Source organism: Dapis hubbardiae BLCC-M172, assembly GCF_050016015.1.
In the GTDB taxonomy this organism is placed as follows: domain Bacteria; phylum Cyanobacteriota; class Cyanobacteriia; order Cyanobacteriales; family Microcoleaceae; genus Trichodesmium.
In genome coordinates this window covers 19,792-74,027 of record NZ_JBNHEQ010000323.1, presented here as the reverse complement: position 1 = coordinate 74,027, position 54,236 = coordinate 19,792, and the positions used below count along the sequence as shown (strand labels likewise).

General features: G+C 35.8%; 31 protein-coding genes and 3 pseudogenes. 16 read left to right on the top strand and 18 right to left on the bottom strand.

Translation table 11 applies throughout. From position 1 onward, the window contains the following. Positions 1-1,013: 1,013 nt before the first annotated feature. Positions 1,014-3,017 carry an ATP-dependent zinc metalloprotease FtsH gene (ftsH, locus tag ACP6PK_RS30180; protein WP_426565274.1) on the bottom strand — a complete coding sequence of 668 codons (2,004 nt, stop codon included), beginning with the start codon at positions 3,015-3,017 and terminating at the stop codon, positions 1,014-1,016. 156 nt (positions 3,018-3,173) lie between these two features. Between ftsH and ACP6PK_RS30175 the strand changes: the two genes are divergently transcribed. From ACP6PK_RS30175 to tilS, 4 genes are all read left to right on the top strand, one after another. Continuing rightward, a complete protein-coding gene (locus tag ACP6PK_RS30175; protein ID WP_426565272.1) occupies positions 3,174-3,386 on the top strand; it encodes an NADPH-dependent FMN reductase in 213 nt (70 codons plus the stop codon). A 60-nt stretch (positions 3,387-3,446) separates the two neighbouring features. Continuing rightward, on the top strand, positions 3,447-4,676 hold the full coding sequence (locus ACP6PK_RS30170; protein WP_426565270.1) for an RNA-guided endonuclease InsQ/TnpB family protein: 1,230 nt from the start codon (positions 3,447-3,449) through the stop codon (positions 4,674-4,676). 47 nt (positions 4,677-4,723) lie between these two features. After that, complete coding sequence (locus ACP6PK_RS30165; protein ID WP_426565268.1) at positions 4,724-4,963, top strand: NADPH-dependent FMN reductase; 240 nt, start codon at positions 4,724-4,726, stop codon at positions 4,961-4,963. A gap of 497 nt (positions 4,964-5,460) precedes the next feature. Continuing rightward, positions 5,461-6,489, top strand: coding sequence for a tRNA lysidine(34) synthetase TilS (gene tilS / locus ACP6PK_RS30160; RefSeq protein ID WP_426565266.1), 1,029 nt, complete (start codon positions 5,461-5,463; stop codon positions 6,487-6,489). A 389-nt stretch (positions 6,490-6,878) separates the two neighbouring features. On the opposite strand, the gene hmpF is transcribed toward tilS, so the two are convergent. Then, on the bottom strand, positions 6,879-8,618 hold the full coding sequence (gene hmpF, locus ACP6PK_RS30155) for a pilus motility taxis protein HmpF (protein WP_426565264.1): 1,740 nt from the start codon (positions 8,616-8,618) through the stop codon (positions 6,879-6,881). Positions 8,619-10,251: 1,633 nt separating this feature from the next. Here hmpF and ACP6PK_RS30150 point away from each other — a divergent pair. The 7 genes and pseudogenes from ACP6PK_RS30150 to rpmA all read left to right on the top strand — a co-directional run bounded on the left by ACP6PK_RS30150 (position 10,252) and on the right by rpmA (position 22,882). Then, on the top strand, positions 10,252-11,475 hold the full coding sequence (locus ACP6PK_RS30150) for a response regulator (RefSeq protein ID WP_094671935.1): 1,224 nt from the start codon (positions 10,252-10,254) through the stop codon (positions 11,473-11,475). Positions 11,476-12,579: 1,104 nt separating this feature from the next. Further along, complete coding sequence (locus ACP6PK_RS30145; protein WP_094671780.1) at positions 12,580-12,945, top strand: response regulator transcription factor; 366 nt, start codon at positions 12,580-12,582, stop codon at positions 12,943-12,945. 12 nt (positions 12,946-12,957) lie between these two features. Beyond that, entirely contained in the window at positions 12,958-13,479 is a 522-nt protein-coding gene (locus ACP6PK_RS30140) for a chemotaxis protein CheW (protein ID WP_426565261.1), read from the top strand. 298 nt (positions 13,480-13,777) lie between these two features. Then, positions 13,778-17,083 carry a methyl-accepting chemotaxis protein gene (locus ACP6PK_RS30135; protein WP_426565256.1) on the top strand — a complete coding sequence of 1,102 codons (3,306 nt, stop codon included), beginning with the start codon at positions 13,778-13,780 and terminating at the stop codon, positions 17,081-17,083. A 105-nt stretch (positions 17,084-17,188) separates the two neighbouring features. Then, positions 17,189-21,610, top strand: a complete 4,422-nt coding sequence (locus ACP6PK_RS30130; RefSeq protein ID WP_426565254.1) for a hybrid sensor histidine kinase/response regulator — start codon at positions 17,189-17,191, stop codon at positions 21,608-21,610. Positions 21,611-22,041: 431 nt separating this feature from the next. Beyond that, positions 22,042-22,425 (top strand): annotated as a pseudogene (gene rplU, locus ACP6PK_RS30125) (50S ribosomal protein L21); the annotation flags it as partial. Between the two features lie 169 nt (positions 22,426-22,594). Then, the gene (rpmA, locus tag ACP6PK_RS30120) at positions 22,595-22,882 is read left to right on the top strand and encodes a 50S ribosomal protein L27 (protein ID WP_293107849.1); all 288 of its coding nucleotides are present in this window, start codon (positions 22,595-22,597) and stop codon (positions 22,880-22,882) included. Between the two features lie 262 nt (positions 22,883-23,144). On the opposite strand, the gene ACP6PK_RS30115 is transcribed toward rpmA, so the two are convergent. From ACP6PK_RS30115 to ACP6PK_RS30095, 5 genes are all read right to left on the bottom strand, one after another. Next, positions 23,145-23,801: a DUF938 domain-containing protein gene (locus ACP6PK_RS30115; RefSeq protein WP_426565252.1), complete on the bottom strand. Its 657-nt coding sequence runs from the start codon at positions 23,799-23,801 to the stop codon at positions 23,145-23,147. A 902-nt stretch (positions 23,802-24,703) separates the two neighbouring features. Further along, entirely contained in the window at positions 24,704-26,008 is a 1,305-nt protein-coding gene (locus ACP6PK_RS30110; protein ID WP_426565250.1) for an ATP-binding protein, read from the bottom strand. Positions 26,009-26,454: 446 nt separating this feature from the next. Further along, on the bottom strand, positions 26,455-26,991 hold the full coding sequence (locus ACP6PK_RS30105; protein WP_426565248.1) for a methanogen output domain 1-containing protein: 537 nt from the start codon (positions 26,989-26,991) through the stop codon (positions 26,455-26,457). Positions 26,992-28,346: 1,355 nt separating this feature from the next. Beyond that, positions 28,347-29,609: a precorrin-6y C5,15-methyltransferase (decarboxylating) subunit CbiE gene (gene cbiE / locus ACP6PK_RS30100; RefSeq protein WP_426565246.1), complete on the bottom strand. Its 1,263-nt coding sequence runs from the start codon at positions 29,607-29,609 to the stop codon at positions 28,347-28,349. A gap of 588 nt (positions 29,610-30,197) precedes the next feature. After that, the gene (locus tag ACP6PK_RS30095; protein ID WP_426565244.1) at positions 30,198-30,980 is read right to left on the bottom strand and encodes a DUF1868 domain-containing protein; all 783 of its coding nucleotides are present in this window, start codon (positions 30,978-30,980) and stop codon (positions 30,198-30,200) included. 183 nt (positions 30,981-31,163) lie between these two features. Here ACP6PK_RS30095 and holA point away from each other — a divergent pair, with 183 nt between their 5' ends. The 3 genes from holA (at position 31,164) to ACP6PK_RS30080 (ending at position 35,833) form a co-directional block, all read left to right on the top strand. Then, positions 31,164-32,153 (top strand): DNA polymerase III subunit delta, encoded by a 990-nt coding sequence (gene holA, locus ACP6PK_RS30090; protein ID WP_426565242.1) that lies wholly within the window; start codon positions 31,164-31,166, stop codon positions 32,151-32,153. Between the two features lie 1,640 nt (positions 32,154-33,793). Next, entirely contained in the window at positions 33,794-34,753 is a 960-nt protein-coding gene (locus tag ACP6PK_RS30085; protein ID WP_426565240.1) for a hypothetical protein, read from the top strand. Between the two features lie 18 nt (positions 34,754-34,771). Beyond that, the gene (locus ACP6PK_RS30080; RefSeq protein ID WP_094674987.1) at positions 34,772-35,833 is read left to right on the top strand and encodes a mevalonate kinase family protein; all 1,062 of its coding nucleotides are present in this window, start codon (positions 34,772-34,774) and stop codon (positions 35,831-35,833) included. Between the two features lie 612 nt (positions 35,834-36,445). Here the strand turns inward: ACP6PK_RS30080 and ACP6PK_RS30075 are convergent. The 3 genes from ACP6PK_RS30075 to hemB all read right to left on the bottom strand — a co-directional run bounded on the left by ACP6PK_RS30075 (position 36,446) and on the right by hemB (position 39,982). Then, positions 36,446-36,700, bottom strand: coding sequence for a zinc ribbon domain-containing protein (locus tag ACP6PK_RS30075; RefSeq protein WP_426565277.1), 255 nt, complete (start codon positions 36,698-36,700; stop codon positions 36,446-36,448). Positions 36,701-37,065: 365 nt separating this feature from the next. Continuing rightward, the gene (locus ACP6PK_RS30070; protein ID WP_426565238.1) at positions 37,066-37,479 is read right to left on the bottom strand and encodes an AbrB family transcriptional regulator; all 414 of its coding nucleotides are present in this window, start codon (positions 37,477-37,479) and stop codon (positions 37,066-37,068) included. A 1,576-nt stretch (positions 37,480-39,055) separates the two neighbouring features. After that, a complete protein-coding gene (hemB, locus tag ACP6PK_RS30065; protein ID WP_143438126.1) occupies positions 39,056-39,982 on the bottom strand; it encodes a porphobilinogen synthase in 927 nt (308 codons plus the stop codon). A 795-nt stretch (positions 39,983-40,777) separates the two neighbouring features. On the opposite strand from hemB, the gene argC reads away from it, so the two are divergent. Continuing rightward, positions 40,778-41,836, top strand: coding sequence for an N-acetyl-gamma-glutamyl-phosphate reductase (argC, locus tag ACP6PK_RS30060; RefSeq protein ID WP_426565236.1), 1,059 nt, complete (start codon positions 40,778-40,780; stop codon positions 41,834-41,836). A 396-nt stretch (positions 41,837-42,232) separates the two neighbouring features. On the opposite strand, the pseudogene ACP6PK_RS30055 reads toward argC, so the two are convergent. The 8 genes and pseudogenes from ACP6PK_RS30055 to ACP6PK_RS30020 form a co-directional block, all read right to left on the bottom strand. Continuing rightward, positions 42,233-42,904 (bottom strand): annotated as a pseudogene (locus tag ACP6PK_RS30055) (carbonic anhydrase). Between the two features lie 572 nt (positions 42,905-43,476). Then, positions 43,477-43,632, bottom strand: coding sequence for a hypothetical protein (locus tag ACP6PK_RS30050; protein ID WP_426565234.1), 156 nt, complete (start codon positions 43,630-43,632; stop codon positions 43,477-43,479). A gap of 116 nt (positions 43,633-43,748) precedes the next feature. Beyond that, positions 43,749-44,390, bottom strand: coding sequence for an HAD-IB family phosphatase (locus ACP6PK_RS30045; RefSeq protein WP_094671907.1), 642 nt, complete (start codon positions 44,388-44,390; stop codon positions 43,749-43,751). A 681-nt stretch (positions 44,391-45,071) separates the two neighbouring features. Then, entirely contained in the window at positions 45,072-46,169 is a 1,098-nt protein-coding gene (locus tag ACP6PK_RS30040; RefSeq protein ID WP_426565232.1) for a RuBisCO large subunit C-terminal-like domain-containing protein, read from the bottom strand. Positions 46,170-46,570: 401 nt separating this feature from the next. Further along, positions 46,571-47,690 (bottom strand): annotated as a pseudogene (locus tag ACP6PK_RS30035) (RNA-guided endonuclease InsQ/TnpB family protein). 167 nt (positions 47,691-47,857) lie between these two features. Beyond that, positions 47,858-49,603, bottom strand: a complete 1,746-nt coding sequence (locus ACP6PK_RS30030) for a bifunctional diguanylate cyclase/phosphodiesterase (RefSeq protein WP_426565230.1) — start codon at positions 49,601-49,603, stop codon at positions 47,858-47,860. 12 nt (positions 49,604-49,615) lie between these two features. After that, positions 49,616-50,539 (bottom strand): response regulator, encoded by a 924-nt coding sequence (locus ACP6PK_RS30025; protein WP_426565228.1) that lies wholly within the window; start codon positions 50,537-50,539, stop codon positions 49,616-49,618. Between the two features lie 1,846 nt (positions 50,540-52,385). After that, on the bottom strand, positions 52,386-53,144 hold the full coding sequence (locus ACP6PK_RS30020; protein WP_426565226.1) for a Crp/Fnr family transcriptional regulator: 759 nt from the start codon (positions 53,142-53,144) through the stop codon (positions 52,386-52,388). Between the two features lie 174 nt (positions 53,145-53,318). Between ACP6PK_RS30020 and ACP6PK_RS30015 the strand changes: the two genes are divergently transcribed. Further along, a complete protein-coding gene (locus ACP6PK_RS30015) occupies positions 53,319-54,221 on the top strand; it encodes a DALR anticodon-binding domain-containing protein (protein ID WP_426565224.1) in 903 nt (300 codons plus the stop codon). Positions 54,222-54,236: the final 15 nt, after the last annotated feature.

Genomic DNA, 54,236 nt, shown 5'->3' with positions numbered 1-54,236 from the left:
TCAGACTTGGAGAGATTTTTTCCTCTCATGCTTAAACTAAGACGTTATAGTTTTTGAACAGAGAATAGAAACAAGCAAAAGTTCTCAAGTTGATTATTTCTGTTATGGTTAGATATTTTCTCCCACCTATGAAAATTTTCAGACTTGGAGAGATTTTTTCCTCTCATGCTTAAACTAAGACGTTATAGTTTTTGAACAGAGAATAGAAACAAGCAAAAGTTCTCAAGTTGATTATTTCTGTTATGGTTAGATATTTTCTCCCACCTATGAAAATTTTCAGACTTGGAGAGATTTTTTCCTCTCATGCTTAAACTAAGACGTTATAGTTTTTCCACATGGTTAGATACTTTCTCCCACCTATGAAAATTTTCAGACTTGGAGAGACTTTTCCCTCTCATGCTTAAACTCAGACGTTATAGTTTTTCAATAGAGAATAGAAACAGGCAAAAGTTCTCAACTTAACTATTTCTCTCATTCTCAGATATTTTCTCCAACCTCTCAAAATTTTGAGAGTTTGAGACACTTTTTCCTCTCATGCTTAAACTCAGACGTTATAGTTTTTCCATAGAGAATAGAAACAGGCAAAAGTTCTCAACTTAACTATTTCTCTCATTCTCAGATATTTTCTCCAACCTCTCAAAATTTTGAGAGTTTGAGACACTTTTTCCTCTCATGCTTAAACTCAGACGTTATAGTTTTTCCACACACAATAGAAACTCGACCTAATTATTTATGTTATGGTTAGATATTTTCTCTAACCTCTCCAAATTTTGAGACTTTGAGACACTTTTTCCTCTGAGACTTAAACTAAGACGTTATAGTTTTTGAGCAGGGAATAGAAATAGGGAAAAATTCTCAAGTTAATTATTTCTGTGATGGTTAGATATTTTTCTCCAAACTACCAAAATAATTTTCAGATGCCTGACTCGTAGTAATATACATAACTATCTTTGGGTAAGTAGTAAGTGAAAATCTCTTTTCAACCATCTACCACCCAAAAAACACCTTAGACCTCAACTTTTCTTTTCCAAATTAATAGAAACCTTTTGTTTCTCAGGTAACTCTGTATATTCCGAAACTATTCTACGAAACTCTTCACCCTCAATAGTCTCCTTTTCTATTAATAAATCTACTAATCTATCCATCAAAACACGATTTTCTCGAATAATTCGCCGAGCTTCTTCATAACAATGAACAGCCATTGCTCGTACTTGATGGTCAATCTTAGTAGCAACTTCCTCAGAATATTCTGACTGCTGCGACTGCCAACCTCGACCCAAAAAAACCTCTCCACTTGGATTTTCTAAAGCCAAAGGTCCTAAGTCAGACATTCCATAACGAGTTACCATCTCACGAGCCAAATTGGCCACACTCCTAATATCGTTGGCAGCTCCCACCGTAACTTCCGCAGAGCCAAAAATTTCCTCTTCTGCAGCACGTCCACCTAGAGAAATTGTAATCCGGTCTACTAACCAACCACGGGTATACATCCCACTGTCAATCATCCCCTCATCCATAATTGGTTGAGCAAAACCACCCACTCCACCAGAACGAGGAATAATAGTCACCTTATTCAGAGGATCAGAATTTTTTAGCAGGGTCATCAATAAAGCATGACCTAACTCATGGTAAGCAATTAACCGTTTTTTCTTACTATCCAATAATGGGGTGAGACTCAAACCGATAGTTACTCTGTCAATAGCATCATCAATTTCCGACGGTGTAATTCCTTCTTTTCGTCGTCTAGCAGTCAAAATAGCTGCTTCATTCAACATATTAGCTAAGTCAGCTCCCGAAAAACCAGGTGTCTTGCGAGCGATCGCCTCCAAAGAAACATCTGGAGTTAATTTCTTATTCCGAGCATGAACTTCCAAAATTCCTAAACGTCCCTTATAAGCAGGTAAGTCAACTGTCACCTGTCTATCAAAACGACCCGGACGTAATAAAGCAGCATCCAAAACATCTGGACGGTTAGTCGCCGCAATAATAATAATTCCAGTATTACCCTCAAACCCATCCATTTCCGTCAGTAATTGGTTAAGAGTTTGTTCCCTCTCATCATTACCCCCACCAATACCAGCACCTCTTTGTCTACCTACCGCATCTATTTCATCTATAAATATGATGCAAGGAGCATTTTCCTTAGCCTTTCTAAACAAGTCTCTTACCCTAGAAGCTCCCACACCCACAAACATTTCTACAAATTCCGAACCAGAAATACTAAAAAAAGGAACCCCTGCTTCACCAGCGATCGCCTTTGCCAAAAGAGTCTTACCTGTTCCTGGCGGACCTACCAAAAGAACACCTTTAGGAATTTTCGCCCCAATAGCTGTAAACTTCTCTGGTTTTTTCAAGAAAGTAACAACTTCCTGAAGTTCTTCCTTTGCTTCTTCGATACCTGCCACATCATCAAACAATACCCCAGTCTTAGCCTCCATCTGAAAACGTGCCCTAGACTTACCAAAATTTAAAGCATTTCCCTGAGACTGACTAGAGCGACGCAAAATTGTCAGTAATACAAAGATAACTATAAAGACGATGAGAATATTAAATATAATACCCATCGCAAAACTATTGTCGGGAGAGCGCTTCAGCTCAAAGTCAATTTTTTGAGCGCGAACTTGATCTAGTAGTTCGGGGTTATACTCAAACATATTAACTGTGTACATTGGCTCATTTGCCTTTTGCCCCTTCAGGCTAACTTTAGCAATTCCTTGAGAGGGATAAGCATCTATTTCTGTTACTTCTCCAGCTTGAATTTTCTCTAATAGCTGACTATAGCTAAGATTGTTTTGCGTACTATCGGCAAAAGCTGGAGTTCCCAATAATGCTCCTTGAGCAATTATCCCAGTAGCCAAAATTTTCCACCCTAATTTTCTACTTAATTTTTGACCAGGAATTTTACCAAGAATAGTTTTAGTATTTTGGGTATTTAATTTAGCTTTAGATAATGATGAGTTATGGTGATTAATTCCCTTAAGTACATCAGTTCTAATTTGTTGCCAAAAATTTTTCATTATTTTTAATTGTGGCCTTTTATCCCGATTAAGCATATATATATTATATAGATAGCGTATTTCAGAATTGACGTTTGTTAATTTGCTTTGCTATTTTAAATCGTACTTAATTAATTACGACTCTAACTGAGAAAAATATATTTTAGGTTAAATGGAATGGTAAAAATTGTGGGAATTGGTGGTAGTTTAAGGTCTAGTTCCTATAGCCAGCAAGCTTTAGAAATAGTAGCCGAAAGAGTAGAAGCGATAGGTGCTGAAGTAGAAATATTAGATTTGCGGACTCTCAAACTCCCCTTTTGTAATGGAGAGAAGGAGCCAGTTGCTAGTCTTGGTATCCCTGGCAATTTCTTGCAAAAAGGTAGTAATTGAGCAGGAAAATTGAGACATTTTTCAGCAAATAGCTTATAGTAACAAAAGGAAGCGATAAAGATGTATTCAATCAAGCTGGAGTTAAAGCTCAATAATAAAGAGCGGTCATTGATGGCTCAGTGCGCCGGTTATGCCCGCTTTGTGTATAACTATGGTCTGAATATGGTCAATGGAACCAAGGGCATGACCAAAGTAAATAAGCGAGGTAAAGAGGTTAATTTTAGCTATAGTCAACGCATAAATGAAGCCAAAAAAGTCTTTACTAATTATGTAAAGAATCAGCCAGAATATGCTTGGACAAACAACTATTCGTCTCGAATTTATCAAAGTGCTTTTCAGCATTTAGGTGAGGCATTTAAACGGTATAAAGAAGGGATAAGCAAATCCCCTCAATTTAAGGGTAAAAAAGACTTGCAATCTTTTACTGTTTACGATGGAAATGGAAAGAGTATAGTAAAAGCTGGTAACTACATCAAAATACCGACGCTGGGTACTTTTCGATTAGTTGAACCAGTACCCTACAAGGCAGCATCTCAGACTTTTACTGTTAGCCAAACAGGTGAAAGATGGTTTGTCAGCTTTGCTATTGAAGCAGAAAAATTACCAGTTCATCCATTAGTGGACCAGCGGACTCAAGAAGTTTTTGGCATTGATGTAGGCATTAAACAATTTGGCACAATAGCTTCATCAGAAGAAAACAGCACTATTGCTCTTCCTGAGTCAATTAAAAAAGAGCAATTAAAATTGGCCAAGTTCCAATGGCGTAATCGCAATAAACAATTAGGTGGTCTGGGTAAAAAAACTTCTAAAAATGCGATTAAATACTTTAAAAAAATTGCCAAACATCATGGTCGTATTGCTAACATTCGCAAGGATTTTCTTGAAAAAACTACCACGGATTTAGCAGGCAAGATTAAGCACGTTTGTCTCGAAGATTTAAACGTAAAAGGTATGACGCAAAATGGCAAGCTAGCAGCATCAGTAGCCCGCCAAGGATTCTATGAATTTAGGCAACGATTGACAACCAAAATTGTGGCCAATGGCGGTACTGTAGTGCTAGCTGATCGGTGGTTTCCATCATCCAAAACCTGTCATCATTGCGGTCATATCCATCAAGAATTAACGTTAAGTGACCGCACTTATAACTGCCCTCATTGCGGAACAGTTATAGACCGCGACTTAAATGCGGCATTAGTCCTTTCCCAATATGGGGAAGTCAATCAAAAAACTAGGGTGGGCTGCACCCGAAATTACGCCTGTGAACTGGAAGGAGCCGACTCCCCAGGCTGAAGCAGGAAATAAGCCGCAAAACTGGCATAACCAGGTTTGGACTAATTTTGCCGGAATTGTGTAGGTATTTTACAGCAGGTCAATCAAATAGTAATGCACTAAATCATTTACGGTTAATTTTGCGATGGGTTCATGCTTGGGTAATTCCAGAGCAAATTGCTATTGCTCAAGCTTGGAATGCTTTTTCTGATGATGGTAAATTATTAGATGAAAAATTATCAGAACCTTTTGATAAATTCGCTCATAGTTTAGTCGAAAATACTTGTAAAATTCTAGGTTGTAGTTAACTTTAGTAATGTCAAAATCCTGAACAGCTAAAACATATTTAAACTGGGTTTTATTCAGCTAATTTAACTAGCCGCTTGATTATGATTTTTTGTCAGTATTTAGCCGTTAGGTTTTATCTTTCAGCTATATTATAGATTTTGGAGTGTCATAATAAACTCGGTTTATGCGAAGTAGATTTTAGTATAGTGGCCTCTTGAATATAGACCAGGTTTCTCTAATTTTTTAACCAATACTATCAGATTTAATATTGTCCTTTCAAATCAAATAAATGTAAGCATTCAACCATCAGATATCCTCCTTAGTGTATTATCAATAATTAGCTTCATAAATGCAGGGAGTTAGATGCTATATTGAAATACTAAATATCTGATTTTCTAGTAGGGTTCAAAACACATCTCAAGACCTTAAACATCCATATAAAATTGTTTAATGTCTTCACAAAAAAAGCTGATTGCTGAGTGCTAATAGCTGAATGCTTACAAATAAATTATGTCTAATGAATCAATCTCCTCATCAAAATTGGACACCACTTCATGCCCAACTTCATCAAACATTACGTCAAAGAAAATTATTACCAGAAAATCAAAGAATATTAATCGCAGTATCCGGTGGTCAAGACTCACTATGTCTAACCAAATTACTATTAGATTTACAATCAAAATGGAATTGGTATTTAGCAGTTGCTCATTGTGACCATCAATGGCGAACTGACTCAGAAGCTAATGCTAATTATGTTAAAAAATTAGCCACAAATTGGCAACTTCCATTCTATTTAGAAACAGCAAATCAACTCTATAAAAGTGAAGCAGAAGCCAGAAAATGGCGTTATCAAACCCTAACTAAAATTGCCTTAGAATCTAATTTTCCATACATTGTAACTGGCCATACAGCCAGCGATCGCGCAGAAACTCTCCTATATAATCTAATTCGTGGTAGTGGAACTGACGGCCTCCAAGCCCTAACCTGGCAACGTCCCCTAACAGAAAATTTCTCCCCCTTACTGGTACGTCCCCTATTAGAAATTACTCGTACCCAAACAGGTAACTTTTGTCAAGAGCAAAAAATCGAAATTTGGGAAGATTCTACAAACCAAGATTTACGTTATGCTCGGAACCGTATTCGCCTGGAATTATTTCCTATCCTACGCCAATTTAACCCTCAAGCTGAATTAGCATTAGCACAAACAGCAGAAATACTCAGTGCTGAAGTCGAATATTTGGAAAAAGAAACAGAAAAGTTATTAGAAAGAGTGACAGAAGTAGATACAGATAATCTGAATATTTCTCAATTCGAGCCTCAACCAATCAAATATATTATCAACCGTTTAGTATTGCGTGAAGTTTCTCTAGCATTACAACGTAGAGTAATAAGAAAGATTCTACACAAAGTTTTACCTACAACTCCTAACTTCAGTCATATTGAAAAATTTATAGCTTTAATCAATGCTCCCAACCGTTCTCAAACAGATCCCTTTCCTGGAGGAGCGATCGCCAAAGTTCAACATCCCTGGATTATTTTAGTATAATCTCTGCTTCAAAAAATACTAAGGAATGAGAAGAAAATAAAACCGGATAAAATTAATGATGCTCAAAAGCTTTCAATCCCAGAAACTATAATTTCCCAGTCTTATTTAATTTCCGTTCCTAATCTAGCAATCCTATTTAGGTTGTAGCATTTTTCTCGCAGTAAGGAGTCAGGAGTCATAATTTTCAAAGTTTTCAGCTTGAATCAATTATTGCTCTGCTGAATAAATATCACAGAATTTACAGATAAAGGTTTTAGCCTTTTTATGTTTAGAAAAAGTACCTATTTTTCAGCTCTTTATACTCAAAATAATTATTAATTATTAATTATTAATTGTTTAACACTCCCCTACTCCTTAAACAAAACTTTTTCAGCAAACCCAAATTAATCTTATTCCGGTTGCACAAGAATATTTTGGAGAACTTGCCCTAACTGAGCCACCTGTTCACCTATACCCTGTACTTGATTTACTCCACCTACTACTTCTTCAAGTTGCTGTCTCAGTTGTTCTAAATAACCAGCCAAAGGTAGCATTACCTCTTGATACACAACCCCACTTCCAACCCCTATATTAGCCTTCTGCTTTTCCCTTAAACTCAACTCTAACTGCTCAATTTCATTTCTTTTAACTGCTAGTTCCTGAGTTTGGCCATTAATCACTTCTTCTTTTTGAGTAATTTCAGTTTGTATTTGTTGAATTTCAGCTTCTAACTTTTGTAACTCTTCGGTCAATTGCTGGCTTTGAGTCTCAACTTGTGATAATATAGGTTTCAGGTCTATCTGATTCGACTGTTCTTGGTCAGAAGAATTACCTAACCTACGCCAAAGAACTGCTTGATGCTGACTTAATATCTCTTCTCTTTCCTTCAGATTTCTTTGAGAACCTACCAAAGACTCATTTAACATTCTATAGCGGTCTTTTTCATCTGAAAGTTCTGAGTCCAAATTAATTCTGTCATATTCACTAGCTTTATCAATTCTTCTTTGCAAAGCATCAATTTCTTGCTGTTGTAATGCCAACTCCTCTTCCTGGTCTTTAACAAAACTCATATCTCTTTGTAAATCTTGTTGCAAACTTTGTACCAATTCCTCTAACTCATTAAGAGGCATTTTTTCCAAAGCTTCAACATCTACTTTATGAGCAGTACCACCATTCTCCAACGCTGTGACTAGATTACTCAGTTGCTCATAAAGTTGAGTCTGTGTCACAATTTGTGCATTCAATACTTGGCTATATTTTTGCTTACTTGCCAGTAAAGTTTGTTGCACTCTCAATTCCCCCATACTATGGGCCAAAGATTCCCAATCTTGTCGCCATTCTAGCCATTGGTTTTGGACATGACTAGCCAAACTCTCTATTTCTTCCTCCTGTGTATTAGAATCTGTATTGGGTGAATTATCCCACTGTTGTCTATGTTGTTCTAGAGTTTCCTGTTGATTATTAACTATTTCCAAGGATTGACTTAACTTTTCTCCCAAAGAATTTGTCGGAGTTACCGCTTCAGTTAACCAACTCAATAAATCTTGAATATATTGAGATTGCTCCCCATCTAAAACTGCACCTTGAGCTAATTCTCCCTTATGCTGCTCAAACTCATCTTGTTGCCTTTGTAATTCTAAACGCGCTGCTTCTAATTCTGCTCGGTTTTGCCCTATCTGTTCCTGGAGTTGCTGAGATTCTTGTTGGACTTGACTAATTTCCTGACGTTGCTGCTCCAACTTATCAATTTCGCCTTGCAGTTCCTCAAGTTGCTCTTCCTTAGCCTGTAATTCCATTTCTCTGCGATTCAGTTCTTGGGCTTGAAAAGTAAGAGAAGCTTTCCATTGCTCAATTTCTTCCCATTGTGTCTTAGACTTTTCTTGGGAACGAGAAAAATTTTGGAGAATTTTCACTAACTGACGTGCAGCATCTTGAATTTGCTGAACCTGCTTATTATTATTCAAATCTACTAGCACCAATGCACCAGGAGAAAATTCCTTAGCTTCATCAGCCGGAATAACTTCTTCCCCAGTTACAGCAGCCCAATTATGTTCACCGCGCTGACAAGCTAGCAACTTCAAATCAGTTCTACCACCACCCAGACCACCAAAACCTGTTGGCCTTCTTTGTACTTCTGCTAAATACAGCACACTGTTATCCTCTTGAAGTATCTATGCTAAAATATTTATTTTCATAATTTCTTATATTACCATCGAATGCAGTAACAATTACTATAGCAATCCTAAATAGGTTGCGGGTAATTAAAAAGTAAATAAAAAAGTTGAAATTCTTACCAGATGAGCTGTAGCAATAGTGCCTGTTGCCTAAAAAGCAGTAAGATTTGTGCCACGAATATGCGGAGGATTGCTATATATTACTCTGAATATCAGGAATGATATTATCATTTAACGTTGCTTTTGGGATGAATTTTACACACAGGTAAATTTATTAAACTATCCTGTTGTTATTTTAACCAAAATACTATATTTAACAAGTACCAAGTTACCTTTTTTTCACTTATAAGGAACTGAGGCAATAGTTGAAATGGTAAGCATTTCCTGCGGAATTCTCTGCCAAAAGCCATAAGCTATTAGGTGGAGCGCCATTAACTTATTCTTTTTCAAGAAAGAATCAGATTTGAAAGATTGAACAACAATTAAAAGTTACTCTCATTCCCATTCAAAGCTAATCTTTTTGTAAGCATTCAGCCGTCAGCTATTAGCTATCAGCTTCCCGGAAATATCTACATTCCCAGCCACACAATATATGATATGGGTTGACAACTCAAACCTCGTTTTTCTACTTCAATTTCAATTTATGGCTTGAAAATGTACTATAAGTTAAAAGATTTGCTTGATTCATAATTAGAGCTAATAGCTGAATGCTTACATCTTTTTTATTAATTATTTGGTGTAGGATTATTAACACTGAACATCTGTTTCACTAGCATTCCGTAGGAAACTATCGCTACCTGAATGCTTACTATAAATGTTTCAATTAAACTGTTTTATTCCTTATTTAGGTAAGCACCTACACAAAATTAATTACATATTATTTTACCAAATTTTCCACCACTTTGTTGAGAGATTTTTTTAAGCTACTCCAACTTTCATACGCATTAACTTCAATCCACTCATAACTCGATCGACTTCCACAATATTTCAATTAAGTTTTCCTTTGGTTAGTAGGTAGACAACCCAAATATTGAGAAATATTTCTGTTTCCATTATTCTAGTTTTTCAATCATTTTATCTATAGTATAAATTGGAGCTTCGTCCATAATTACTACTATCGACATCGATCAATCTTGACTAAAATTTATCTAACAAGGTAATGATAATTTAACTATCAATTACTCCTTATTGTATTTGATAATAAGTACCTGGAGAGAATTAATTTAATATTTTCAGAGATGTCTACTATAGAAGTGAAGCAGGAGCAAAAAATTAATGTCCAATAAGACAAAATATTTCTTGGCATTGTAACTCAAATAAAGTATAGCAATCCCATAGTATTTTTCCTCAATCTACTTTATAGTTATGATATAATTCTCCTAACTAATATAGAAACAGCCGATCGTGTTTAAATACCCTATTCTGAAGCCATAGATGGTAAACTTAGAGTATAATCTCGAATCTCGATAATTGACCCAAAATGAAATTAATTCTCTCAAATCATATTACCATTTATTAAAATACTTAGTTATTTTTCAGAAAAAGAGAAGGGATGTGAATCTTCTCTCTATATCTACATTTTTTATCAAAAATTTATTTTACAAGCTGCATGCAGGGAAATTTGAGTGAAATTGATATCCGCAGCATCCTGCAACTTATAGACTTAGGTCAACGAACTGGTGAACTGTTTGTTAAGGCCTACAGCTCACCAGTTGGCAGTAATATTGCTGAACCCCGACAGCACTTTCCCGCAGAACCATCTTGGTTTGTATTTTTTCTGAGTGGTCAGATTATCTACGCTACCCCAAGTGCAGGTAGTTTATCCCGTTTGAGAGACTACTTACGTCGCTACAAAGCAGATCCCTATCTTGACACAATTAAAGTTCCTTCTGTTGCCTCTGTCAATGCACCTGAGTATGGTTATTTATGGGCTTTGTTGGAAAAGGGTATTCTCACACCAGCTCAGGGACGCAGCATTATACATAGTATGGTTCGTGAAACTCTATTTAATTTACTAAGTCTCCATCAAGGAGCATTTATATTTGAGCTTGGCCCAGCACTAACACCTCAGCTAACAACCTTAGAAGTCAGCTCATTATTGGCCAAAATGATCCAGCAGATACAGGAATGGAATCAGTTTTCTCCTTATATTTACTCTACTCAACAGTGTCCAGTAATTTCCGATCCAGTCCAGTTCAAAAAAGCATTAAAGCCAAACATATATAATATTTTAAGTCATTGGTCAGATGGCCAAACATCAATGCAGCAAATAGCTAGATATCTAAACAGAGATGTATTAAAAGTAGCGAAGGCCATTTATCCTTTTGTGCAAAAAGGGATAGTGCAATTAGTTGACCAATGTTCAAAAACAAGTATAGTCAAAAACTCAAAGTCATTGCAACGAGAAACAAAAATACCGAAAGTAGTATGTATTGATGATGATTTAATTGTTCGGGAAAAAGTTAAGTCAATTCTCAATCAAAATGGTTATGAGGTCAGTAGTCTCAGCGATCCCCTCAAAGCATTAGGCGAAGTATTTCAAATTAAACCAAACTTGATTTTATGTGACATTGCTATGCCTGAACTAGATGGTTATGAGATTTGTGCGATGTTGCGTAACTCTACAGCATTTCGCCAGACACCTATTATTATGCTTACTGGCATAGAAGGATTTATAGATCGGGTTAAGGCCAGAATAGTTGGAGCTACACACTACTTGACCAAGCCTTTCGGAGAAAGCGAATTACTAATGTTGGTGGAAAAGTACATTGGACCAGGATTAGTAACAAATTCTCAAGTTGACAGAATGTTATCAAAAAATCAAGAAAATTAAGATAATCTTGATCTAAAGATAGATCATAACATTTTTCATCCTAGATCGAAAAAAATGGGCAAAGTAATCCTAAAGCATTTTCAGACTCCCGACTCCCAAAGAATTTTGTGGTTACTGGTTATGAAAATGGCTTTAATACTAACTTGATAAATTGTTGCAATTAGTTAGGCTGTTGATGAATAGCTTAAATACCATTCCTTACCATTGATATTCTCTGTTTACTCAAAAGGACATTTGATGTAAAGTTTTTCTAATTTCCAGCCCACCTGATAGGGCGGAGTCTTTGTAACATTCTTTTGTTAATTATTAATTATTGAACTTTTTCTCCAGTATTGATTGAACGACCATAGACCTTAACTCTTTCCATATTGATGCTGCAGGCTCGGTTTCATACCGTTGTGATTGGTAGATCGACTGCCAACTGAGGAGATAATTTTTACGACTATTAATATACTAGAAAGTTGCCTGCTTCAGGACGAGGTTTGAATCCTAATTTTTTGGTCAAAAAGATATTTCCAAATGTCAACAGACTTTATCTATACCCCAAAAATCAAAAAATAATAATAATAATAATCTGTGTTGTTATTGCTAAGAGGTTTTCAAACTGCTGAATGATTTTTGGTCAAGAGAAAATATAATATTATATTATTTGAAAGACTATTGGTTACCAGCTAAATCTTGGCAAGTGGGCCATAGCAGTTAGAGATTTAAAATTGGAGAAACTATAGACAAAGTTTGTGGGTACATTATATTAAGGATATTGACTAAACTAATCACCATATTTGTCAAAATAAAGCAATAATTAAAAGTATGTCAAAAATAGATGTTTAATTCTATACATGGCTATTATTTTTAAGTCTCAACTAATACTTAGGTCATATCTACCGCTAAACACTAAGCTAGTAAGTATATAAAACCACCTAAAAGGATTAATATTGCTATCATAAAAGAGAGTTACTAGCCAGTATATTGAATCAAACAAATATCTATCACTCGATCTAAATTAATTAACATAGGCCAAAAACCTAATCCTATGAAAATTTTAATCAATACCTATATTTAACTTCTAATATAATTTAAACCCAAGCTATCAGGCAGAAAAAAATGAGCAAAGTTCTAGTTGTAGAAGATAGCGTTACCCAAAGAGAAATGATATCACAACTTCTCAAAAATAGTGGATTAGCAGTTACCGTTGCTAATGATGGAGTAGAAGCTTTGGGACGACTACAAAATACTAAACCCGATATAGTGGTATTAGATATTGTGATGCCAAGAATGAATGGCTATGAAGTCTGCAGGAGAATCAAATCCGATCCTAAAACCAAGAATATTCCAGTAGTAATGTGTTCTTCAAAGGGAGAGGAATTTGACCGTTACTGGGGCTTAAAACAAGGTGCAGATGCCTACATTGCTAAACCATTCCAGCCCACAGAACTGGTAGGAACAGTTAAACAATTGTTAAGACGTTAAGTTTAATAATCTATGGTAGGCAATGAAGAGTTTTTACCAGGCCAAGGTACAGGAGGAATCCAAGAATTAGAAAATCCTGAAGGTGAGCAACATTTACGATTTTATTTACCTTCGGGTAATGAGTTTGCTTTACTAGCAACAGATATTCGAGAAGTGATTTATCAATCTCCAGAGGGTATTACAGCTATTCCCAATGTCTCGCCCTTACTTTTAGGAACGATAAATGTAAGGGGACGAGTGATTTGGGTAGCCGATCTAGCTCAATTCCTTGGAGACCCAATCCCAGTTAATACCGATCAACCTGAGATTAAAATAATTGCAGTAGAAGACCAAGACACTATATTAGGACTAGCAGTTGAACGGATTGTAGGAATGCAGTGGCTTGATGAAAAGAAGCTGAAAATGCCCACAGATATTGCAGATGGTATGGCTCCCTTCTTACGAGGAGAGTGGGTTTTTGATGAGAAGGGAGAGCAGGTTCTGAGGCTACTGGATCAAGAAGCAATTATTCGCTCGGCTCGATGGGCAGCCTAAAAGGGACGTTTTTGCTGACGCAAAGCTCCGCTAACGGCTAAGAGCCGACATAAAACGCTGTGCGACATGTTTGCGGAGCATTCCGTCAGGAAATGCGGAGCATTCCGGAACGGAAAACGCATTTTTGCCTGTGCAACGTCCGTACAGTTGATAAGTCAACATAATTATTTGATTCAGTTGTATATCTTAAATATATAAGATTTCTGAATGAGGCTGATTCCCAATTCCTAAATCCGTTAATGATAAAATTAAAAAAACAAAAATAAATAATATTATTATCTTGAGAGAGGGACAGCAAATGACATCATCCAGCACAGACTTTTTACAAGATTATCAAAAGGTAGAAGATGCCTACAGTCATGGTAACTATGAAGAAGCAGCAGCTTTAGTTTATAACTTAATTCAGGATTATCCAGAAGACCCTAGTTCTCGTCTGCTTTGTGGTCATATATATTGTTATGGACTTCATCAGTATGATGTAGCTAAAGAACAATATCAGTTAGTTTTAGACCTCAGTGACGATCCAGAATTGCTGAACTATGCTCAACAAGGTATCAGCGATAGTGAGCAATTTATTACAGATTATCCAGCTAGCTTGAGTGAGTCTGAAGAAATGCTGGAAGGTATTAACTTTGATGACTATCAGAATGAAGAATCTATAGAAGGACAAGTTTCTAGTGACTTGGAAGCGATAGCAGATCAAAATAATCTAGAATTAGATACAAAAGACCTGGAAAATATCACAGACCCAGAACTAATCCTCAATGAAAATAGTCTAGAATTAGATACAAAAGACCTAGAAAATATCACAGACCCAGAACTAATCCTCAATGAAAATAGTCTAGAATTAGATACAAAAGACCTAGAAAATATCACAGACCCAGAACTAATCCTTGATGAAAATAGTCTAGAATTAGATACAAAAGACCTAGAAAATATCACAGTTCCAGAACTAATCCTTGATGAAAATAGTCTAGAATTAACAGCAGAAAACTCCGCAGGAAATTTTGATTTTGGGAAATTAGAGCTAGAAGATATAGATGATTTAGAATTAACAGATGAAGATAATAATCCTTTCACTACAAATGGTAGTTCCCATAACCATCAACATGAAGATTCAGAGTATTTAGAAGATTTGCCTGATTTCACACAATTTGAAGAGAGTTTAGGTACAGATAACCAAGAAATAAGAAGTCAGTTGCCAATAGAAAATGGTAAAATATCCCCAAATGGAACAAAGCAAAAATCCCTAGATGATGCAGTTTTAAATGGTAAAAATAGTGGAAGTATAGAAGAAATATCTGAGGAAGAAATATCTGATTTTAGTTTAACTGCAGACCTGGATGAAATCTGGAAAAAACAACAAGAAGAATTGTTAAAAGAAGAAGAAATATCTGAAAATCAAACATTAGAATATGAAGACATAAAAAATAATAAAATCACTCCAAATATAGACCAAGATTCTGGAATAGAAGAGTTAGACTTAGAGTCAGTAGATTTTGAGAACGTAATAGATGAAATCTTAGAAAGTTCTGGAGAAATGATTACTGGAGAAGCAAATAATATAAGAGAAAATAATAGACCATCACTAGCCAAAGATCCAGCAACAGAAAATGAAAATCTTAACCGTAATTTTTCAGATGTAGATGAAGCTACTTTATTGATGGAAAATAACAATAGCTTCAAGTGGGAAGAAGCAGAAAATGAGTTAGGTGAAATAGGAGATGAATTATATAATGAATGGCAGAAAACAGAAGAGACAAGTAAAGGAGTAGGGGAAGAACTAGATAGTTTTGAGATGAATGAATTTGACGAAGCAGCATTCAGTCAAGCTTTTCATCTGGATGAAGAAGGAAATATAGATAAAAAAGCCAATGGTTTTCTAGAAGATGATGAATTTGGTAATTTTGAGGACTATGGTTCCCTGACTGATGGAATAGAAATGCCAACAGATATGACTACTCCTGAGATGGGGGCAGTAGCGCCAAATTTAGAAACAATGGACACAGGAATGGTTGTCGGAGCCACAACAGGAGCTTTGTTTGATAGTAGAACCGATCCTAGTGCGATTGATAATGAAGAAGCTATACCAATAGATCATCAACTGCCAACATTTAGCAAAATCAAAGGAGAAGAAGTAGACACAAATGTAATGGTTGAACAAGGTGGGTTAGCGTTTTGGGAAAATGCTTCCCTATATACAAAACAACTATACACAGCTATAGGAACAGGGTTAGCATCCTTAATAGCAGTAGCTTTTGTCAGTAATATAGTTTCTTACAGAGCCTTGCAAGAGCAAAAAACAGAAGTAATTTCTGATTTGCGTAGCACTGGTTGGATAATGACAGGTATAGCAGGAGTAAGTAGCTTTTTAACTGCTTATGGTCTTGGCAGGATCACTACCAACCAAATAGAAAGAGCAAACAAAGATTTAAATACTCAATTCGATATCATTTGTGATGGTAACTTAAAAGCCACAGCAACAGTGTATTCAGAGGATGAATTTGGTAAGCTGGCTGCCAAATTTAATCATATGGCTAAAGTCATCCAAGCAACTTACACGGATGCTCAAAGAAAAGCAGAAGAAAATGAGCAAGCAAAAGAAGATTTACAACGACAAGTAATTCGTTTACTAGATGACGTAGAAGGAGCTGCTCGTGGAGATTTGACTGTGAGTGCGGAAGTTACAGCAAATGTTTTAGGAGCTGTCGCAGATTCATTTAACTTGATTATTCAAAATTTGCGGGAAATTGTGCATCAGGTTAAAGAAGCTGCTCAAAGGGTAAGTAGGGGTTCGATGGATAGTGCTACCTTTGCTCAAGGTTTATCTACAGACGCCTTGCGACAAGCAGAAGAGTTGGCAGCGACTCTACAATCTGTACAAGTGATGACTGATGCTATTCAACGGGTGGCCGAAAACGCCCGCGAAACAGAAGATGTAGCCCGTTCAGCAGCAGCTTTAGCATTAAAAGGAGGGGAAACAGTAGACCGTACTGTAGCTGGTATTCTCCAAATCAGAGAAGGTGTGGCAGATGCAACTCGAAGAGTGAAACGTTTATCAGAATTTACCCAGGAAATTCAAAAGATCGTAGGTTCAATTTCTGGTATTGCCGCTCGCACAAACTTGTTGGCATTAAATGCCAGTATTGAAGCAGCTAGAGCGGGAGAAGCGGGTAAAGGATTTGCAGTAGTGGCAGATGAGGTCAGACAGTTGGCGGACAGGTCAGCTAAAGAATCTAAGAACATTGAACATACAGTGATGCAAATCCAAACTGAGACAAATGGAGTAATGAAGGGAATGGAAGACGCAACTCAGCACGTTATTAATGGAACAGGGTTAGCAGAAGAGGCAAAGCAATCTCTGGAAGATATTGTTCAAGTTACAACAAGAATTGATGTATTAGTACGTTCTATTGCTGCAGATACAGTAGAACAAAATGAAGTAGCACAGTCAGTATCGAAAGTAATGCAGGCAGTAGAAATGACAGCTCAAGAAACTTCTCAAGAATCTCAACGAGTTTATAGTTCCCTCCAGAATTTAGTGGGTGTTGCTCGGGATCTATTAACTTCAGTAGAGCGTTTCCGGGTAGATCCAGCGGAGTAATAAAGTAGAAATTTTTAGGAAATTATCAGCAGTTTTTTTTGATAGTTATGCCAAGCATAATCAATAGTCAAAAAAAAATCTGTTGACTTGAGAACTATAAAAAATATGCAAACTGAACAAACACAAAAAATTATGAGCTATTTTATTGAGGAGGCAAAAGATCACCTCAATACTATAGAGCAAGGATTATTAAATTTGCAAGTCACTATAGAAGATCCAGAACTGTTAAGTGAATTATTTAGAGTAGCTCATTCTGTTAAAGGTGGAGCTGCTATGTTAGGGATTAATAGTATACGATACATTGCTCATAGATTAGAAGATAGTTTTAAAATTCTGCAAGAAACTGTCGTTGTTAAAGTAGATGATAAATTAGAATCTTTATTTTTGAGAGTTTTTGATACTTTACAAGATTTATTAGAACAACTTTCAAATTTTAGTTTAACAGAAAAAGAAGAAAAAACTACACTAGAAAAAATAGAACCCATATTTAGGGATTTAGAAGAATACCTGGATGATATAGTGGGAGAAAGTCGAGGAATATTTTCAGGAACAATCCTAGAAGTAAGTAGTGGAAAAGAAAATTTTTTTAGGGTAGAAGTCCCAGAAAAAATGCAAGAAATGTTAATTTTGTTTAAGCAACATGATGATGCAAAGACAAGAAAGAATTTAATAGAAATAAGTGATTTTTTGGCAGACAAAGGCAAAGAATATAATGTATCATTAAATTGGAGGGAATTAATAGATGTAGTTAAACAAGCGGTCAGTAATACAAAAAATACATACTATATCTTGGCTCATAATATAATTAAAAATTTGAAACAAGCTCAAGAATTGATTATCGACCATCGAGAGCAAGAAATAGTTATAGATGAAAATTTAAAATCCTTAGCCAAGGATTTCGTAAAAGACAATAAACATCAGAGAAAAAAAGGTGAAATAGATATGTTTAATCAAACCAAAAATAAACTAAATCAGAATAATCTTGACCAGGAATTAGATAGAAAAAATAACACAAAAATTAATAATGAAGAGTCTATAGATGACTGGTTCAATAGCTTAGAAAGTACAGATGTAGATAATGGTAATTATAACTTAATAGTAGAAAAAGAAAAAAAAGGTCCAGAAGTAGGAGCATCAGAACTAAATAGTTTAGCGGATTTATTTGAAGGGGAAACACCAGATTTAGATTCTAGTTGGGAAGAAGAAGAAATACTAGATCGAGGAAAATCAGAAGCATATCCAGTAAAAATATCTAAAATTGATAGTGATGATTCTGGAGACTTGTCTGACTTATTGTTTGATGTTAATGAGGCGGCAAAATTACCAGAATTTCAAAACAAAAATGAATGGGATTTTGTGACTCCAGCAAATGAAGACTTCTCGGATTTGTTTGATGGAACTGGAGAAAATGAACTACAGAAAAATAGTAAGTCTAAAATACAAAATACTAATTCAGAACAAGAGAACAATAATCAAAGAAAAACTACACCGGATTTAACTGACCTCTTTGGGGACTTAAATAATGGAGATTTATCAGAATTAGATGATGTGAATGACTCAGAAATTGACTGGGAGTTGGGCATGGATTTAGAAGCAAATATTTCTCAAGCCAACATTAACTATACTCCCCAGAATAAAGCGGAAAATTCCCAGTTAGATGAATTAGACCTGAGCGATCTATTAGCAATTCAAGATGTAGAGCAAGAAATAAAAAGTGAGACAAAAACAGAAAAATCTCAGCTCAACACGAACACTACAAATGATTTAACTTCTAGAGGCTCGGACTTAGAAGCACTGTTTGAAGATTTAGAAGAAATACCAGTAGAATCAGAAGATTTGACATCTAGTCTGGAGGAACTATTTGATCGAGAAGATGTAGACTCTTCAAACTCACAAGATTTAATAAATGTGGAGCAGTTAGACTGGCAAGATTTGACACAAAACGATAATAATGATTTGAATAGTTTATTAGATGCTGAAAGTATAGACTTTACTAACCTATCTGCAGAAAATACAGTTGAAAGTAATGACAAGATTCAAGAAAATGATGAAACTTCCGCAGATTTAGAAGACTTATGGCCTACATTAGAAGAGCCAAAAGATAACAATGGATTTAATCAAGATACAGATGAAACATTAGATTTAGATTTAGATTTAGATAAATTACTAGATGTAGTAAGTGAAAAAACTGTTATAGAGACAGAAGAAAGTGAACAATTAATAGTTACTAATAACCAGACAAAAATAGAAGATTATGAATTTATTGCCTTAGAAGCAATACTGAAGGGGGAAAAATCTGAAAATTATAATGTTTTTGTACAACTAGAAGGACTATTAAATGGTGAAGAAATAAACTCGACATCTAAAGTAAATACGGTAGTCGTAGAGAAAAATCCTACACAGGAAATATCAGTAAGTATAACGAACGAGTCAGAAGAACCAGAAGATACCAGTGAGGAAGAGAAATCTGTAGAAAATTCTGATATAGATACCTCTAAATCAAAGAAATCAAAAGTAGTTTCTACTACTAATGCTCCTCGCCCAAAAAAATCTCGCTTTCTAGAACAAACAATTAAAGTACCTGCAAAACAACTAGATAATCTGAGTAACTTAGTAGGTGAACTGGTAGTTAATCGTAATAGTTTAGAACAAGGTCAGGAACGAATGCGTCAGTTCCTAGATAACCTACTCCATCAGGTAATGCTACTAAGTGATGCTGGACAAAGAATGCACGACTTATATGAAAAAACTCTTCTAGAAAGAGCAATTTGGGATAGTCGTCATGGACATCGTTCTAATACCTCTCATATACCAGATACAGAAAACGAAGGCGACTCTGGAAAAAGAAAGTTTGATGACTCTCTCGATCTCGATCGGGTAGAAAACTTTACTCCTTTCCACTTATTAGCTCAGGAGACTATCGAATATATTGTTAGAGTACGAGAGTCTGCGTCTGATATAGAATTTTTGGTTGATGATGCAGAACAAGTAACTCGTCAACTACGACAGGTGACAACTCAACTGCAAGAAGGGTTCACAAGGTCGAGGATGATACCTTTTTCTGAAACGGTACAACTGTTACTTAATTCTGTGCGACGCAGAGCAAAGGAGTTGTACCGTAAAGACGTAGAACTAGAGGTAGAAGGGAGAGAAACTTTGATTGACAAAATGATTCAGGATAAGCTTTCTGACCCGATGAAACATCTAATGAATAACGCTATAAGTCACGGAATTGAAAAACCCCAAGAACGTCTAAGTGCAGGTAAATCTTCAACGGGTACAATCGCAATTCGTGCTTTTCACCAAGGGAATCAGACGGTAATTTCGGTTGCAGATGATGGGGCGGGAATAGATCCGGAAAAAGTGAAGAAGAAAGCAGTCGAAAAAAATTTGATTACTCAGGAAAAAGCTCAAGGAATGGCTGACCTAGATGTTTATGACTTACTCTTTCATCCTGGTTTTAGTACCGTAGAGCCACACGAGGTTGATGAGGGAAAAGGTCGTGGAGTAGGGTTAGATGTGGTGAAGAAGAATTTGACTGAGATTCGAGGTACTATTAATATTGATTCGACTATTGGCAAGGGTACAACATTTACAATTCGCTTACCGCTGACTTTAAGTATCTCGAAAGCATTGTGTTGTATTAGCGATCGCTCTAAGATTGCTTTCCCTATGGATGGGGTAGAAGATATGGTGAAAGTTGGTAAGGATGAAGTGAAAATAGCAGAAGATGGGCAGAATTACATAGAATGGCGCGGTGCAAAGTTGCCTTTCCGTCACTTGCGAGAGTTACTGGTATATAATCGTCATCTCCGTCGAGGTAATGTTTATGGTATAAATGCTGAAGAGGATATGATTTCAATTGTGGTTTTGCGTTCTGCTTCAGTAGGTATATTTTTAGCGGTGCAAGTCGATCAGGTTTTAGAACAACAGGAAATTGTAATTAAGCAATTAGAAGGTCCTGTACCTAAACCTGTAGGTATTGCAGGTGCAACTGTTTTAGGGGATGGTAAAATTGTGGCGATAGCAGATATTCTTGAGTTGATCGATCTAGCAACAGGAAGAATAAGAGAACAAAGGATTATGCCTGATATCATCACTCCAGAACCTATACCTGTAGCCAAGAAGACTGAGTTAACAGTATTAATTGTGGATGACTCAATTACAGTGCGTGAGTTGTTATCAATGACATTTAGTAAAGCTGGTTATCGGGTTGAACAAGCAAGAGATGGTAAGGATGCTTGGGAAAAACTGCGTGGTGGTTTAGTTTGTGATTTGGTGTTCTGTGATATTGAAATGCCTCGGATGGATGGTTTTGAGTTATTATCTCGGATGCAAAAAGATTCTAATTTGAGTATATTACCTGTGGCAATGTTGACATCTCGCGGTGCAAAAAAACACATGGAAATGGCTTTTGAGTTAGGAGCTAAAGGTTATTTCACTAAACCATATATAGAAGATAAGTTGTTAGACGGGGCAGTGAGTATACTTGAAGGTAAAACTGTTGGAGATGTTGTTAATGCCTAATTAAGTCAAAAGTCAAAAGTCAAAAATAAAAAATAAAAAGTTTCAAGTTTATAGAACCTATTTGCTATAAATTATAAGTATCTGTGCTTTTGGCATAGGAGTCAGTCCTCAGAAGTCAGAATATCTCGAAATTAGGGCTTGCTGAATAAGTATTGAGTGTGAGGGTAGGAGTCAGTCCTCAGGAGTCAGGAAGAATGGGGAATGACAGAGAATTTAGTCCCTATTGCTTTTCAGAACTTTTACTTGACAAAAACCAACGTTATCAGAGATAATAGTTGATTGTGTGTCTAAATCCTGCTCGGACCAGGTTCGGACATAGTAAAAGCTGGTAAAGCAAGAAAGGCGTTTGCCTATCTCAAGTAACGAAATTACCACTCAAGGTATGAGTTTCAGAACCAGCTACCTGTACGGCAACCCCATAACACAGATTAATGAGTTACGCAATTATTGAAACAGGCGGAAAACAACTAAGAGTAGAACCAGGTCGCTTTTATGATATCGAACTTCTAGCCGCAGAAGAGGGAGAGCAAATTTCCCTTGAGAATGTGCTTCTAGTTCAACATGATGGTGATGTTCATATTGGTCAACCTCTTGTAGAAGGTGCCCTTGTAGAAGGGACGGTTATGAGACATTTGCGGGGCAAAAAGATTATTGTCTACAAAATGCGACCTAAAAAGAAGACTCGTAAAAAAAGAGGACATCGCCAAGAACTTACCCGCCTAATGATTGACTCCATAAGTCTCAATGGCAAAGTATTAGCATCGGAAGAAAAATCCTCAGCAGCAGAACCTCAAACTTCCGCTACAGAAGTAACCCCAGTATCAACTGAGACCGTTACTGAAACTCCAACTGAACCCACAGAAGTGAGTAGTTCTGTAGAAACAGAGACTACAGTAGAAGTTGAAACTGCATCTGAAGAAAAACCAGAAAATCAGGCAGAATAGTTACAGCAGTTATTATAAATAGTAAAATTCGGAGGAAATTATGGCCCACAAAAAAGGTACTGGTAGTACCCGCAACGGTCGTGACTCTAACGCCCAGAGATTAGGTGTTAAACGCTATGGTGGTCAAGTTGTCAAAGCAGGTAATATTCTTGTGAGACAACGTGGCAGCAAATTCCATGCAGGCAATAATGTTGGTGTCGGTAGTGACTATACTTTATTTGCTTTAGTTGAAGGTGTTGTAACTTTTGAAAGAAAAGGTAAAAGTCGGAAAAAAGTTAGCGTTTATCCTGTAGCTCAAGAAGCTAATGTTGCTGTAGCTGAAGCTTAAGTCATTTTAATTGAAGCTAGGCAATAAATGTTTTCTGAAACATTTGTAGAGACCTTCCATAGAAGGTCTCTACATTATTTTGTGGAGATATCTTTTGATCAAATTTAAGATATATTGTTTTATTATTTCCTGTTGCCTATTCCCTTTTCCCTAAAATTATCCAATATCTCACAACTTAAGTCATATTGGCATATTTGTCCAGTCAACTAGAAGGAGAAAATTTTACCAAAAATTACGGTTATCTTTTCTGATAGTGTCAGATTTATGACTTTCTAGCAAATATCAAAGAAAAATTATTAGATGGCATATCAATTTTTTCTTGGAGTTTTAAATCATAGTTTTCTGCTGCTTTTTTCAAATCAGCAATATCTTTTAATCCCCATTCAGGAACTCCTGTTGAATTTAAAGTTGCATTAAAATCTTTGTTTGATTCACTATTAAATGTTCCATCAACTTTAAAAGGACCATAAATCAGTAAAAACCCATTTTCATTGAGTAACTGTGCAGCACACTCCATCATGCCATCAGCAATAGAAATTGGTGCAACTTGGAAAATATTTATGCAGAAAATAGCAGAATAGGAATTCTTTGTGTCTAAATTCAACCAAGTTTCAGGTTGAGTTAAATCAATATATAAAGGCTCATAAACATTATCGTTGCCAAGTTCTTGTGAGATACCTTTGATATTATCAAAAACTTCAGTATCTTGCTCTGATGGTTGAAAAGATAAGTGCTTAAAATGAGGTGCAAAATAATTAATATGCATTCCACTACCACTAGCAATTTCTAGAATAAAACCTGCTTCTTTAGGCAATTTTTCTTTTAAAACATTTAAGATTGGTTCGCGATTACGCGCTCCTGCCCACGCTACATATTCGCTTAAAGGATGAGGGTCTAAAGGTGGTTTTTCCTGATTCATAAGTATTTGCTCTAAGTATCTATAATAAATTCACAAAACTCCAAAGTTTCTAGATAAAACTTTATAGAATCTTCTTTTCTCGATCTTAATATCATGTCCGGTTGAACAGTGATAAATAAATAACTAGGTCGGAGTCAGGAGTCAGGAGTCAGGAGTCAAGAGGGAAGAAAGAATAATAGGAGAAGAAGGAGAAAGTTTTTTTATAACTAATTATCCGGACATGATCTTACAAACTAATAATACCAATTTTAAATCAAATTATCTTCTATTTTGTAGAATTGAAAAAAGTCCTCCTACAATCAAGATTAACCATGTATTTTTACTCGTCCATTATATCATGTCTACTTAATTCGCGATAAAGTTTAGTTCTGCTTACCGAATCATTAAGGTTTAAAGCCTCTTCTTTAAAGGAGAAACAATGAATTTATTTTCCTTTTATTCAATCCTCTTCCTTTTAGGGAGAGGTAATTATCAATTATCAATTATCAATTATCAATTATTGAAGCATTTCCTGTCCTACCGCGAAAGCAAAACAAAAAAACTTTCTCTTCCTGATACCTTCTTTACTTATTTCTCTTCACCCTTCCGACTCCTAACTTGTACCAAATTATTTATAACTGTTCAACTAGATTCCCATTCACGTTGTCGTAGCGTCCTGTAGAGAATATCTCAAGCCACTGAGATAGGACTTTTATACCATTTATTTAATTATTATAGCAATCCGCCCATAGGTCGTGGGTAATCAAAAAGTAGATAAAAAACTTGAAACTCCTGCCTGTTATCTGTTCCCCGTTCCCTGTTCCCTAAAAGCGGTAAGATTTTTATACACAAATAAAATAGGACTGCTATATTATATACCTTTACCTTATAAGTATTCAGACTGTTTTTTTGATATTTTTGGCTCAAGAATATCTTGTTTTCAACTGTATTGGAATCTGAATAACAAACTCTGTTCCTTCTCCTAATTGGGAATAACAAAATATTTTTCCACCATGTTTTTCTGTAATAATATCATGGCTAATTGATAAACCTAATCCTGTTCCTTTGCCAACTTCTTTAGTTGTAAAAAAAGGGTCAAATAATTTTAACTTTATTTCTTCGTTTATTCCCGGACCATTATCTATAATTCTGATAGTAACCCAATCAAAATTTAATACTTCTGTTTGTATTTGGATTTGAGGCGAATTTGCCTTAATCTCTTGAATATTTTTTTCTTGATATTCATTTAATGCATCAATAGCATTACTGATAATATTCATAAATACTTGGTTAATTTGCCCACAATAGCATTGTATTTTCGGCAATTTTCCGTAATTCTTAATCACTTTAATATTTGGAGAATTAGGTGTAGAGTACAAGCGATTTTTTAGAATCATTAAGGTACTATCTAAAGCTTCGTGAATATCTATATACTTAATTTCTGATTCATCTAAACGAGAAAAGATTCGCATTGTTCTGACAATTTCACGAATTCTTTGTGTTCCTATACTCATTGATTGGAGCAATTTTGTTAGGTCTTCGATGATAAATTCTAAATCAATCTCCTTAATTTCCTCTTGAATTTCTGGAGGTGGCTCTGGATAGTATTGCTGATATAATTGAATTAATCTTAATAAATTTTGAGCATATTCTTGAGCAGGACTCAAATTCCCATGGATAAAATTCACTGGGTTATTAATTTCATGGGCAATTCCAGCAGCTATTTTTCCTAAAGCTGAAAGTTTCTCTTTCTGAATTAACTGCATCTGAGTTTCTTGTAACTCATGTAAGGCCAGCTTTAACTTGGCTTGAATATTTAATTCCTGAATTTTTTGATTCAGTAGAATAAAGCTATTATTGGCTTCACTCTTTTTTTCCAGACGTAAAAGGAGTTGAGCTGCTGATTCAAGTTGCTTTGGCTGAATTACAGCTCCTTCTGAACGACAAATAACTGTATTTCCAGTAGATGTGCGAATTGTGAGGGAACCTATAACCATTTTCCGACTTCTTGAACAAGCCTGCAAATATTTCTTTATATTCTCTTCTTTGTCCGTGAGAAATTCACAAAGCTGTTTACCTTTTAACTCTTTAGTAGATAACTCAAACAGGGAAGTACCTGGCTTATTGATGGCTAGAATTTCACCTGTTGAATTGAGAAATATAGAGGGTTCAGGTAACACCCTAGCTAATTCAGTAAACTGTTCAGGAGTCATGTTTGATACTTTCACAAAAAATCTGGTTTAAAGCTTCCCCCCTTTCTGGGAGATTTTAATATTCTATAATTCAGACAAGTCTAAAAGCCTTGATTTGCTAAATCAAAAGATCATTTCTATCTCTTCAAACCAGTAAATAATATTATCTCTGCTTGAAAGTTATAAATAATTAAGTCTGAGGACTGAAGACAAAGTTAGGAGAGGCAATATGGGCAAAAGAAAAATACTTCTTACCTTCCCTGTATCTTCTCGATATAGCTCTGATAACATCTGAAAATGAGTTCTAATAATTAGGTTTGAGGATAGAAAAGAAAGAAGGTATTCATATCATGTCCGGTTGAATAATTAGAAATAATAAAGGAGGCGTTAGGAGTCAGGAGCAAAAAGGAAGGCATAATTACAGAGAAAGTTTTTTTCAACACTAATTAACCAGACATAATATAAATCAAATAAATGATGTTTTATGCTTTAAAGTATTCTCTTCCCTCTGCATCTTCTGCATCTTCTGTTAGTTTTAAATAAACTACTACCCGACAGCTCTCATCCCCTTCTGCAATTGTTTCTTGCAACTCAACTTTAGCATACCCTAAATTATTAGCTGTAATTGAACCAAAAACATTAGAAGTCATCATACACATAGAAGGACGATCAATAACTTTTTCAGCAAACGGACAAACTCGGTTACCAAAAACAATTTTTTCATCATCCTCCTCAATTATGTAAAAATCTCCTTGAATTCTTTTCTTCAAATCTACTAATACTTGAGCAACTTCTTCCCGAGAAAGGTTAGAAACGTTCAATGCAGATTTATAACTACTATTGATTTGGTCTCCCATAGCTTGACCTACAACACTAATAAAACCTGCTGCTTCTTCTAACCCGACAATCTCCTGTAATGTTCCCGATAGTTCCCGAATTAAGGTTCGTAGGAATACGTCTCGTTCGAGGATGAGATCAAGCTGAGAAATAGGGTTTGGAATATCTTGAGATAAACTCATAATCAAAATAATTGAGATTTTTATAACTTTTCTATTATCACTATAGCTGTATTTAATATCTGGACTACAATACTTTTTAATAATACTATAAATACATAGATTTTTCTTATACCAATTTTCTTGAAAAATGTTATATCAAATATGTGGAATTAGGTATAAAAAAAATGTCCGAGTAACTTATAGCGGTTTTCACTTCATGACTTGCATTACTTCTTCCTTCTTCCTTTAAACCGAAATCTCTGTACTCTAAAAAACATGAAAACTGCTATAATTCTTAAATATTTCCCTCTTCATCTTCCCTTCTAACTTCTGAGTCCTAAGTCCTAAGGAATTATGCGATGCTACCGGATTTGATATTAGACTATAGACATAAGACATAGACATGAAAAAGAAAAGATATAACTCTTTTTGCAAGAGTAGACAACAGCTCCAGAAGATAACAGGTAAAAGAGAAGAGATTTGAAGGAGGTTTTTTTAGGAAAAATTAGCAACTTTTCCGGAATTTGTCACAATTTATGCGAAAATCTAATTATTGATACACCCTGATTGATCAAACCCAGCCAAAATTGGCTGGGTTTTCTTTATTCTTTTTCTTTTGAAAGTTGGTACTAGATACTAAAATTATATAGCACTACGTTACCAATGGATAATGGATAATTAATCAATTTGGCTTATTGCCTCTCCGTTTCAAATTAAGAAGCATTTCTGCTTCATAAAACTGATATAAAACGTCATATAACGACATTTTAATATTTACTTCCTGCTTCTACTTCTCTCCATACCTATTCCCTGTTCCCTAAAACCCTAAATATATGTACTTCATAACAGCAGAAACCGCTGTAAATTTTGGCTTTTAACCTTTGTATTGTGCCTAGCGCTATAGGTGTTGAGAATTTTTTATAGGAGTTGCTTTGAGGATAATTTCTGGACTTCGGACGGATATCTTAGTTATCAAAATTACCGAATTATTAATAATTAAATAATTATGGTTTAAAGCCTCCCCTTGGATAGGGGAAAAAAGCGGTCGTTTCGGCGCTTGAGCCGACATGAAAAGCGGAGCTTCCCGTAGGGTGGGATGGCGTTAGCGGAGCGGCTCTGCATTCTTCGGGTCTCCTTTCCCTCCGGGACGCTACGCGTTTCGCTGCGCGACATATAAAGCGGAGCTTTGCGCTAGCAAACGCCATATCCAATCGACCAAGAGAAGAAATAATATTTCCTTATTTTAAATCAAGAACGGTTTTAACCAGAGGTAATTATCAATTATCAATTATCCATTATCAATTAATGAACCTATCTGAATTCTTAAGGAATTAGAATCTATATTCTACAGTCATTCAACAACGCCTTAAATTTTCTTAGGTTTTTCTACTAATAATCATAATTGTGACAGGGTTAAGAGGATTAAATCGAGTTAAATTAGCTACAGGTATAGAACGAGATAACTGCACCTGCAAAAGACGATAACTCCAAGAGCGATCGCTCCTTCTTCTTTCCTCTACCCAACTCACAGCAGTATGCAAATTTTCCAAAGTTGTAAATGCTAAAACTATTACTCCTCCAGGTAGCATTCTAATTCCACAAACTCCCAGAATATTTCTGAGTTTACCACTATTACCCCCAATAAAAATTCTATGGGGAGGGCGAAGATGATGTAAAATTTCGGGAGCATTACCGTGAATAGAAACTACATTTTTCACCTGAAAGCGACGGCAATTTTCTTCAATTAAACCTGTTCCTGCTGAAGTTTTTTCAATTGCATATACTATAGAATTACTGCAAAGGCGAGCAATTTCAACTGAAACAGAACCTGTTCCAGCACCAATATCCCATACTATTTGTCCTGGTTGTAAACTCAACTCAGCTAAAATTAACACCCGCACTTCCCGTTTCGTCATCAACCCTGGGCGGTCATCATAACTTAAAAAATAATTATCTGGTATCCCCAACAGAGGCAAATTAACTAAATCTACAGTTTGATTAGCTATTATAGCTTGACGCAATAATACTACCAAATTTAACGGTGCAAATATTTCCTGTTGTACTGCATCTATAGACAATTTTTGCACCCGTTCATCCTCACTACCAAGATTTTCACATACCCAAAATTGATATGTAGTTGGTAAATTTAAAGCTAGTAGCAAATTAGCGATCGCCTTTGGTGTATTCGTTGGATCTGTTAACACAGCAATTTTCTCAACTCCCTGCTGTAAAGCTTGAATTAACTCATCCATAGAGCGACCATGAACGCTAATTATTTTTGCATCTTGCCAAGGAATTTTGATGCGACTAAAAGCTAATTGTACAGAACTCAGATGGGGGTAAAACCTTAATTTTTCTGCTGGGAAATGTGTTACTAATAACCTTCCTAAACCAAAAAATAGGGGATCTCCTGAAGCTAAAACCACTATACAACTATTAGGAGTATCTAAATGCTGTCGTATTTCTACAATTGCCTCAAGTACATCTCCAAGTAAAATAGTTTCGGCGTTATGATTAGGAAAATAACGGAGATGGCGATCGCTTCCTACCAATAAAGTCGCTCTTTCCACAATTTTCCGTACTAACTCATTTAGTCCACTAACTCCATCTAAACCTATGCCAATAACATTTATAGTCACGATAATTACGTTTTTTCCCTACTTGTCCCTGAGTCTCTCCATCTAGTTTTTCACCTATTGTTCTATAAGTCTACACCCTATAGAATGGAAAATTTCTATAAGCGAATGACCAAAAAATAAGGTTTCCAGCCTTCCTTTTTCAGGGGATGAAAAAGATATTCGATCAAAAAAAATCCTTAACTGAACCGTATTGAGTAATAACTGTTAATGAAGTTCCTCCGCAGGAGACTAAGTGTTCAATAATTGATAATGGATAATTGATAATTACCTCTCCCTAAAACGGATTGGATTGAATAAAAGGAAAATAAATTCATTGTTTCTCCACGGCGAGTGAGAGGCTTTAAACCTTAATTATTCGGTAACTGATAATTGAAATAACCCGCCGAAAATGGAATTATTCGGCGGGACTCAAATTATATTCACCAATTCTTCTATCTATATAACTAATAGACTTCTCCAAAAATGAAAAATCAAATCAATTCTTATCCATAAATTATCAATTACTCCCCCCTGTTCCCTGTTCCCTGTTCCCTGTTCCCTCTTTTCTGGAGATATCTAATGAAGTCAGGTCTTATTTATGGCCTGATTTCATTGTAAATCTACTACAGGCCAATCAGGTTGTTGATAGTACCGCATCATATCATCAAACTTTCGGAGTTCTCCACGATTTACCAAAATTTCTGGAGTAGTTTCCAACCATTGATGATTTAGTTCTGAAATACTATCTGCCAAACCAGCAATATCTAAATCTGATAGAATTTCCCCAAAATATCCCAAGGTAACATGAGCAGTAAAATGATATTGCTGTTCAATACCTAAAGCAATGAAATTAGGATTTTGATAAATTGACCGACGTAATTTTAGAACTTGCTCATAAGAACCTTCATCTTTTGGCACTAAACAAACACCAATTGCTCTAGTCATGACTATAATTCCAAAAATTTGCCATTGAATTTTATGGCCATTTGGGGAAATAGATAACTCCTGAAAACTTTCTCCAATACAAGAGCGTAATTTTTCCTCAAATTGAGGATTATTTTGACTAGCATTTATAAAGGCACTTTCCCAAATTAAATCAGCCAAGGTTAAATGAAAACTATTGCTAGGTACCGGAATCATTAAACTGGGACCGAATAGTTCCTTTAATTTGTCTTGACATTGTTGTAAATGCTGATAAAAATTACTATTTTGTGAGTCCTCTTCCCCTGGTGGAGTAATTACCGAATAACCAGGAAAAGGTGTAGCCTGAAATTGGCCATCCAGCTTAGTAAATTTTGGAGAAGGTTGGATATATTCCAACTGAGACTTGTAACTTTGTAGTAGCGTCATCTGAGCTACTCGGTTAATGTAGTTCTGATATGTATCGTCCAATCTAATTGCCCCTTATCATTTCAGTTATCAGTTAGCCTCCTATCGGAGGAACTGCGTTAACAGTTAAAAGTTATCAGTACCTCCTGCTGAACCAGGAGGGTTCAAAATACGGAATATTATTTTTTTATCCCCTTGAAAGAGGAGGCTTGAAACCCAAATTTTTAGGTCAAATAATAGCTTCTTATGCCAATTTACCTCTACTTTGGCGAGGATGAATATTCAATGATGCAAGCTGTTAATGCTTTGCGTGAATCTGTCCTCGATCCTACCTGGGCTAGCTTTAATTATGACAAAATTTCGCCAGCAACAGATGCAGTTCAAACTGGATTAAATCAGGCCATGACTCCACCGTTTGGTTCTGGTAGTCGTTTTGTCTGGCTCGTCGATACTAATATAACTCAGCATTGCTCACAAAATTTGTTGGAAGATTTGGAACGGACTCTACCTCAAATTCCTGGAACAACTGTGCTATTATTTACTACTTCCAATAAACCTGATAAAAGACTTAAGTCTACAAAATTGATCCAAAAAGTGGCTCAAGTTCGAGATTTTTCTCCTATTCCTCCTTGGAAAACAGAATTATTGGAGCAGCAAGTCAAGGAAATGGCTCAGGAAATAGGAGTTAAACTTACTCCTGCTGGAATTACTTTTTTGGCAGAAGCTTTAGGTAACGATCGCCGACAACTCCATAGTGAGTTGACTAAATTGCAACTTTATGCTTCTCAAAATACTGTTTTAGATTTAGAAGTAATTACTACTCTGGTGGGGTCTCAGACTCAAAGTAGTCTAAAGTTGGCCACAGCTATTCGTTCGGGAGATACAGTTAAAGCTTTGGAGCTAGTATCAGATTTAATTGCCCACAATGAACATCCATTAAGAATAGTAGCCACTTTAGTAGGCCAATTTAGAACATGGTTTTGGGTAAAATTAATGATAGAGAGAGGAGAAAAAGATGAAAAGGCGATCGCCCAAGCTGCAGAAATAGGCAACCCTAAACGGGTATATTTTTTACGACAGGAGGTGAAGTCTTTATCATTAAATAAGTTACAGAAAACCTTACCTTTATTACTAGAGTTGGAGGTAAGTCTCAAGCAAGGAAAAGAGGAAATATCTACCCTACAAACCAAAGTCATTGAACTTTGTCAGCTATTTTCTCAGAAAAGATATGTCTAGAAAAGTTGATTAAACTATCAGGGGCTGAAACTCAAAATTCATAGTTAATTATCCTTACATTTATTAGAATAAATTACAGCAACCCTAAATAATTTATCAAAAATCAAGAAATAGATAAAAACTGGAAAATTATTACTTCTGTTGCCTGTTGTATTTTTACCGAAAAATCAAGGTTAAAAGCTTATCCTTTCAAGGAAAAACAAGAAAAATTTTTCCTTTTATTCAATCCTCTTCCTAAAAGGAAGAGGTAATTATCAATTATCAATTATTGAATAAATGTTTTGTTCACAACCTATTTGGGATTGCTATATAATATTTGTGCTTCAGGTTTTTTCTGGCCATAATTAAATTTATGGGGATGTATGTGAAAGGCAAAAAAGAAAAAATTATAGACTGGAAAAAAACTTAAAAATATTTCACAATTAATTCCAACCTGATTACCAATGGATAATGGATAATTGATAATTACTCTATCCGGCTTTATTGCCTCTCCTAATAATGAATAATCCTCAATCTTCAATATCATTTTGTAAGCATTTAGGTATGATAAGTCAGTATTTTATACGGAAAAAGCTTTTGAAAGTAATAACTAAAAACATTAGCTGCTGATACCAATTAACTTTAAAAATGTCACAAATATAGTCATTCTGAATAAGACTGGGACGAGTGTTTGTTTACCTAGAAAGGGTTTCAGGCAAAAAAGTGTTTCATCCTTATTTGGAATGACTATAGTTTCAAACTTTAGATGTGAAAGAATTTCCTGAAACTACTGTAGCGTAAAAGTTATGAGTCTATAAAATCTTAATGCATGACTTTTGAATTCCGTGAAACGGTATGACTAATTCCATTCATAACTTTTAATTATCCTAATTGTCCTGGGAGATTAATTCCTCCTTCGGTCTGATAATTAGTTAATAACTTATAACTGACGGCTCAATACTTAGCCTATCTCAAATCACTATTTTTCAAAATTCATAAAGTTAACATCAGCATAATTCTAGAATCAGCTCAAGTATTTAATAACTTTTTTGGCTATAGTTAGGGGAGTCCGAGATTTTCTTAAGACTTGTAGTATAATCATTTTTTCAACCAAAGGTATAGACAGATAAAAAGCAAATTTTAATCATTCCATCTTGTGAAAAATTGATAATTTCTGGTAATATAAAACCTAGTAGCAGGTTTTGATAATCCTGCAAATTCTTGGCAGTTGGGCAACCCCGATCCGAGCGGTTGAATATCTTTCCCCCTGTTTAAATCTAGGGTCAAAGTTCCCTTCTTAGGTAGAGACTTAAAACCTAATTTTTTGAAAAATCAAGAATCTACCATTAAGATGGTGAAAATTTTCACCTTTGCCGAAAATACCATTTCCTAATGAAACTGCACTTAATAAAATATAGTTGAAGGGATTAAGTAAGGTTGATTTGTTGCCATCAAATATTTATGGTAAGTTCCTGATAAATCTAATTTATAAGGGTTGAAACTGTAATTAAATATTCAGCAGCGATCTGTGCCAAAAAAATCAGCTTTAATAGGGAATTATTAAGGGCATTGTTACAAAGAAATGGTATAAGAATATCAAAATTGATTATAGTAATTAAGTAAATTAACTGTTCGCCCTTCAGCCCAAAGGAGCGCTAGTCATGACATCAAACAATCTGCGGGAACTTGCTAAACAAGGAGATCCAAAAGTTATCTCCTCAATTATCAATCATTCACTACAAAAAAAAGGGATTGATGTCCAAGTAACTAAGGACAATGATTCTCTTGAAGTTAAACTCGAATCGGATCAAATTTCTAATCAACAAGCTTCTCTTGTTGAATTTATCCGAACTGGAATCGAGAAATTGGGAGTTGAATCAATTAACAATGTCAAGGTATATGGTGTTCAGACTGGAGATAGTAGACCAGTCTGGGAAGAGGAATTTTTTTTAGGTACGCCACCAATACCCGATACATACGAAGTTGAAGAAGAATCTGAACGAGAAGATTTTTCAGAAACTGTAGATGACTTCGATCAAGACTTGGAAACTGTATACGAAACAGAAACAGATGAAGATTATTACGAGGAAGGAGAATACGACGAGGAAGGAGAATACGAAGAAGAAGATGATGATTTATCAGAGCAACCTCAGTCTCAAAAAAAGAAGATTCCTTTAATCCCGTTAATATTCGGAGGTGTATTAGCAGTAGTAGCTGCCCTTGCTGCATTGCACTTTAGTGGAATATTTCCACTTCCATTACCATTTCTGAGTCAGTCAAAGTCAGAAAACACTGAAGCTAATCAGACTAAGGAACCTACATCAGAAACTTCTCCTGACGATCCTCAGACTTCAGCAACTCCAAAAACAGAAACTACAGCAGCCGACTCTAACCCTTGGTATTTTGGTGTCACGAGCGCCCAAAGTGCTGCCCAAAAAGCTCAGACAGCTCAAACAAAATCTGAATGGAATGCAGTAGCTAGTGACTGGCAAAAAGCTGTCGATCTAATGAAAAAAGTGCCAGAGTCTGACCCAAATTATCAAACAGCACAAACAAAAGTTCTTGAGTATCAAAATAATTTAGATATAGCAAAGCAGAGAGCAGATAAAGCTCCTAATTAGGAATCAGCAAACAAAAATATGAAACTTTTTGTACCAGGTCGCCTTTGTTTATTTGGAGAACATAGTGACTGGGCAGCAGGGTATCGCCTTATTAACCCCCAAATAGAGAAAGGTTATACTATTGTAGTAGGAATTAATCAAGGAATTTATGCAGATGTCAAACCCCATCCCACTGATTTAATTGTCAAGACAACTTTCAATAATGACAATCTGATACAGTCATTTAAGTTGCCTATGGAGCCAAAAAAATTATTAGCAGAAGCTCGCCGGGGAGGGGTTTTTAGTTATGTGGCTGGAGTTGCATATCAACTTATCAAAAATTATCCAGTAGGTGGTTTAGAAATAGATAATTATTTCACAGATTTACCAATTAAAAAAGGTCTATCATCAAGTGCTGCTATTTGTGTATTGGTGGCTAGAGCTTTTAACTTATTGTATGATTTAAACCTAAGTATTAGAGATGAAATGGAGTTAGCTTATCAGGGAGAAGTTACTACCCCTTCTCGTTGTGGTAGGATGGACCAAGCTTGTGCTTATGGTAAGCAGCCAATTATGATGATATTTGATGGGGAAAAAACAGATATTATCGAACTTAATCAGCCAAAAAAAGATTTATTTTTCGCGATCGTTGACTTAGGTGCTAGCAAAGATACTACAGAAATATTGACTAGATTAAATAAATGTTATACAGAAGAACTCAATGACATAAATGAGAATGTACAACATTATCTTGGGGTTATTAATGCTGATATTACTCAACAAGCAGCATTAGCCTTGCAACAAGGGGATGCAGAAAAAATAGGTAGCTTGATGGTCAAAGCACAAACCGAATTTGATAAATATATGATACCCGCTTGTCCTTCACAATTAACATCTCCTGTACTGCACTCATTACTCAATTATCCACCTCTCCAAGAATATATTTGGGGTGGTAAAGGAGTAGGGTCTCAAGGAGATGGAACAGCTCAATTTATTGCTAAAGATGCAGCTAGTCAAGATAAGCTAATTGAAATAATTAAGGATAATTTTCCTAGAATGCAATGTTTGAAATTAGTAGTTAGAGGTGGCGTTGTCAACTAAATATTAAATCTGGGATACTACTAAGGGTTCACATCCTGCCAGTAGAGTCTTGGTATCCATTCCCTCTACTAGCAATATTCATAACTTAGGCAAAATAAGGTATTTCTGTCATTATGTTTTCGGTTATCGCCGACATATTTGCAGAGTAGTTATACCAATTCCCATGCATTAATGCTATACTTGATTAATACTTCAGTTATTAAGTAATTACCTTGGGAGAATTACCTTTTTGCTGATTTGAGACAATTTAATCTTTGATTATCCTTATTTTGACTTCTCCCGTACGGACGTATCGCTGCGCGACATGTTTGCGGAGCATTCCGGAACGGAAAACGCATTTTTGTTATCCAACGTCCGTACACTCCCCTACTCCCCTACTCAATCAAATGTAGAAAAGTTTTTGAGAAATGGTATTAGTCAGGATAGTCATCTCAAGTCCATACTTTTGTGCTAGATGACTAAACCCTGATTCAGTTAATATTTCAACCTTCTTGGATATTGGAAATAGTTGGTTTTTCTTGTTTCCGATACTATGAGTGCTAACAATTATTAACAATGCACAGCAAGATTAACCTACTGAGGGAGTATCTCCCAATGTGGTAGAAAATTTTTCTACCACGATGCATGATCAAAATTCCACGCGCTCCATTTAAGTCGCGATAGAACATCCGTTCCGCTTCGCGATCGAGGCGGAAACCAACCGATACCAGTAACAATTTTTTGGCTACCTAAATTGTTGAGGATTTCACCAGTCCAGCTAACGGTTTTGCTAGTATAAGCTTCACTTACATCTAAGACTATTTTGTTGTATTCAGCAGCTTTATGTTTCAAGAAAAGCTCAAACCTGTAATGCGCCCAAGTCAACATTTGCCTAACTGATTGACAAAATATCCCTCTATTTTTGCGCCACAATTTATCTGAACACTTATATGAGTTAGAGGATAAATAAGAATCTAGATTTTTCCTGTTAATTTTCACCTTAAAGCCAAAAACAGGCGTTGGTGAATACTGGGATGATTGAGACTGACACGGGGACACGGAGAAACGGAGAAACGGGGATTATGGTTGATGCTCTCTGACAAAATCATCCCGCAACTATGCAATGCCCCAGAAACAAATAGGGAGAATCTGGAAATTTTGACAATATTGATACATTAAGTAGGTAATGATTTTCAAGGGTTTAATTAGCCTCTAAATCTCAGTCAATTAAAATTCCCGACTCTCCATTCCACTTATTCTTCTATTTGTGAGCCATTACCATTAGTATCACTAGCTTTTTCATCATCCACTTGTTTCAAATGAATATGTTTGTATCCTAGCTTGATTTCAAATTCATCTCCTGGTTTTAAACCCATCGTTTCAGTATAAGTAGCTCCTATAACGATTTGGCCATTCTTATGAACGCTAACTCGATAAGTTGGTTCCCTACCGCGACCATCTTTCGTACCATTAGCATCTAAAGGAACTCCTTTTGCTGCTAAAAGTGCATCATAAAAATCTGTGAGATTAACACGAGTATCATCACTTTTTGTGACTGTGTAATATCCACAGCGTTTAGCAGTTTCTCTTCGTGGTAAGTCAGAAAGTTCTTTTACTTTTTGTAGCAAAGCCTTTCCCGTTAGTGGGAGTGTCGCATTTTCAACCATAGTTCTTAATAATTCTCCTTACTCTATTAATACTATACTAAATCAATTTTAGTGAAAATTGTTAGGCTTATTAATAATATATACTGAAATTTATCAATTGTGCAAAAAAAATTTTCCTCAAGGATTATATTGTCTAAGGCCATTAATATTTAAGTAGGTAATCTTGATTTCCCTAATGTAGAACTTACTCTTCTAGTTAAGATGAAATTATGAAATAATTTGCAATAGTTCTTACTCTATAAGGATTGTTCTTGGGCAATTTTTTTTGAGGCGGGTGGAGGAAAGAAAAATGTTACAGGTGTAGGTTCAATAATTGATAATTGATAATTACCTCTCCCTAAAAACGGATAGGATTGAATAAAAGGAAATTTTTTTTGTTTCTCCTTGATCATGAGAGGCTTTATACCTTTATTTTTCGGTAAATTATCTAGTCAGTTATTTGAATTGACCATAAAATCATGTCTCAAGCCTCTCCTTCGAAGGGGATAAAACAATAAAATTCACTATTTCAACCCTCCTACTTCAGTAGGAAGTAAAGTTAACTGATAATTGAAATGACCTACTAGGTTTTTCGGGTTTTAATCTACTACTGTAGGCATCCCTAATTTTTTATCAACAACTAGGACATCCGCCTGAATAATAATTTAAAGTTTTTGGGCTTTGTTGCATTATTAATCACAATTTTCCACAGTAATGATTGGTTAATCATCATACTACTCAAGGAAATTGCTGGATTCTGGTACTAACTGTCTTAATTTACTCCCTCCTATATGCCTTAATTTTTCCTACTTTGCAACTTTAGTAATACAGAAAGGGAGTTATCACAACAAAATAATTTCGTTGGCCAGTACATATTATCGGATCTAATTTTGACAAATTATTAGAATAGTTCTATCAAATTCATGTATAGTGGGAATAGGGAGTAGAGAATCAGGAATAGGGAGTGGAAAAAAACAATGCTGTTTAATTTTCTAGTATTGCCAAACTGAGGTTTCCTCTAACTACTAAAAAAACTTAATGTAGCAGTATTTTTTGAACGCTGTTTAATTTTCTAGTATTGCCAAACTCAGCTTTCCTCTAACTGCTAAAAAAAACTTAATGTAGCAGTATTTTTTGAACTTGGTATTAATCTCTAGTGAAAATTTTGGAAATTTTAGACGTGTTATATTTTCTCTCTCTACTGACTCTGTGATTTGATATGAAGAGGATTTATACCAAGGGTGAAAAAAAAATGTTACAAAAATGTATTTTGAGATAAACCGACAAATTCTGAGCCAGTTATTTAGTTTCAACTTCTGCCTAGTTGCTAGATAGATACGATATTATTCAATAATGGATAATGGGTAATGGATAATGGATAATGGATAATTGATAATTGATAATTACCTCTCCCTAAAAACGGATAGGATTGAATAAAAGGAAAATTTTTTCTCTCTTGGTCGATTGGATATGGCGTTTAGCTGGCGCACAACTTTCCTGACGGAATGCTGCTAATTACGCGTTTTGCGGAACGCTAAACTTTCCGTTCCGGAATGCTCCGCAAACGACCGCTTGTTTCTCCTTGAAAGTAGAGGCTTTAAACCTTTATTTTTCGGTAAGTTAGGATCAGATCAGTATCAGCACGTTTAAAACTTGTCATAGTTTCCATAACTACCTTTTGCTCATCTATCCAGCCATTTAATGCAGCAGCTTTAATCATTGAATATTCTCCCGATACATTGTAAACTGCTACTGGTAAATTTGTAGCTTCCTTCACTCGCCAAATAATATCCATGTAGGCTAAAGCAGGCTTTACCATCAGCAGTTCCGCTCCTTCAGCAATATCTAGCTGAATTTCTTTGAGAGCTTCTGTACCATTTGGTGGGTCCATTTGATAGGTTCTGTGATCGCCAAACTGAGGAGCAGAGTCAGCAGCATCTCGAAATGGTCCATAATATGAGGAAGCATACTTAGCAGCATAAGATAAAATCGGAATACTTTCAAACCCTGCTTGGTCTAAACCTGACCTAATTGCTTGTACAAAGACATCCATCATACCAGATGGCGCAATTACATCAGCACCTGCTTGAACTTGAGAAACGACAGTTTTTTTCAGCAATTCTAAGGTAGGATCGTTTAACACACGACCTGTTAAGTCTTTTGCTTCCAAATAACCACAGTCACCATGATCGGTATACTCAGACAGACAAGTATCGACAATAACGAATAAATCTGGTACTGCTTCTTTGACGGCGGTTGTAGCTTTTTGGACAATACCACAATCATGCCAAGCTCCTGTAGCTTCAGTGTCTTTATCTTCAGGAATGCCAAACAAGATAATTGCAGGAATTCCTAAATCATAAACTTCCTTCGCTTCCTCAACAATTTTGTCTACTGACAATTGATAGACTCCTGGCATTGACTTTACTTCATTAGCTACTTTTTCTCCTGGTACAGCAAACAAGGGATAGATAATATCATGTCCGCTGGTATCGTTTGTGTAAACCCAAGCATGAGTATCTATAGGAAATTTAAGTTTTTTCAGGCTTTTAAACCTTCTCTCCTAGATAACTAAAGCCTTCTTCCTTCTTCCTTCTTCCTTACCCTGACCTTACAATACCGATGCTACCGGACATCATATAATACCATTTCTCAAAAACTTTATCTATTTCAGGGTAGGGGAGTGTAGGGACGTTTTGCTGCACAACATGGAAAGCTCCGCATTCCGGAACGGAAAACGCATTTTTGCCTGTGCAACGTCCCTACCGGAGAAGCAAACATAAGAATAATTAACATTAAACTAGCGAAAAAAAGCAAAAAAATAATTCTGATTGTATCGATCAGTTAATAACTGAAGTATCGCCCAAGTATAGCAATAATGCATGGGAATTGGTATAAGATCATTGACACTAACTATATTTTCTCCTACCATACGACGTAGCTGGGGATGGTTACGAAGGTGACGAGGCCGATACACTGGAAACATATTCTTTTCTTTAATAACTACATTTTTGACTAAGAATAAAGTTTATGATCTTCCTATATCAGAATTGATATTAAAATAACAATTCTTTATATTTAACATGGCCAATTAACTATCAATATATTATTAATTAACAAAACTTAATACAATCTCATATTTGGCATAAAAAACCCTTATTTGGTCACAAACATTACGATAAGCTCTAATAAAGAGGATAAAAAAATATTATCAAATTATAAAAGAAAACATAATATACCACCAAATTTTAATTTTGGTACTAAAATGCAGCAAAAGTTAAAATTTTTGCTACTAAAATTACTTAGGAGAGTGAAGACTATGAAAGAATCAGCACCTGTGCCAATAGGAATTGTAGGTGCTTCTGGCTATGGCGGGGTGCAACTTGTGAAACTTCTCCAAGATCATCCCAAAGTTGAAGTTGTGTACTTGGGAGGAGACAGCAGCGCAGGAAAACCTTTTTCCTCAATTTACCCTCACTTGGAAGATTCTGTAGACTTAATAGTAGAGCCAATTGAGTTGGACAAAATTGCCAGTAAATGTCAAGTAGTTTTCCTTTCCCTACCCAATGGTTTAGCCTGGAAAATGGCACCTACTTTATTAGAAAAAGGATGTAAAGTATTAGACCTATCTGCTGACTATCGGTTTGCTAATCTTGAGACTTATCAATCTTGGTATGGTGGGGAACGGACGGACAAAAATATAGCTGCTACTGCTGTCTATGGTTTACCAGAATTGTATCGCGATCGCATAGCCAATGCTCAACTTATCGGTTGTCCTGGTTGCTATGTTACTGCTAGTCTCTTAGCACTTGCTCCACTATTTAAACAGGGTTTGATAGTACCAGAAACTGCAATTATTGATGCTAAGTCAGGTACATCGGGAGGTGGACGAAAAGCAGCTATTAATCTTTTACTAGCTGAAGCTGATAATTCTATTGGTGCTTATGGAGTAGCTAGTCACCGACACACCCCAGAAATTGAACAAATTTGTAGTAACTTAGCTGGTTATGATGTGAAAGTCCAATTTACTCCCCATCTTATGCCAATGGTACGGGGGATATTAGCGACAGTCTACGGTACCCTCCGAGATCCAGGGTTAGTACGAGAAGACTTATTGACTATTTATAATGCTTTTTATCGTAATTGTCCTTGGGTGAAAATATTACCCAGTGGCACTTATCCTCAGACTAAATGGGTTTGTGGCACTAATCTCTGTTATCTTGGTATTGAAGTCGATCACCGGACGGATAGAGTTATTATCATGTCAGTTATTGATAATCTGATCAAAGGTCAAGCTGGACAAGGAGTTCAGTGTATGAACTTGATGATGGGTTGGGAAGAAACTTTAGGGTTGCCCCAGTTGAGCTTTTATCCTTGATGGTATAGTTTTTTTGGTTTATGTGTATCTGCACCCAGATATGTTTCTGGCAATTGGTTAGTTAGTTTTTAGAGGCTTATGAATGGGTTTTTGAGATTTTTTCTGGTCATAATAACCTCTTAGAATTTTTCCATTTTGTCAAGTAATATCATGTCCGGTAGCATCGTTATTGTATAGAGAAGATAAGGAAGAAAAAAGAAGTTGCAAGAGAAGAAAAAACCTGACGTAAGGTAGATATTTCCCTAACTTTTACACAAACGATACCAACGGACATGATATGAGTGTAACGTCGGGAGGATGTTAATTAAACCCATCCTTAAGGATGGGATATTATTGCTAAGAGCTGACTGGTCATAGCTGTTAGCTCCGTATTCCGCAGGAAATACTTACCCTTTTTTAACTTATTAAATAAACTTTTCCCTCGTCTAAATCATAATAACCACCCACAACTTTTAATTTATTTTCTTGCACTAACTGGCTAATTACTGGAGAAGAATTTAGGATTTTTATTTGTTGAAATACATTAGCTTTCACAGCATTTTCTACAGGGTTTCCAGGTTTACCTTTAGCACCTTCTACAGCAGGTTTAATTGCAGCAATTATACTACCAATTTGACCAGGAACAGGTTTTCCAGCCATTGCTGCTTTGACTGCCCCACAATTTTCATATCCTAATACCATTAATATCATGTCCGGTTGAACAGTGATAAATAAATAACTGGGGACGAGTCAGGAGTCAGAATAAAAGAAGGAAGAAGGAAGAAGGAAGAAGAAGAAAGTTTTTTTATAACTAATTATCCGGACATGATATAACACTTTTGAACCTAACACCAAAGTGCCAAATTCTATACTACCAATTTCTTCGGTATTAGCAATATTTCCAGCGTCTCTAAGAACAAATAAACCTCCTAAACCTCTATCAAAAATTATCTCAACAGGTACACGATAATCTGCACAATAAACAATACTAGCAAAGGGTTTTTGACCAGTAGCAACTTCTGTTAATCTGGCAATACTTGTATTATAATTTGTACGTTTATTTTCCACAAATATTTTATTTCCTGCCATTAATATTTCCAAAATTTCATCTGGAGACATTTCTGGAGAAACTTGAATTTTGGCAGGTATTGTTGGTGTTTATTCTGGTTGCTGAACATTTTATTTTTGACAGCTAACAGCTAAAGTTGTTGCTCCTGTTGCTAGAGCAAATTTGCCATAATTTAGTATTTTTCTGCGGGAAATGTTACTACTAAAGTTTTCTGGATTTGTACTCATTAGAGTTTTCCTTAATAACTTATATTTTGATGTTTGCAGTCTAGATTATAGCATTTATCAAATTAATCCAGTACAGTTGTTTTTATTCTTTTATAGAATACCTGAAGGGATATATAGAACCCCTGAAGGTATTTATTTTTTTATACATGATGGGGGTGGGGAGTGTGGGAAGTGTGGGGAGGGTGGGGAGATGGAAGCATTTTTCTACCTTTTTCCCCTATTTTATTTCTTAATCTCCTGACTCCTGAGCCAAAAACTCGCAACTTTGCCAAGATACCAAATGGGTTATATAGGCGAATATAGATGGGGAGCTTGGGGAGTGTGGGGGTATTTTTCTACCTTTTTCCCCTATTTTATTTCTCAATTTATTGACTTCTGACTCCTGACTCCTTTGCCAAAAGCTCGTAGCTTTGCAAAGATAACAAATGGCTTCTATATTCCTTATGTTCGGAATTACTATGTAGGGATGTTGTATGCAACGTCCCTACATAATCTATACCCCGTACTTCTAATATTTGCATAGTATTTAAACTGTAACTTATGGTAGGGGTTTAGTTACCGAAAAATTAAGTTATAAACCCTCTCCATTTATAGAGAAAATAAAAGGTAATTATTAATTGTTGAACAAACTCCTATATTACTGCCAAAGATTAGCTAAATATTGACGCACATCAAAAAAATTATCCCAAGATATATAAGACTTTTGCCTTTCATCTAAATACTTAGCTAGGCGATCGCGTGCAAAAACCAACGATGCTTCTAAACCCATATTCAAATCTGTGACTGAATCTCCTATTGCTATTTTTTCACTAGCATCATATAAATTCATCACCTGCACTTTTGCCATTAACTCTGTGTCTCCTTCAAAGTCAGAATGTACCTGCAAAAAATTACCTGTATTACTGACATCCACAGCATAAATAGCTTCTACTCTATTTACTAAATCTCCCAATACCGTCTCTACCATAATTCTAATTCCACCAGAAACCACGACAAACCTTACTCCTTCAGCGTCAAGAAAATCTAATAATTCTATTAACCCTGATCGTATTTTTTTTGTCTTAGAAAATTCAATTATTTCTGGATAACGTTCTGAAGGTATAGCTGACAACATTTGGCGCACACCTTCTCGTAGAGTTATTCGTAATTGATAAATTTCTGGCATAACTTGAGCTGAAACTTCTGGTGCAAAATGCTTCAACATTGCCACAAAAGTTTCCTCGGCAGTAATAGTACCATCAAAGTCACAGAAAACAACAGGTTTTGAGCTATCTAACATTTTTATTGTTTTATATCAAATATGTTTAATATCAAATCCGGATAATTACTTAGTTATATCAAATCCGGTAGCATCGGTATAATTAGATGGTTAATCTAGGAGTCAGGAGTCAGGAGTCAGGAGTCAGGAGGGAAGAGAATTTAGAAAGATTTACACTTTTGCTGATTTTTCGCGAACCGTAGATGAAAATTTTTTTTATACCGAACCCGAGCGGATTTGATATTATTCCGTCATTGCGACTGTAACGGAGTGAAAGGTTTGCGCAGCATTCCGTAAGGAAAGCAATCTCAGGGGTATTAGACATTGCTTCTAATCATAGCAATAACAAACGACTTAATTGCCAAATTTTTTAAAATTTCCTTCCCTTCCAAGTAAAGTTATATCATGTCCGGTTGAATAGTTATAATTAGAGCTTCGTAGTGAAGCTCTAACCCTATCTTATAGTTCGACTTGAGAGCTTTACTACAAACAAACAACAATTTTTTTATCACTAATTATCCGGACATGATGTTAGATATTTTCTTGGCTATTAATATAGAATTTGGGGTTACACAATTAGAAGTGATGAAATGCGAAAGTAGATATTGTGGGATAATTCTTTCCTAAGTATATGTTTATAGTTATATAATTACTTCAATCTCCCCATCTCCCATCACGCCATCACCCCATCACCCCATTTCCTCACTCCAACCCCAAAGCCTGAAAAAACGCCTTTACCCCAGCCTCTCTACCATCAGGATAATCCATAATTCCCGTACCAGCATTCAAAATCACATCCTGACCATAATCTCTTAACACTTGAGATACCACACCTGGTTTAATACCTGCCGAAGGTACAGGAAAAACATCTCGACTCCGAAGAATATCTCTAATTTTTGCTTCTTCAGTAGGGTCGAAACCGAGACTACCATAACTAGCAGGATACAAAACTGCATCCGTACCAGCATGAGCCATCAAAGTTCCCAAGACCACCGGATAAGCCATACCATAGTTAGGAGCAGCACTTATGGCTCCTGCTAAAGCTGGATGAGCAAAAATCGGAACATTAATTTCTGGGTCAGCAGCCAAACTTTCTAATACAGAAAAACCATAAGATAAGACATTTAGTAAAAGTGCATTTGCACCTTCGCGCACTAATAACTTTGCGGTATCCAGTGGATTAGAACATTTCCCCAATTTACTCGTAACATTAACAGCATATAATACAGTCCGACCCGTTTTTTTCTTAACTTCCTCCAACACCTGACGACAAGCATCAAGACGTTTAAGAGTAGGAGCTTCCTCAAGATTTCCCATAATTTCGTCATCTTTAATAATATCCAAACCAGCATAAGCAACTTCTCTTAAAATAGAAGCATAGTCTTCCGTCGATAACCCTAACGCTGGTTTAAAAATTCCCATCAGTGGCGGGCGATCCTTTACTCCCAAAATTTCCCGAATACCTTTAATACCAAATTTCGGACGCAACCCATAATTTTCTGGTAGACGCACCGCTAAGACTTTAGCAGTACCCGCCATGGAATATTTACCAAAAATCATAGTTAACAGACTGGGAATATCTCCTTCCACATTTGCTTCTGGAAAAGCAACAGTAACTACACTATCCCCTTCTGGGTTAGTCACACCCTTGACAACTTTCCCTAAATGTGAGTGCAAAAACTTTTCTCTATGGGCAAAATTTGCACCCCAAGTACCTGCTGTTTGTCCCACTGCAATAATTTGGCCTTGTTTTTCAGCATCTACCTCTGGTGGGAAAATGTAGTCAACCTCAATAGTCATAAATTCCTCAGTTAAACTTCTATTAAATAATTTATAGGGCTTTGTTGCATGAAAGTATATAACTGCCGCACTTGCTCCGCATATGTACAATAATAATTTGTCGAAACTGCTGTAGCTATTGGACAATAGATGAATAGAACATCAATTTTAAAAATAAAAAGGCTGAAACTTTTGCAAATTAAAGCTTTGAGGTTTAATTTCTCAGCCCTAACTATTGGACAATAGATGAATAGAACTTCAATAATCGCGAAAGAGACCGATATAGCTGCGGAATGGATGCTCTATCGCTACTTTCATGCAACAAAGTCAATTTATAGCACTACACAAATAGTGGGCAGATATTTATAAATACTGCTTCATAAAACCGATATAAAACGTCAAAAAAAGTTACATTTTACTGTTTACTTCCTGCTTCCACCGGAACTGTCGGCAGCACTCCGTCCACAGGCATTCACGGTCAAGCCGACCGCCCGATCGCAAATTGATACTTGCGTTTAAATCTCTATCTATTGACAAGCCACAGTCAGGGCAATCATACCTTCTCAGGTTTAACGGCATATCTTGGACGTGACCACACCTGCAACAAGTCTTTGATGATGGAAAAAATCTATCTACTACTACTAACTCCGAACCATACCATTGGCATTTGTATTCTAGCTGTCGCCTGAACTCATAAAATCACTATCTGCTAATTGATTTAGCTAGCTTATGGTTAGCTAACATACCCCTCACATTCAAATCTTCAATGACAATTGTGCCGTGGTTCTTGGCTAGGTAAGTTGTCAATTTATGAAGTGCGTCTTTACGGATGTTAGCTACTTTGGTGTGTAGCCTGGCAATTTTAAGTTGTGCTTTTTGCCAATTAGCAGAACCAATATTTTTATTGCGGTTAAGGTATTGTAGTCTCGAAAGCTTGGCTTCAAACTTACGGTATGACTTTACACTTTCAAATACTTTCCCATCACTTAGTGTAGCTAAGGTTTTCACTCCTAAATCTACACCGATAACATCAGTTTTTTTTGGTGTAGTATGAGGATGAAGTTCAAAGCTACAGCTTAGATACCAATCACCAGCTTGTTTACTAATTGTTATTTTTTTAGTTGTTGCTTCAATCGGTTCATAAGTTTTGACAATACCAATAAAAGGTAATTTGTGACTCCATCCGTTTAATTCTATCGGTTTTCCACAATTATCTATTGTGAAGGAATCATGTTTACCTTTCTTCTTAAATCTTGGATGTTTACCCAACCCTTGAAAAAACCGCTTAAATGCTTCACCTAAGTTTATGAAAGCGTATTGATAAACTCTAGAAGACAAGTTTTTCATCCAAGTATGTAAAGGTTTTGTGTGATTAGTAAACACTTCTCTGAGCTTACTGGCATTAGGTTTATAGCCATCAATATATGCAGCATTCCATACACTTAAACCCCAGTTATAACACCATCTGCTATAACCCGCGTGTTGAGCCATCAGGGTTTTCTGTTTGTTATTCAGTTTGAGCTTTGTTCTGATGGACTTCATAGATGCGTATTGGCAGCCTGCCGAATAGTATGCTTTTTAACGTATTATATCGTTATTCTTTGATTAAGTCAATGCTCTCTCCCTACTCCCCTACTCCCCTGCTCCCTACTCCCCTACTCCCCTGCTCCCTACTCCCCTACTCCCCTACTCCCTACTGCCTCTTTACTCTAATAATTTACCACTGGTATTAGCGGATTTGGTCTCTCAATATGAAACCCTTGACCATAGTCAATACCTAAATCAGTGACTTTGTTGAAAATAGACTCGGTTTCTACATATTCAGCAATAACGATTAAACCCATTGTCTTACCAATATGATAAATACCCTCTACTATTCCTTGAGAAACAGAATCTTTTTCCATCTTCTTAATAAACATCCCATCAATTTTCAGGTAATCTACTGGCAAAGTTGTCAGATAAGAAAAAGAAGACATTCCTTTACCAAAATCATCTAAAGCAAAACGACAACCCAATTTTTTGAGAGAGTGAATAAACTCGGCTGCCGTTTCTAAATTAGTAATAGCTACAGTCTCAGTAATCTCAAAACAAATTTGTTGGGGAGGTACTTGATAAAGAGCAAATTGATGTTTGATAAATTCTAGAAAATAATGATCATTGATACTAGCACCCGAAAGATTCACTGTAAAAATCCGGTCTTTGTATAAATTAGCAATTTCAGGCAAAGACAGATAAGATAATAGAGTTTTAACTACCCAACGGTCAATTCTGGGCATTAAATGATAACGCTCTGCTACTGACAGAAAAATAGTTGGTGCAATTATTTTCCCAGAACCATCCCAAAATCTCAGGAGAATTTCAGAAAGCTTTGTTTGCACACCCTCATGCAGTGGTAATATTGCCTGGGAATATAAACAAAAACGATTTTCTCCCAAAGCATCCCGTAGTTGTGTCGCTAAATTAATTTCTTGTTTTTGTTTCTCTAGATTTTGCCTAGATGAATCATACATCTCCACGCAATTCCGACCAGAAGTTTTAGCATTGTAGAGAGCCATATCTGCTGCTTGTAGCAATATCTCCGGATTAGATTTATCGGAGCAGTTACTATCTGCAACTCCTAAACTACTTGTCACCCATTTACTCACTGCTGAACCTTGATGGGGAATTTTTAAACCTTCAATTTCTATTCTAATATTTTCTGCAACCTGAAGCGCTCCTTCTATAGAAGTATTTGGCAACACAACCACAAACTCTTCCCCCCCATATCTAGCAACAAAATCTCCTGGTCGTTTCACTACCCCACTAATAGCTTGAGCAACCTGTTGCAAACATTTATCTCCTTGCTGATGACCATAAGTATCGTTGTAGGGTTTAAAATAATCTACATCTACCATGATGATTGACATTAAAGTTTTATCCCGTGCTAATCTTTTCCACTCTTGTTGTAATTTTTCTTCAAAGTGACGACGATTATACAGTCCTGTCAAACCATCAATATAAGCTATTTTTTCTAATTCTTGATTTAGTTGTTCTAAACGATGATAGAGTTGAGCTTGTTGAATAGCAATTCCTGTTTGAGTTGCCAAGCGCCTTAATAAATCTGTTTCTGATATCCGCCACTCCCTTTTTTCCCTACAATGATGAGCAATTAATGCTCCCCACACAACAATTTCTGATACTTGTTTCTCTCCTTCTTTTTGACTAATCAAGATTGGCAATACCATATTTGCTTTCACTTGAAATACTCTAAGTAAATCTCGATGACATTCTTTGACCTCTGGGCTTTCGACATCATCTATGATACTGATATAACCTTCTTTAAAGCGTTCTAGAACCTTTTCATTAGGAAAACATGGATCGGTAATAATGTTACCTAAAAGTGGACTGCAATCTACTGCCACAGATTCTTTTTCGACAATACCACTTGGACCTGGCAGAAAATGGTAAATTATCACGCGATCGCATTGTCATAAATCCCTTACAGAATCTACTGTTGTCTTTAATATTTCCTCTAAATTTAAAGATTGATTAATCCTGTCTAGAATTAGCCCCAATAAATGCTCTTTTTGCCTACTTTCTTGTACAGCTAATTCAGCTTGTTTGCGCTCTGTAATATCTAGCATTGTGCCAAATATACTTATAACTTCCGAGTTATTATCAAGAACTAAAGTAGACTTAGTATAAATATATCTAAATGTTCCGTCAGGTCGAATAATTTGATATTCTGATTCACGACCTGTTTTTTTTTCTAATACTAAAGCCAGATTTTGTTCCAATAATTCTTGACTTTCAGGAACTAACATTTTCAGCCATTCTGAATAAATTGGTTCTGGTTCAGTAGGATTAAGACCAAAAATCCGAAATGCTTCATCCGACAAAGTTATTTTTTGTGTAGCTATTTCATATTCCCAGTTACCTAAATGGGCAATTTTTTGTGCTTCTTGTAATTTAGATTCGCTTTCTCTAATAGCTTTTAAACTTTTATTTCTTTCAATTGCATAACGAATTACCCGCTCTAATATATATGATTTGATTTCTGAATTATGTAGAGAATCTACAGCCCCTAAATTTATAGCTGTCATATCCAATTCTGTATCATCTTTATCTGTAAGTAATATAATTGGTATTTGGCAACCCCTAAGAATTGCTGTTTGCAATAGTTCTAATCCGTTTTTTTCTCCTAAACTATAGTCAACTAAACAAACATCATGCTGACCATTTTCTATTGCTGCTAATCCTGCTTGATAAGTCTTTTCCCAATCTAGGAATATTTTTGGTTTTCCCAGGTCTAATAATAAATCATTGATGAGAAGATAATCATCTTCATTCTCTTCTATTAAAAGCACTTTAATAATTTCTTGATTCATGGGATATAATAATTTTTTTGACAAAATTTTAACTAAAAAAAACTTCTTGACATTCTCCCGACGCTGCTCTAATGAGACAGCGCGGGATTCCTATCCATTAAATAAATATTGATTTTTTTGTGTATTCCAGTAAAACTATTTTAATCAAATAATTTTACCGAAAAAATGGGTATAAAGCCTCTCCATTCATGGAGAAAAAAAAGAAAAAATTTTCCTTTTAACCAGTCCTCTTTTTTTCAAGAAGAGGTAATTAGGGCTTGCTGAAAAAGTCTTATGGGTGAGGGTAGGAGTCAGGAGTCGTAGGGGTTATTTCCATTCCGGAATACTTTCCTTCGGAATGCTCTGCAAACGTAAACGCGTAATTAGGAGCAATCACCCGTACAGGAGGAATGGGTATGGGAGCGAGGAGGTAGGAGGAAGAATTATCCTTTGATTTTTCAGCAAGAGCGTTAACCCAAAATCCTAACTTTTTCAGCTCCCTAGAACCAAAACCTTATACTTTTTCGAGGCCAAAAAAGGCTGAAACATTTATCTATAAGGGCTTTGATGTTTAATCAGCAAACCCTAATTGATAATTTCCTCTCCCTAAAAGGGAGAGGAATGACGAATAAGGAACAGATTTATTTTTCCCCTTGAAAGGGGAGGCTTCAAGGCGTGAATTATCTAATTATCTAATTATCTAATTATTTAATTGTTTAATTATTAATTATTTCGGTAAATAAAATCAGGACTTACGCATAACCACCATCTCTTGGTGCGCGTTCCCTCTCTTGGTCAGCATTCCGCAAGCGAGCTGTCGGCGGCGCGGGGTCTGACCGCTTGCATCTTACGCCGACGCGAGGTCGCACCGCTATCTAGTAGGGGCGTTTTCCTGACGGAATGCTCCGCAAACATGTCGGCGACAGCCGAAAATGGCCATTAGCCCCTACAGATGGTGTATATTTTCATATTTTGCATAAGTCCTGTAAAATATTAAATCCTGGTGTAGGGTGGGTATGAAAAGCGCAACAGGAAAAGGCGCAGCCTTGATTGTTAAACTTAATAGTGAGATGCTTTGATTCGCTGTAACCCACAAAAACATAACCTTTGAGTATCTCTTAAGATTTATCTAATTAGTATTAAGCATATTTACAAAAATAAATTTTATTTTCGTAAATTTCATCCTGTGATTGCCAAATTGAGTACACAAACTATATCCAAAATTTTCCATACCAGGGGAATATTTTTATGACAAAATTCGCCATAAATTAGTCATAGTGTATGACTTAAAGCGCTTCCCGTTGCCCTTGAGGTACAGCAGGAGCAATTACAGGAATTTCCGAACTAACTAACGTATAACTGACTATGCAAACATTTCCGGTAAACTTCATAGTAGTTATACCCTGGATAACTTCTAACTTCTAAATTCTAAATTCTGAACCCTCAATATATCTACCTCATAACCCGTGGAAACTGCTGTAATTGCCCTTGAAGACTTCAAATAAAAAATTTAACGAGATAGAACTTAACTAGGGATAATTTAAATATCTTAAAATTCTTATGGAAAAGAGCAATTTATGGTACGATATCTTAATAAATTAATACCCAATGTTGAATATAGCTTATAACTAATACTAATTCACTTTAAAGATGTCACAAATAGACATCTCCGATAATAAAAAATAAAATCAATTATCGCACAGAAATAATCAATTTTTTCCCCCTACTCCCTACTTCCTACTCCCTCTTTTCGGGAGAGGTCTAATAGTTTAAAACTATATATCTGAAAGAATTTCCTGAAATTACTGTAGCATCTAAAATTTCAAGTTTATAAAATCTTCATGCATGACTTTTGACTTTTAACTTCCGTGAAACGATTAACTACCAACTATTATGACTCTTCAGACTCTGTTGGCAAGCAAATTAGATTATCGTTCAGGATATAGATTAAGCCCTGCTGGCGTAATTTACCCATAAGACGAGTTACAGTTACACGGGTGGAACCAATGGCACTACCAATTTGAGCATGGGTTAAAGGCCAAGGTAAATAATAACCGCTTGTTACTTCTGCCCTATCTTCACTGATCCAGGGTTCTCCATGTTCTTCAATTAATAGCGTGATAAATCCAAATAACCGATCAATAGTACGACGTTGACCCAAGGTACTCAACCACAAAAGCTTCCTTTGATGTTGATACCGAAAGGCATCTAGAACTTCTCTACGGAAATGAGGCCAGTTATCAAGGTCATGCCAATACATCCAAAGTACAGTTGTTTGATCGGCATGGGCATAAGCTTGTAGTGTAAATGGTGACTGAGCTATAAGTTCAAATGGTTGACCAGCACCAACAAATCCGAGGAAAGCTTCGTCTGAAATTGGACTTGTTTTTGATTTGCTAGACTTATTGCGACTGGCAGTAATGTGGGCATTACCTACTAGACGAATTCCTCCTTTTTGTATTAGATACAACAAACCTGGGCGGGCGGGAATACGTTCATCTTTGGTAAAAGCTCTACTACGGTAGTGTTCTTCTGCCCAATCTATGATCAGTTGCCAAGTCAAAAATGGCCTATTACTAGGGGCAGAATTGTTAGTAGATTGTATATTTATTGACATTTCTGGTAGGTCTGGATGTGATGATAGTTGCATTGTGACTCTCTTTTGCGAAAAGTTGGACTTAAGTTCAAATCAATTTGATCAAAGGCATAGGAGCAGATATTAATTTGTCTGCTTATATCAGTCTTATCTTTTATATCAGTGTAGCAAAAAACACATCTTTTTCCGAATGTTGTAGGATAAATTTTATTTGAGGTGGTGATAATTTTGACAAAATTATCATTTCAGTGTATTATGATACATTTTTTGCAAAAAGCTGTAAGTTTATACCGGGAGAAATTGGAATGGTCTTGTAGCTATGAAAAAAAATTAGAAGTTTGGGCAAGGATGGAGGTAATTCCAATGAACCAAATTAGATATTCTGGAGGAGTTATGTACAAGTCGGCGATCGCTCTGAAATTAGCTCCAGTTTTGCAGCAACCAGCAATATATATTGCTACTGAGTTAGCTAAGTATTGTAGAGAGATAGTTAATACTGAAGAAAAGAAAGATGTAGTAAATTTTCAGGTTGAAGTAATTTCATCTGGTATGATTTACCTGAAATTAACGGATTTGACCATAGCTAATTGGCTAAGTTATTTAACTTCTTTTCCCTTGAAGGACGATAAGCAAAAGTTTCAGGTAAGTGTTAAACATAAATCTCCTCAAACCATAAATTTGTTTCCTATTCAATATAGTCATGCTCGTTGTTGTTCCCTATTGTGTATGGGTGAAAGGGATGGTATAATTACTCTTGCTCCGATAATTCCAGAAAACTATAGTCAATTTTGGTTTATTCCAACTTCTGAGTCTATACCCTGGCAAAAATCTAATGGGGAATTACAATTTTTACATGATGCTGAATATGAATTAATTGCTGAAATTGTCTCTACCCTAGATTATATATATTGTATTTCTACTACTAAAAAAGCTATAAATTGGGTGAAAGTAGCTAATTCTCTTAGTTCCGCTTTTCAAACTTTTTACGGTCAGTGTCGTATATGGGGCGAGGTGAAAGTAAAAACACCGAAATTAGCACAAGCTAGATTAGGTTTAGTTTTGGTAACTCAGTCTCTACTGAGATTTTTATTAGAAGAAAAGTTGGGTACTAAAGCACTTCTAGAACTTTAGTTAATTTCATTTATT

Coding starts and splice junctions, on each gene's coding strand:
- ftsH (WP_426565274.1), bottom strand. CDS start 3,017: ATGAAAAATTTTTGGCAACAAATTAGAACTGATGTACTTAAGGGAATT.
- ACP6PK_RS30175 (WP_426565272.1), top strand. CDS start 3,174: ATGGTAAAAATTGTGGGAATTGGTGGTAGTTTAAGGTCTAGTTCCTAT.
- ACP6PK_RS30170 (WP_426565270.1), top strand. CDS start 3,447: ATGTATTCAATCAAGCTGGAGTTAAAGCTCAATAATAAAGAGCGGTCA.
- tilS (WP_426565266.1), top strand. CDS start 5,461: ATGAATCAATCTCCTCATCAAAATTGGACACCACTTCATGCCCAACTT.
- ACP6PK_RS30150 (WP_094671935.1), top strand. CDS start 10,252: ATGCAGGGAAATTTGAGTGAAATTGATATCCGCAGCATCCTGCAACTT.
- ACP6PK_RS30145 (WP_094671780.1), top strand. CDS start 12,580: ATGAGCAAAGTTCTAGTTGTAGAAGATAGCGTTACCCAAAGAGAAATG.
- ACP6PK_RS30140 (WP_426565261.1), top strand. CDS start 12,958: ATGGTAGGCAATGAAGAGTTTTTACCAGGCCAAGGTACAGGAGGAATC.
- ACP6PK_RS30135 (WP_426565256.1), top strand. CDS start 13,778: ATGACATCATCCAGCACAGACTTTTTACAAGATTATCAAAAGGTAGAA.
- ACP6PK_RS30130 (WP_426565254.1), top strand. CDS start 17,189: ATGCAAACTGAACAAACACAAAAAATTATGAGCTATTTTATTGAGGAG.
- rpmA (WP_293107849.1), top strand. CDS start 22,595: ATGGCCCACAAAAAAGGTACTGGTAGTACCCGCAACGGTCGTGACTCT.
- ACP6PK_RS30115 (WP_426565252.1), bottom strand. CDS start 23,801: ATGAATCAGGAAAAACCACCTTTAGACCCTCATCCTTTAAGCGAATAT.
- ACP6PK_RS30105 (WP_426565248.1), bottom strand. CDS start 26,991: ATGAGTTTATCTCAAGATATTCCAAACCCTATTTCTCAGCTTGATCTC.
- holA (WP_426565242.1), top strand. CDS start 31,164: ATGCCAATTTACCTCTACTTTGGCGAGGATGAATATTCAATGATGCAA.
- ACP6PK_RS30085 (WP_426565240.1), top strand. CDS start 33,794: ATGACATCAAACAATCTGCGGGAACTTGCTAAACAAGGAGATCCAAAA.
- ACP6PK_RS30080 (WP_094674987.1), top strand. CDS start 34,772: ATGAAACTTTTTGTACCAGGTCGCCTTTGTTTATTTGGAGAACATAGT.
- ACP6PK_RS30075 (WP_426565277.1), bottom strand. CDS start 36,700: ATGTTGACTTGGGCGCATTACAGGTTTGAGCTTTTCTTGAAACATAAA.
- ACP6PK_RS30070 (WP_426565238.1), bottom strand. CDS start 37,479: ATGGTTGAAAATGCGACACTCCCACTAACGGGAAAGGCTTTGCTACAA.
- argC (WP_426565236.1), top strand. CDS start 40,778: ATGAAAGAATCAGCACCTGTGCCAATAGGAATTGTAGGTGCTTCTGGC.
- ACP6PK_RS30050 (WP_426565234.1), bottom strand. CDS start 43,632: ATGCAAATATTAGAAGTACGGGGTATAGATTATGTAGGGACGTTGCAT.
- ACP6PK_RS30045 (WP_094671907.1), bottom strand. CDS start 44,390: ATGTTAGATAGCTCAAAACCTGTTGTTTTCTGTGACTTTGATGGTACT.
- ACP6PK_RS30040 (WP_426565232.1), bottom strand. CDS start 46,169: ATGACTATTGAGGTTGACTACATTTTCCCACCAGAGGTAGATGCTGAA.
- ACP6PK_RS30020 (WP_426565226.1), bottom strand. CDS start 53,144: ATGCAACTATCATCACATCCAGACCTACCAGAAATGTCAATAAATATA.